42 protein-coding genes and 3 pseudogenes are annotated in these 54,154 nt (G+C 74.7%); 20 read left to right on the forward strand and 25 right to left on the reverse strand.

The window, feature by feature from the left end:
* The first annotated feature begins 449 nt into the window (after positions 1–449).
* Positions 450–1,646: a CaiB/BaiF CoA-transferase family protein gene (locus IF43_RS0125825; RefSeq protein ID WP_030205154.1), complete on the forward strand. Its 1,197-nt coding sequence runs from the start codon at positions 450–452 to the stop codon at positions 1,644–1,646.
* Between the two features lie 41 nt (positions 1,647–1,687).
* Here the strand turns inward: IF43_RS0125825 and IF43_RS0125830 are convergent, their stop codons facing one another.
* Complete coding sequence (locus tag IF43_RS0125830; protein WP_078910451.1) at positions 1,688–1,954, reverse strand: hypothetical protein; 267 nt, start codon at positions 1,952–1,954, stop codon at positions 1,688–1,690.
* A gap of 341 nt (positions 1,955–2,295) precedes the next feature.
* On the opposite strand from IF43_RS0125830, the pseudogene IF43_RS0125835 reads away from it, so the two are divergent.
* Positions 2,296–3,114, forward strand: a pseudogene (locus IF43_RS0125835) (serine/threonine-protein kinase); the annotation flags it as partial.
* 626 nt (positions 3,115–3,740) lie between these two features.
* Here IF43_RS0125835 and IF43_RS0125840 read toward each other — a convergent pair.
* Positions 3,741–4,550, reverse strand: coding sequence for an SGNH/GDSL hydrolase family protein (locus IF43_RS0125840; protein ID WP_030205165.1), 810 nt, complete (start codon positions 4,548–4,550; stop codon positions 3,741–3,743).
* Between the two features lie 197 nt (positions 4,551–4,747).
* Here IF43_RS0125840 and IF43_RS0125845 point away from each other — a divergent pair, with 197 nt between their 5' ends.
* Positions 4,748–5,851: a DUF5925 domain-containing protein gene (locus IF43_RS0125845; RefSeq protein WP_037890065.1), complete on the forward strand. Its 1,104-nt coding sequence runs from the start codon at positions 4,748–4,750 to the stop codon at positions 5,849–5,851.
* Positions 5,852–6,009: 158 nt separating this feature from the next.
* On the opposite strand, the gene IF43_RS0125850 is transcribed toward IF43_RS0125845, so the two are convergent.
* Positions 6,010–6,387: a GntR family transcriptional regulator gene (locus IF43_RS0125850; RefSeq protein WP_030205171.1), complete on the reverse strand. Its 378-nt coding sequence runs from the start codon at positions 6,385–6,387 to the stop codon at positions 6,010–6,012.
* 187 nt (positions 6,388–6,574) lie between these two features.
* On the opposite strand from IF43_RS0125850, the gene IF43_RS0125855 reads away from it, so the two are divergent.
* A complete protein-coding gene (locus tag IF43_RS0125855) occupies positions 6,575–7,522 on the forward strand; it encodes a GNAT family N-acetyltransferase (RefSeq protein WP_030205173.1) in 948 nt (315 codons plus the stop codon).
* Complete coding sequence (locus IF43_RS0125860) at positions 7,519–7,992, forward strand: DUF402 domain-containing protein (RefSeq protein WP_030205176.1); 474 nt, start codon at positions 7,519–7,521, stop codon at positions 7,990–7,992. The genes IF43_RS0125855 and IF43_RS0125860 overlap by 4 nt, the downstream gene beginning before the upstream one ends.
* A gap of 43 nt (positions 7,993–8,035) precedes the next feature.
* On the opposite strand, the gene IF43_RS0125865 is transcribed toward IF43_RS0125860, so the two are convergent.
* Positions 8,036–8,482: a GNAT family N-acetyltransferase gene (locus tag IF43_RS0125865; RefSeq protein WP_030205179.1), complete on the reverse strand. Its 447-nt coding sequence runs from the start codon at positions 8,480–8,482 to the stop codon at positions 8,036–8,038.
* 304 nt (positions 8,483–8,786) lie between these two features.
* On the opposite strand from IF43_RS0125865, the gene IF43_RS0125870 reads away from it, so the two are divergent.
* A complete protein-coding gene (locus IF43_RS0125870) occupies positions 8,787–9,878 on the forward strand; it encodes a lytic polysaccharide monooxygenase (protein WP_030205184.1) in 1,092 nt (363 codons plus the stop codon).
* A gap of 22 nt (positions 9,879–9,900) precedes the next feature.
* Here IF43_RS0125870 and IF43_RS0125875 read toward each other — a convergent pair whose 3' ends face one another.
* Positions 9,901–10,764 (reverse strand): triacylglycerol lipase, encoded by an 864-nt coding sequence (locus IF43_RS0125875; protein ID WP_030205187.1) that lies wholly within the window; start codon positions 10,762–10,764, stop codon positions 9,901–9,903.
* A 201-nt stretch (positions 10,765–10,965) separates the two neighbouring features.
* Between IF43_RS0125875 and IF43_RS41800 the strand changes: the two are divergent.
* A pseudogene (locus IF43_RS41800) lies at positions 10,966–11,064 on the forward strand (DUF664 domain-containing protein); the annotation flags it as partial.
* 19 nt (positions 11,065–11,083) lie between these two features.
* Here IF43_RS41800 and IF43_RS0125885 read toward each other — a convergent pair.
* On the reverse strand, positions 11,084–12,088 hold the full coding sequence (locus tag IF43_RS0125885; RefSeq protein ID WP_158939493.1) for a hypothetical protein: 1,005 nt from the start codon (positions 12,086–12,088) through the stop codon (positions 11,084–11,086).
* Between the two features lie 404 nt (positions 12,089–12,492).
* Positions 12,493–16,218: a DNA polymerase III subunit alpha gene (locus tag IF43_RS0125890; RefSeq protein WP_030205191.1), complete on the reverse strand. Its 3,726-nt coding sequence runs from the start codon at positions 16,216–16,218 to the stop codon at positions 12,493–12,495.
* A gap of 263 nt (positions 16,219–16,481) precedes the next feature.
* Between IF43_RS0125890 and IF43_RS0125895 the strand changes: the two genes are divergently transcribed.
* A complete protein-coding gene (locus tag IF43_RS0125895; protein ID WP_051796143.1) occupies positions 16,482–17,588 on the forward strand; it encodes a hypothetical protein in 1,107 nt (368 codons plus the stop codon).
* 231 nt (positions 17,589–17,819) lie between these two features.
* Positions 17,820–18,704, forward strand: coding sequence for an alpha/beta fold hydrolase (locus IF43_RS0125900; RefSeq protein ID WP_030205195.1), 885 nt, complete (start codon positions 17,820–17,822; stop codon positions 18,702–18,704).
* A 119-nt stretch (positions 18,705–18,823) separates the two neighbouring features.
* Here the strand turns inward: IF43_RS0125900 and fxsT are convergent, their stop codons facing one another.
* The 5 genes from fxsT to fxsA form a co-directional block, all read right to left on the reverse strand.
* Positions 18,824–22,867, reverse strand: a complete 4,044-nt coding sequence (gene fxsT, locus IF43_RS0125905) for an FxSxx-COOH system tetratricopeptide repeat protein (protein ID WP_030205197.1) — start codon at positions 22,865–22,867, stop codon at positions 18,824–18,826.
* Positions 22,851–24,245 (reverse strand): TIR-like protein FxsC, encoded by a 1,395-nt coding sequence (locus IF43_RS0125910; RefSeq protein WP_234332540.1) that lies wholly within the window; start codon positions 24,243–24,245, stop codon positions 22,851–22,853. Before IF43_RS0125910 ends, fxsT begins: the two co-directional genes overlap by 17 nt.
* A 64-nt stretch (positions 24,246–24,309) precedes the next feature.
* Complete coding sequence (locus tag IF43_RS0125915) at positions 24,310–25,080, reverse strand: AAC(3) family N-acetyltransferase (RefSeq protein WP_030205207.1); 771 nt, start codon at positions 25,078–25,080, stop codon at positions 24,310–24,312.
* Positions 25,077–27,392 (reverse strand): radical SAM/SPASM protein FxsB, inactivated metallohydrolase extension form, encoded by a 2,316-nt coding sequence (fxsB, locus tag IF43_RS0125920; protein WP_030205210.1) that lies wholly within the window; start codon positions 27,390–27,392, stop codon positions 25,077–25,079. Before fxsB ends, IF43_RS0125915 begins: the two co-directional genes overlap by 4 nt.
* Positions 27,393–27,422: 30 nt before the next feature.
* Positions 27,423–27,584, reverse strand: coding sequence for an FxSxx-COOH cyclophane-containing RiPP peptide (fxsA, locus tag IF43_RS38760; RefSeq protein WP_063753396.1), 162 nt, complete (start codon positions 27,582–27,584; stop codon positions 27,423–27,425).
* Between the two features lie 164 nt (positions 27,585–27,748).
* On the opposite strand from fxsA, the gene IF43_RS0125930 reads away from it, so the two are divergent.
* Complete coding sequence (locus IF43_RS0125930) at positions 27,749–28,672, forward strand: DUF4231 domain-containing protein (RefSeq protein WP_030205212.1); 924 nt, start codon at positions 27,749–27,751, stop codon at positions 28,670–28,672.
* 20 nt (positions 28,673–28,692) lie between these two features.
* On the opposite strand, the gene IF43_RS0125935 is transcribed toward IF43_RS0125930, so the two are convergent.
* From IF43_RS0125935 to IF43_RS0125950, 3 genes are all read right to left on the reverse strand, one after another.
* Positions 28,693–29,172 (reverse strand): hypothetical protein, encoded by a 480-nt coding sequence (locus tag IF43_RS0125935; RefSeq protein WP_030205214.1) that lies wholly within the window; start codon positions 29,170–29,172, stop codon positions 28,693–28,695.
* A gap of 114 nt (positions 29,173–29,286) precedes the next feature.
* Positions 29,287–30,177 carry a S1 family peptidase gene (locus IF43_RS0125940; RefSeq protein ID WP_030205217.1) on the reverse strand — a complete coding sequence of 297 codons (891 nt, stop codon included), beginning with the start codon at positions 30,175–30,177 and terminating at the stop codon, positions 29,287–29,289.
* 647 nt (positions 30,178–30,824) lie between these two features.
* Positions 30,825–32,096: a DUF5685 family protein gene (locus IF43_RS0125950; protein WP_199922786.1), complete on the reverse strand. Its 1,272-nt coding sequence runs from the start codon at positions 32,094–32,096 to the stop codon at positions 30,825–30,827.
* A 280-nt stretch (positions 32,097–32,376) separates the two neighbouring features.
* Between IF43_RS0125950 and IF43_RS0125955 the strand changes: the two genes are divergently transcribed.
* Positions 32,377–32,811: a cell division protein SepF gene (locus tag IF43_RS0125955; protein ID WP_030205226.1), complete on the forward strand. Its 435-nt coding sequence runs from the start codon at positions 32,377–32,379 to the stop codon at positions 32,809–32,811.
* 45 nt (positions 32,812–32,856) lie between these two features.
* Here the strand turns inward: IF43_RS0125955 and IF43_RS0125960 are convergent, their stop codons facing one another.
* On the reverse strand, positions 32,857–34,038 hold the full coding sequence (locus tag IF43_RS0125960) for an acyl-CoA dehydrogenase family protein (protein WP_078910456.1): 1,182 nt from the start codon (positions 34,036–34,038) through the stop codon (positions 32,857–32,859).
* A gap of 67 nt (positions 34,039–34,105) precedes the next feature.
* Positions 34,106–35,890, reverse strand: a complete 1,785-nt coding sequence (locus IF43_RS0125965) for an MFS transporter (protein WP_030205233.1) — start codon at positions 35,888–35,890, stop codon at positions 34,106–34,108.
* A gap of 268 nt (positions 35,891–36,158) precedes the next feature.
* Between IF43_RS0125965 and IF43_RS0125970 the strand changes: the two genes are divergently transcribed.
* Both IF43_RS0125970 and IF43_RS0125975 read left to right on the forward strand, forming a co-directional pair.
* Entirely contained in the window at positions 36,159–37,313 is a 1,155-nt protein-coding gene (locus IF43_RS0125970) for a hypothetical protein (protein WP_234332541.1), read from the forward strand.
* A gap of 527 nt (positions 37,314–37,840) precedes the next feature.
* The gene (locus IF43_RS0125975) at positions 37,841–38,983 is read left to right on the forward strand and encodes a phosphatase PAP2 family protein (protein WP_051796146.1); all 1,143 of its coding nucleotides are present in this window, start codon (positions 37,841–37,843) and stop codon (positions 38,981–38,983) included.
* A 392-nt stretch (positions 38,984–39,375) separates the two neighbouring features.
* Here IF43_RS0125975 and IF43_RS43575 read toward each other — a convergent pair.
* From IF43_RS43575 to IF43_RS0125990, 3 genes and pseudogenes are all read right to left on the reverse strand, one after another.
* Positions 39,376–40,329, reverse strand: a pseudogene (locus IF43_RS43575) (helix-turn-helix transcriptional regulator); the annotation flags it as partial.
* A 21-nt stretch (positions 40,330–40,350) separates the two neighbouring features.
* On the reverse strand, positions 40,351–41,610 hold the full coding sequence (locus IF43_RS0125985; RefSeq protein WP_030205244.1) for an ABC transporter substrate-binding protein: 1,260 nt from the start codon (positions 41,608–41,610) through the stop codon (positions 40,351–40,353).
* Between the two features lie 94 nt (positions 41,611–41,704).
* The gene (locus IF43_RS0125990; RefSeq protein WP_234332543.1) at positions 41,705–42,214 is read right to left on the reverse strand and encodes a hypothetical protein; all 510 of its coding nucleotides are present in this window, start codon (positions 42,212–42,214) and stop codon (positions 41,705–41,707) included.
* A 136-nt stretch (positions 42,215–42,350) separates the two neighbouring features.
* Between IF43_RS0125990 and IF43_RS0125995 the strand changes: the two genes are divergently transcribed.
* From IF43_RS0125995 to IF43_RS0126005, 3 genes are read left to right on the forward strand one after another with little or no spacing between them, the layout of a single operon-like run.
* On the forward strand, positions 42,351–42,791 hold the full coding sequence (locus tag IF43_RS0125995) for a hypothetical protein (RefSeq protein WP_030205250.1): 441 nt from the start codon (positions 42,351–42,353) through the stop codon (positions 42,789–42,791).
* Positions 42,792–42,801: 10 nt separating this feature from the next.
* Positions 42,802–45,414, forward strand: a complete 2,613-nt coding sequence (locus IF43_RS0126000; protein ID WP_037890070.1) for an ATP-binding cassette domain-containing protein — start codon at positions 42,802–42,804, stop codon at positions 45,412–45,414.
* Positions 45,404–46,096, forward strand: a complete 693-nt coding sequence (locus tag IF43_RS0126005; protein ID WP_030205255.1) for an ATP-binding cassette domain-containing protein — start codon at positions 45,404–45,406, stop codon at positions 46,094–46,096. The genes IF43_RS0126000 and IF43_RS0126005 overlap by 11 nt, the downstream gene beginning before the upstream one ends.
* On the opposite strand, the gene IF43_RS0126010 is transcribed toward IF43_RS0126005, so the two are convergent.
* The gene (locus IF43_RS0126010) at positions 46,056–46,778 is read right to left on the reverse strand and encodes a transglycosylase family protein (RefSeq protein ID WP_063753397.1); all 723 of its coding nucleotides are present in this window, start codon (positions 46,776–46,778) and stop codon (positions 46,056–46,058) included. The two genes, IF43_RS0126005 and IF43_RS0126010, sit on opposite strands and share 41 nt — an antisense overlap.
* Before the next feature lie 298 nt (positions 46,779–47,076).
* On the opposite strand from IF43_RS0126010, the gene IF43_RS0126015 reads away from it, so the two are divergent.
* Entirely contained in the window at positions 47,077–47,871 is a 795-nt protein-coding gene (locus tag IF43_RS0126015) for a hypothetical protein (protein WP_030205260.1), read from the forward strand.
* A gap of 223 nt (positions 47,872–48,094) precedes the next feature.
* Entirely contained in the window at positions 48,095–48,550 is a 456-nt protein-coding gene (locus tag IF43_RS0126020) for a hypothetical protein (protein ID WP_030205262.1), read from the forward strand.
* 7 nt (positions 48,551–48,557) lie between these two features.
* On the opposite strand, the gene der is transcribed toward IF43_RS0126020, so the two are convergent.
* The 4 genes from der to IF43_RS0126040 all read right to left on the reverse strand — a co-directional run bounded on the left by der (position 48,558) and on the right by IF43_RS0126040 (position 52,737).
* On the reverse strand, positions 48,558–50,009 hold the full coding sequence (gene der, locus IF43_RS0126025) for a ribosome biogenesis GTPase Der (protein ID WP_030205264.1): 1,452 nt from the start codon (positions 50,007–50,009) through the stop codon (positions 48,558–48,560).
* A 66-nt stretch (positions 50,010–50,075) separates the two neighbouring features.
* Positions 50,076–50,717 carry a 1-acyl-sn-glycerol-3-phosphate acyltransferase gene (locus tag IF43_RS0126030; RefSeq protein WP_234332544.1) on the reverse strand — a complete coding sequence of 214 codons (642 nt, stop codon included), beginning with the start codon at positions 50,715–50,717 and terminating at the stop codon, positions 50,076–50,078.
* 65 nt (positions 50,718–50,782) lie between these two features.
* Positions 50,783–51,475, reverse strand: coding sequence for a (d)CMP kinase (cmk, locus tag IF43_RS0126035; RefSeq protein WP_030205268.1), 693 nt, complete (start codon positions 51,473–51,475; stop codon positions 50,783–50,785).
* Positions 51,476–51,648: 173 nt separating this feature from the next.
* The gene (locus tag IF43_RS0126040) at positions 51,649–52,737 is read right to left on the reverse strand and encodes a prephenate dehydrogenase (protein ID WP_030205270.1); all 1,089 of its coding nucleotides are present in this window, start codon (positions 52,735–52,737) and stop codon (positions 51,649–51,651) included.
* 248 nt (positions 52,738–52,985) lie between these two features.
* Between IF43_RS0126040 and IF43_RS0126045 the strand changes: the two genes are divergently transcribed.
* Together IF43_RS0126045 and IF43_RS0126050 are read left to right on the forward strand one after the other, a co-directional pair.
* Positions 52,986–53,330: a DUF952 domain-containing protein gene (locus IF43_RS0126045; protein WP_030205274.1), complete on the forward strand. Its 345-nt coding sequence runs from the start codon at positions 52,986–52,988 to the stop codon at positions 53,328–53,330.
* Between the two features lie 100 nt (positions 53,331–53,430).
* Positions 53,431–53,898 carry a Rieske (2Fe-2S) protein gene (locus tag IF43_RS0126050; protein WP_030205275.1) on the forward strand — a complete coding sequence of 156 codons (468 nt, stop codon included), beginning with the start codon at positions 53,431–53,433 and terminating at the stop codon, positions 53,896–53,898.
* Positions 53,899–54,154: the final 256 nt, after the last annotated feature.

A 54,154-nucleotide genomic window follows, 5' to 3' on the forward strand; every position in this document is an offset into this window, starting at 1 on the left:
AGGGCTTTGGGGCTTCGCCCTGGCCTTCGGCCACCCTCGGCCCGGGCCTGCCTCCGAGCCAGCCTGCCACCCCTGTCAAGCGCCTCCCCCACACACCACACGGCGGCACTCCCGCGTGATGCCGGGCCGTGGCTACGGGCACCACGGGCACCACCGGCACCACCGGCACTACCGGCACCACGACCACCACGACCACCACAGCCACTACAGCCACCACAGCCACTACAGCCACCACGGCCCCCACGACGACGTAACCAACGCATCCCGACCGGTGTCGAATGGCGCGGCGACCACGCACCAACGCGCCGCGACCGGGCGCCGAGTGACGCGGCCAAGTATCGAGCGAGGCCCGCTCGGTGCTCGACCGGTGATCGACCGGTGCTCGATCGGCGATCGGGGGGTGATCAGGGGGTGACAAGGCGGGGGTGCAGCGGGTAGGTCTGCCGGACATGAGCATCGCACCCCTCCCCCTGGACGGGATCACCGTCGTCTCCGTCGAACAAGCCGTATCGGCCCCGTTCGCCACGCGCCAGCTCGCCGACCTCGGCGCCCGGGTGATCAAGGTCGAGCGGCCCGACGGCGGCGACTTCGCGCGCGGCTACGACACCGCGGCGCACGGACTGGCCTCGCACTTCGTGTGGGCCAACCGCGGCAAGGAGTCGATCGCCCTCGACCTCAAGGACCCGCGGGGCCTCGAGGTGCTGGAGCGGCTCGTCGCGGATGCGGACGTGTTCGTGCAGAACCTGGCCCAGGGGGCGGCGGCCCGGCTCGGCCTCGACGCGGCGGCGCTCTGCGCCCGCCACCCCCGTCTGGTCGCCGTCGACATCTCCGGGTACGGACCCGAGGGACCGTACGCCCACAAGCGGGCCTACGACATGCTGGTGCAGTGCGAGGCGGGGCTGGTGTCGGTGACCGGCACCCCGGAGCAGCCGGTCAAGGCCGGCGTCCCGGCGGCCGACATCGCGGCGGCGATGTACGCGTTCTCGGGCGTGCTCGCGGCCCTGCTGCGGCGCGCCACCACCGGGCTCGGCGGCCCCGTGGAGGTCTCGATGCTGGACGCGCTCGCCGAGTGGATGGGGCACCCGCTACACCACACCATGCACGGCGGACGGGAGCCGGAGCGGACGGGCCTGGCGCACGCGGTGATCGCCCCGTACGACGCCTACGCCACGGCCGACGGCGGCCGGGTCCTGCTGTCCGTGCAGAACGACCGGGAGTGGCGGCGGCTGGCCGAACACGTTCTGGAGCGGCCGGAGTTGGCCGAGGATGCGGCGTACGCGACCAATGCCGCGCGGACCGCGCACCGGGAACGGACGGACGCGGCGGTCGCGAAGGCCCTGGGCGCGCTCGACGCCGACGAGGCCGTACGGCGGCTGGAGGCGGCCGGGATCGCCTGCGCGCGCCTGAACACGGTCACCGAGCTGGCGGCGCATCCCCAGCTCGCAGCCCGGGACCGCTGGCGTGAGGTGGGGTCACCGGTGGGGCCGCTGCGGGCCCTGCTGCCGCCGATCGGACTGCCGGGCGGGGCGGAACCGCGCATGGGCGCGGTCCCCGCGCTCGGCGAGCACACCGACGCCCTGCTGCGCGCCCTGGGGATGACGGACGCGCAGATCACGGCACTGCGTGGGGACGGTGTGGTCGCCTGAGGATCGATGCCGGGGGACGGGTGCGGGACGGGACTGCTGCGTCAGTGGCGGCTGCCGAAGAGCGAGCGGCGGAGTCGGCGCAGCGGCGCGAAGAGCGAGACCCGCGCGCTCCGGCTCCGGTGGCCGTGCTTGACGTCGCGCGCCGTCAGCTCGCGCATCAGCAGGGTCGCCTCGGCGGCCTCGCGCTGCGGGATGGCGGGGCCACCCAGCACGGCGAGGTGGCGGTCGAGGCGCGTACTCGTCGCCTTGCTACCGCAGGTGATGGCAGGCACGCGGGGCGGCCTGCTGCGCATTGCTATCTGTTCCATGTCTCTCCCCACCCGTACGAGGGCACCCGGCCCGGGCAGGTTAACCCTATCGCCCCCGTATGGCAGTGCGGTATCCCGGGAGGGGTGATTGACCACGCACTAGACGGGATTGACGGTCACTCACCGAATTCGACCGTTACGCTCCGAACACGCTCGGCCGCGAAAGTGAATTCCGGGGCCCGTGGGGCGAGTTGCTCGGGGGCGGCGCCCGGAGTTGGCTCACGACGGGCTGGCAAATCGTCCGGACTGGGCTAACTTGGAGTGATCGCCCGGTTGCGGTCGAAGGGACCTCCGGGGGCGGCTCACCGGGTGCGGAACCCGGCTGCGGATGGGGGGCTCGCGTGGGCGGAGTTCCGAGCGGTGGGCCCGAGCGCCTGCTCGCCGGCCGGTACCGGCTGACCGGTCCGCTGGGGCAGGGTGCGCTGGGCCTGGTGTGGCGGGCCCGGGACGAGGTGCTGGGCCGCGACGTGGCCGTCAAGGAGGTGCGCGCGCCCGAGGGCGTGGACCCGGCCGAGGCGCGGCGGATGTACGTACGGCTGGAGCGCGAGGCGCGGGCCGCGGGCCGGATCACGCACCGCGGGGTCGTGCGGGTGTACGACGTGGCGCTCGAGGGCGGCCGCCCGTGGATCGTGATGGAGCTCGTCAAGGGGCTCTCGCTGGCGGAGGTCCTGGAGGCGGAGGGTCCGCTGCCGGCGCACCGGGCGGCGCACATCGGGGAGCAGGTGCTGGCGGCGCTGCGCTCGGCGCACGAGGCCGGGGTGCTGCACCGGGACGTCAAGCCGGGCAACGTGCTCATCGCCAACGACGGCCGGGTCCTGTTGAGCGACTTCGGGCTGTCGATGGCGGCGGGGGCGGCCGGCGCGCAGCCGGAGTTCCTCGCGCCGGAACGGGTGCTGGGCCGGGCCCCCGGGCCGGAGTCGGACCTCTGGTCGCTGGGCACGATGCTGCACGCGGCCGTGTCGGGGGCGTCGCCGTTCGCGCGGAGCACCCCGGACGCCACCCTGCGGGCCGTTCTGGACGAGGAGCCGCCCGTCGCACGCGGGGCCGGGGAGCTGGCCCCGGTGATCGCGGGACTGCTGCACAAGGACCCGGCGGCCCGCCTGTCGGCCCCGGAGGCGGCCCGGATGCTGCGGATCGTGGGCGCGGGCGGTTCGGTACGCGCCACCGGCGGACCGGCCTCGGACCCGGACCGGCCCCGCGGTGGGCCGGGCGGATCGGGCGGGTCGGGCGGGTCGGGCGGGGCAGGCTCTTCCGGCGCCTCGGGCGCCTCAGGCGGGTCCGGGACGGTGGGCGGGCGGGGCGGACCCGTGGGCGGTCCCGTGCGGGCACCCGGCCCGGGCGCCCCCGCCCCGGCGGGCCCGGCGGCCGCGGCGGACGACGGTCCCGCGGCCGGGACGTCCGGCGTCGGCGCGGGCCTGGTGCTGGCGGTCGGCGTGCTCGCCCTGCTGGCCGCGTTCACGACGCTGATCTGGGCGCTGCTCCGCTGACGCTCCGACACGACGCGGCCGGTGTCGGACGCGCGGCCGCCGACCGGCGCGGCTCGGCGTCGAGGAGGGGCAGGCCGGGCACGCAGGGCCGGGGGAAGGAAGGCCGGAGAGGGAAAGCCCGGGCCAGGGAAGGCCGGGCAGAGGAAGCCTGGGCCAGGGAAGGCCGGGCCAGGGAAGGCTGGGGAGAGGAAGGCCGGGGAGGCCCCGTCGGACGGGGCCTCCCCCACGGCTCACCGGATCTGGCGGTCCCGGTCGCCGCGTGCCGCACGGTTCGGCAGGAGCTCGACGGCGGACGGCCGTCAGGCCGCGGAGTTGAACGGCGGCAGGTAGCCGCCCGACTGCCCGGCGGCCGTCGGGTGGTACGACTCGCCGATGTTGAGCCAGTTGACGCTGTGCAGCCACGCGCTGCTGGAGCAGATCTCGTGGCCGGTGAAGGACCCGACGACCGAGGCGAAGGTGAAGCCGTGGTCGGCGGCGCGCTTGGCGGTCGCGGTGTTCAGGTAGTCGGCCGCGCCGTTGATGGCGCCGCGCTCGGTCTCGGACAGCCCGGTCGTGCAGGTCCCGGCGAGCTTGTAGAAGCGCGGGTACCCGAGCACCACCACGTGCGCGGCGGGCGCCTTGGCGCGGATCGCCGAGTACACCTGGTCGAGCTTGCCGGGCAGGGTGGAGTCGACGTACGCCTTCGCCTGGTTGATCCGGCTCAGGCAGGAGGACTCGGACTGCAGCACACAGGTCGTCATGACGTCGGAGAAGCCGGCGTCGTTGCCGCCGATCGTGATGCTGACGAGGTCGGTGTCCGCGTTCAGCGGACCCATCTGGCCGGAGAGGACGTCACCCGTACGAGCGCCCGAGCACGCGGTGAAACTGAAGCTGCCGGGTGAATGGGCGGCGGCCCAGAGGACCGGATAGGCCTTCGTGCTGCGTTTGCAGTTGCCGCTCGCACTGTCGTAGCTGCCGGCGCCGACGCCGGACGAGTACGAGTCGCCGAGCGCCACGTAGCCGAAGGAAGCGGCCTGTTGGGCCGCGGATGCCGGTGCGGCACCGAGGAGCGCGGCGGCCGCGGCGAGCGCGAACGACGACGCGAGCGCCGCGAGTCGGGACAGTTTCATGGACCCTCCCTTAGCAGGACTTCTGCGTCTTCCGTCGTAGCGCCGGACGCGGCCCTCTGGAAGTGTCCATGCCAAGAATGTTGCAGGAAGGATTGGCGGGAAACCTTCACCTGCCCGTGGTTTGCGTACGGAAGTACGGTGGACGAACCGGCGAAACCCGGGTGCGCGGGAGCAGTTGGTGCCGGATCATGACAGCCATGTCACAGACCTCGGGCGACCCGCGGCAGGCACTGCCGATCCGGCTCCACGTGGACGACAGCGACTCGCCGTCCGACGTGGTCGACGCGCTGTTCCTGGGCCGGTTCGCCAACGGCGAGCAGCCCTACTCCCACAGCACGACCATCGAACGGGTCAAGAAGGGCGCCACGCTCCTGCCGGCGACCGCCACCGTGCTCCGCGCGGCCCGCGACAGCGACCGCAGCGCCACCCTCGCCGAGGGCGAGGGCTGGACCCTGCTCGTCTCGCGCTGGAACCGCGGCGCCGACGTCACCGTCACCGCGGTCACCGAGGAGCTGGCGACCCGCGTGCTGGGCGAGGCCACCGAGGGCGCCCAGGACGAGCCCGAGCCGCAGCCCGAGAACGTCACGATGGGCTTCTGGTACGTCTCGCCGCGCCGCGGCCCGTACCGCACGACCCGTCAGATCGAGGCCGGCACCTGGGCCGAGGTCCGCCCGAACTACACCGGGCCGGTGGCCGGGGCCATGGACCGGCTCATGAAGGTCACCCCCGACGACATCTCGGGCCGGCTGCTCCTGCTGCACGGCCCGCCCGGCACCGGCAAGACCTCGGCGCTGCGCACCCTGGCCCGCTCGTGGCGCGACTGGTGCCAGGTGGACTGCGTGCTGGACCCGGAGCGGCTGTTCAACGACGTCGGCTACCTCATGGACATCGCCATCGGTGAGGACGAGGGCAACGCGAAGGGCCGCTGGCGGCTGCTGCTCCTGGAGGACTGCGACGAGCTGATCCGCGGCGAGGCCCGGCACACCGCCGGGCAGGCGCTGTCGCGGCTGCTGAACCTCACCGACGGGCTGCTGGGACAGGGCCGCAACGTCCTCGTCGGGGTCACCACCAACGAGGACCTGGAGCGGCTGCACCCCGCCGTGGTGCGGCCCGGACGCTGCCTGGCGCGCATCGAGGTGGGCAAGCTGACCCACCGTGAGGCGGTGGAGTGGCTGGGCACCGAGGAGGGCGTCCCGCGCGAGGGCGCCACGATCGCGGAGCTCTATGCACTGCGGCGGGGCACGGGCCCGGCCTCGGTGCCGTCCCAGCACGAGGGCGCGGACGCGGGGCTGTACCTCTAGGCACGGGCCTCAGTGGTGCCGTCCCGTGGGGGGTGGGGCGCCGAGGGGACCCGCGGGCCGGCACCGCTGGCCGCCGCCACGGGCCGCCGCCGCGGGCCGGCACCGCGGGCCGCCGCCACGGGGCCGCCGCCACGGGCCGGCACCGCCCGCGCCGTCGCTCAGTACCGCGCCCGCAGGGCCTCCCGTACGAGCTCCAGCGCGGCCTCCCGGTCGAGGCCGAGGCGCTGCGCCCGCTCGGCGTACGCCTGGGCCGCCACGGCGCCCTCGCGCTGCGCCGCGTCCCCGGCCGCGGCGACGAAGGTGCCGGCCCGGCCCCGGGTCTCGATCACCCCGTCCGCCTCCAGCGCGCGGTAGGCCTTGGCGACCGTGTTGGGGGCCAGGCCGAGGTCCTCCGCGAGGCCGCGTACGGTCGGCAGCTTGAAGCCCGCGGGCAGCCTGCCGCTGCGGGCCTGGCCGGCGATCTGGGCGCGCAGCTGCTCGTACGGCGCGGTCGCGGCGCCCGGGTCGACGGCGATCTTCAAGATCTTCGAGGTCACGGGCCCGATTCTCCCCCACCCTCCGGCCGGCCGGGCGCCCGCGCCGGAAACCGGCCGGGTGGTCGCACCGGACGACGGCGGCGGTCACGCCGGATGGCGGCCCGGCGGTCGCGCCGGATGGCGGCCCGGCGGTCGCGCCGGAAAATGGGAGGCGCCGGGCCCGGAGGCGGACGTAACGTCGCCGGACGTGAGCATCCTCATCCGCGATCTGCGCCCCGGCGACGACACCGACCTGACGGCCGCCTCCCGGGTACGGCACGCAGCGCTGCCCTACATGGTGAGCACCCCGGCCCGGCTGGCCTTCGAGCTGGCGGGCGCCAACCCCGCCGCCCGGCAGCGGATCCTGGTCGCCGAGGAGGCCGGTCGGGTCGTCGGCATCGCCGAGGCGGGTCTGGCCTACGACAGCCCCGAGCCCGGCCAGGCCTCGCTGAACACCTTCGTGGACCCCGCCCACCGGGGCCGGGGCGCCGGCGCTGCGCTGACCCGGGCCGGGGAGGAGCACCTGGCCGGCGCCGGCGCCGGCCACGTGTACACGTGGGTGCTCGACGAGCCTGCGTACACCGGGTTCGCGGCCCGTCGCGGCTACGCGCCGCGCCGCCGGGCGCACTTCCTGCGGCTGGACCTGGCCGCGGGCCCGCTGCCGGAGCGGGCGCCGCTGCCGCCGGGCGTCGAGCTGGTGTCGGCGGCGGCGTTCGCCGACGACCCGCGGCCGCTGTACGAGGCCGACGCGGACGCCACCGCCGACGAGCCGGGGGACGTGCCCGTGGAGCTGTCCGACTACGAGGACTGGTTGCGCACCGTGTGGCACGACCCCACCCTCGACCGCGAGCTGACGGTGGTCGCGCTCGTGGACGGCGCGGTGGCGGCTTTCAGCGCCGCCCGCACCGACGGCGCGGACCGCTACGGCTCGGCCATGACGGGCACCCGGCGCGCGTACCGCGGCCGCGGGCTCGCCAAGCTCGTGAAGAACGCCTCGCTGCACCGGGCCCGCGCGGCCGGCTACCGGGAGGCGTTCACGGGCAACGACGCGCAGAACGGCCCGATGCTGGCGGTCAACAAGTGGTTCGGGTACGAGATCTGCGCCACCGAGGTGCGGTACGTGAAGACGCTGACGACTCCGGAGGTCCCCCGATGAACATGGCCGTGGCACTGGTGAAGGCCGGCCGGGTCAAGGTCCGCTACCCCGCCGAACTGCTCGCCGACGACGGGCAGCGGGTGACGGTCCGCGCCCCGTGGGCGCTCGACACGGTGCGGGACTTCGGCTTCGTGCGGTTCGAGCCCGGGGACGTGTTCACCGAGCACTTCTGGCGGGACCGCTGGTACGCGGTGAAGGAGGTGCGCACCGGCGGGGGCGTCCTCAAGGGCTGGTACTGCGACGTGACCCGGCCCGCGGTGGTCGGGGACGGGGAGATCGTCTCGGAGGACCTCGACCTGGACCTGTGGGTGTCGGCCGACGCCTCGGCCGTACTGCGCCTGGACGAGGACGAGTTCGCCGAGAGCGGGTTGGCGGGCCGCGACCCGGAGGCGGCCCGGGCCGCCGAGGCGGCCCTCGACGAGCTCGAACTCCTCGCGAGACTGGGGAGGTTCGGGGAGATCCTGGCCTGACCGCACGGTCGTTTCCTGGCAACCCTCCGGATCTGATCCGAAGTCATAGTGCGTGCGGGGCGAGTCGCTTGCGGTAATGGAAGCGGTCGTAGACCCCGTCGACCCGGCGCTCGGTGAACTCGTAGCCGTAGCGCGGGTAGAGCTCCTGGTTCTCCCACATCAGCGCGTTGGTGTAGAGGCGGATCTCGGGCAGGCCGAGCCGGCGCGCGTGCGCGTCGGCGAAGCCCAGCAGCAGCCGCCCCAGGCCCGTTCCGCGGGCCCGGGGATGGACGGCGATGCTGTCGAGGAAGAGGTGGTCGCCGCCGGGCACGAGGACGACGACGCCGGACACGGGGGTGCCGGCGACGTACACGTGCCCGGCGGCGATGCCCGCCGCGTGGTCGGCGTCCATGGGTGCCGGCCGGATCCCGATGCGCGCGATGTAGTGGTGGTACGCGGCATCGGTGACCTCCCGCACGGCGTCCACGTCCGTACCCGTAGCCGCCCGCACCCCCGCCCAGGCCGGGTCTCCGGCCGGGCCGCTCCCCGCGCCCCGCGACGCGGTCCCGTCCTGCTGCGGCTGATCGCTCGTCAAGGGTCCCTCCGGGGCATCCGTACGCGGTCCTTAGTACCGGCTTAAGTCCATCCTAAAGATCTCTCTCCGGGTCCTTAACCAGGCGGTTCGTGGGATTTTCCGGGCTAGTTTCGAAGGGCGACGGGACGTGTCGCGGCGCCGTCGGGGGGCGGCGCCGTACGACGCGGTTTCCCCTTCCGGGCCCGTCGACGACCCGCGCCGCACCAAGGAGACCAGCCTCGTGACCGTTCGCCGCAGCACGGCCATCGTCACCGCCGCCCTCGCCTGCGCAGCACCGCTCGCGGTGGCCGCGCCCGCCGCCGCCCACGGGTCGATGACCGACCCCGTCAGCCGCGTCGCGGCCTGCTACGCGGAGGGTCCGGAGGCCCCGAAGTCGGCCGCCTGCAAGGCGGCCGTGAAGGCGAGCGGCACTCAGGCGTTCTACGACTGGAACGAGGTCAACATCGCCAACGCGGCCGGCCACCACAAGGCCCTCATACCGGACGGGAAGCTCTGCTCGGCCGGCAGGCCCAAGTACCGGGGCCTGGACCTGGCCCGCGCCGACTGGCCGGCCAGCCGGATGGCGGCGGGCAAGCACACCTTCCGCTACAGGGCGACCGCCCCGCACCGCGGCTCCTTCGCGCTCTACATCACCAAGGCCGGGTACGACCCGCGCAAGCCGCTGAAGTGGTCGGACCTGGAGTCGAAGCCGTTCGCGAAGGTCACCGACCCGGCGCTGTCCGGCGGCTCCTACGTGTTCACCGGCAAGGTCCCCCAGCGCTCCGGACGGCACCTGATCTACAGCATCTGGCAGCGCTCGGACAGCCCGGAGGCCTTCTACACCTGCTCGGACGTGGTCTTCAGGAGGACGACGCAGGGTGGCGGCAGCGGGACGGGCGGTACGGGCAGCACGTCCGGCGGTACGGGCAGCACGTCCGGCGGTACGGCCAGCACCAGCGGCGGTACCGGCGGCACCGCCCCCGGGCCGGTGGCCAGCGCCCCGTCCGACCGGCAGATCCGCGACGGCGCGGCCAGGTCGACGGTCAACCACAGCGGCCACGCGGGCCACGCCGGCCACGGCACGGCGGGGACCGCCGGCACGGGCACCGGCACCGGCGCCGGCTCCGAGACGGAGGCCAAGGCCGAGACCGGGACCCTGGCCGGCGGCCTGCGCCCGGCCGGTTCCGCCACCGACCTGGCCGAGACCGGCGCGAGCTCCCGCACCCCGCTCCTGGCGGTCGGCGGGGCCGGGGCGCTGGCCGTGGGCGCGGCCCTGCTGTTCGCGACGGTCCGCCGCCGGAGCGTCTCCGGCGGCGGCCGCCACGCGGGCTAGGTCGGCCCGGGCCCGGGTTCCGTCACTCGAAGACCGAGGCGCACGTGGTGCGTTCCGCGTGCGCCGGGTCGAGTGCGTTCAGGGCCTCGTGCCAGGCGATCCGGTCGGTCAGACCGATCGCGACGTGCTCGGAGAGGTCCAGCGGGCACAGGTCCTGGAGCAGGACGTTGCGCACGTCCGGCCCGTTCAGGAACTGGCTCTGGTACGGGGTGACCACCTCGTCGTAGCGGGTGGCGATGACCGTGTACTTCACGCCCGGGACGGTGTCGCCGCCCTCGTTGAGCTTCTTCTCGAACGCGGATCCGGCGATCTGGTCGGCCAGGCCCGGCGTCGCGGCGCTGATGAGGTCCTCGGCGCCGGGGAAGTACGGCAGGAGCTTGGTGAGCCCCAGCAGGGTCGTCCCGTGGTTGTCGGGGGCGAGCCCGACGAGGGCGTTGACCTTGCCGGCCCCGCCCAGGTACTTGAGGTACCAGCGCGGCATCATGCCGCCCTGGGAGTGGCCGACGAGGTCGGCCTCGGGGGCGCCGGTCGAGGCGAGCACCCGGTCGACGAACGCGGCGAGCTGGCCGGCGGACCGGTCGATGGGGCCGAGGCCGTTGAAGAACGGCACGCCGGGCAGCTGGCCGTAGTCGAGCGAGTAGACGCAGTAGCCGCGGTGCACGAGGTACGGCGCGAAGCCGAGCCAGTTGTCGACCGAGTTGCCGAAGGTCCCGTGGACGAGCACGACGGGGCGGGGGTGGGCGGCGGAGGGCTTGCAGTCCCAGTTGTTCCAGCCGCTGCTGGGGGCGGTGGCGGCCTGGGCGGGGACGGCGGTGAGGGCCGCGCCGGCGAGCATCAGGGCGGCGAGGGATCCGAGCAGTCTTTTCCAGCTTTTCCAGGGCAGCATCGAGTGCTCTCCTTGCGGTCAAGGGGGAATGCGATGTGGGGATTCGCCCGTGATCCGGATCACAAGGGTGAGCTGCTTCCCGCCAAATTACGGGCGAGTAGCAAAACTGGGAAGTTACGCGTCGGTAAAAACCTGGCGGCTCGTCAAGAGGCAACGATAAAGGCCGGGTTACGTCACGGTTTGGGCCACCTCGGGCGGGTCCTGGCCGAGCTGCCGGCGCACCGGGTCGACGCGTGCGCCCGGCACTGCGGGCACGCCGACCTGCTGCGCGAGTGCATCGACGGACGGGTGGGGCAGTGACGCGCGGCGGTCCCGTCCGCTAGGCGGCCGTACGCCCGGCCGGCCCCGGGCTCCGTGCCAGGGAGCCGGGAAGGACGGCCGTGGGCCCGAACTTCGCCCGTACCCGGTCGGCGACCGCCTCGATGCGCCGGGTCTTCTCGTCGTCGGGGTCGAAACTCAGCTGGCGGGCCGCCCGTTCGGCGGGCAGCAGCCCCTCCGCGCGCAGCGCGACCGCGCGCACCCGGGCCCGCTGGAGGCCCAGCCCCTCGTATACGGCGTACGCGGTCCGGGTGAGCGCGGCGGAGTGGGCCGTGGGCTCGGCCAGGACGCGGGTCCGGGTGAGGGTGGTGCGGTCGGCGCAGCGCACGGTGAGCGCCAGGGAACGGCAGGCCAGACCCTGGGCGCGCAGCCGGGCGCCCAGCTCCTCGGTGAGGGAGAGCAGGGCGCGGCGGTGCCGGTCCGGGTCGATCTCGTCGCGGCCGAAGGGGCGTTCGGCGGCCAGCGAGCGGGCGGCGGCACCCGGGACGACCGGGGTGCGGTCGATCCCGTGGGCCCGCTCGTACAGCTCGCGGCCGGCCCGGACGCCGACGATGCGCTGGAGGGCGGCGGGCGGGACGGCGGCGATCCGGCCGACCGTGCCGAGTCCGTACGCGCCCAGGGTCCGGGCCGTGGCGGTGCCGACGCCGTCGAGGGCGCCGGCCGGCTTGGCCGCGAGGAACGCCCGTACGGCGGCGGGGTCGTCCGGGACCACCAGGGTCCGGCCCGGCCGGGCCTCGCGGGCGGCCATGCGGGCCAGCATGGGGTTGGGGGCCGCACCGATGGCGCAGTCCACGCCGTACAGGGCGAGGGCGCGCACCCGTACGACGGCCGCCAGCTGGACGGCGTCGCGGGTGAAGTAGCGCAGTGCGCCGCGCACGTCGGCGAGCGCGGTCTCGGGGGGCAGCGCCTGCACCGTCGGGGTGAGGTCGCCGAGCAGCGTGAGCAGGCCGGTGTACGTCCCTGCGTCGAGCGGGGCTCCGTCCGGGCGCCGGAAGGCGAAGCACAGCACGGTGGGGGTGGTGCGGAGGGTGGTGCTGGGGGTGCCCCTTCCCCACCCCGCCCTTCCCCCGTTCCCCGGGGCTCCGCCCCGGCCCCCTCCCAGGGGCTCCGCCCCCGGACCCCCGCGCCTCAAACGCCGGCGGGGCTGGATGGTCCCCCCGCCCGGGTGCACTTCCGGCCCGCGCTCGTGCGGTTCCGGGACGTCCGGGCACGCTTGCAGACCGGCGGCGGGCGCGTTCAGCCCGTCCGGCGTTTGAGGACCGGGGTCCGGGGCGGAGCCCCGGGAGGGGGCGGGCGCGGAGCGCCCCGCACCGGCGGCGGCCGGGGTCGCCACCCCCGGTTTCGGGAAGGGGCAGGGTGGGGAACCGGCTCCGCGCAGCGGCACCCCGGCCGCGGCCCGCACCTGGTACGTCATCGTCCCGCGCTCCCCGGACTGGAGTGCCACAGCTTGCGCCCGGTGGCCGGACCGGAGCCGGGCGGCTGCAGGTCCGCCCACGGGTTCAGCTCGTACCCGGTGGGCAGGTGGATCCGCCGCCCGCCGGCACCCGAGCCACCGGGAGCACCGTCCCCGCGGGACCCGTCGCCGGCACCGTCCGCCCCGGCCCCGCCACCGGCCCCGCCGGAGCCACCGTCCGCCCCGTCGCCGCGCCCGTCGCCGCGCCCGTCGCCGCGCCCGTCGGAGGCATCGCCGGAGTCCCCGGCGGCGCCCGCACCGGAGGGACCGGAAGAGGAACCGGCACCGGAGGCGGCCCCCGAGCCCGCGGGGTCGGAGGACCCCGAGCCGGTGGCGGTGGCGCTCGCCGCGCCCTCGGCCAACCGCACGGCCACCGCGTCCAGCCCACCCGCACTCCGCAGCTCCGCCAGCTCCGCGAGGTTCCACGCGGCCGAGCCGACCACGCTCAGGCTCTGCGGCCCCCGCCGCTGCACCACACCGCGCACCAGCAGCAGCCAGGAGTGGAAGACGGTGTGCGCGCACCGCTCGTGGCTGTCGTCGAAGAAGGCCAGGTCGACCAGGCCGGTCCCGTCGTCGAGGGTGGTGAAGATGACCCGCCGCCCGGACCGGATCGGCGGGGTCTGGGTGGCCGCCTTGGCACCCGCGACCAGCACGGTCTGCCCGTGTTCGGCCTCCCGCAGCCGGCGGGCCGGCACGGCGCCCAGCTCGGCGAGGAAGGCGTGGTGGTCGGTCATCAGGTGCCGGGTGGCGTCCATGCCCAGGACGCCGAGCTCGGCGCTGAGCCGCTCGGCCTCGTTGAGGTCGGGCAGTCCGACCGGCGCGGTCTCCCGCCCACCCCCGAGCGGCAGTTGGCCGCCGCGCACACCGACCGCCCGCTGCGAGCGGTGGAGTTCGGACAGGTGCAGCAACAGGTCCCTCCGGTTGGCCCCGAAGGAGTCCAACGCGCCGACCTGCGCGAGCCGTTCGGCCACCGGGCGACCCGGGTGGGCGCGGTCCCAGAAGTCGAGCAGGGAGGCGTACGGCTGCCCGGCCTCGATGCGCTCGGCCTCCGCCCCGCTGATGCCGTGGACGTCGGAGAGCGCGAGCCGCAGGCCCCACCGCTCCGGCTCGTCGGACACCAGTTCGATGCGGTGGGCGACCGCGGAGCGGTTCACGTCCAGCGGCAGTACGGGCACCCCGCGCCGCCGGGCGTCCGCGAGCAGCAGCCGCTTGGGGTACATGCCCGGGTCGTGGGTGAGCAGCCCGGCGTAGAAGGCGGCCGGGTGGTGGGCCTTGAGCCAGGCGGACTGGTACGTCGGAACCGCGAACGCCACCGCGTGCGCCTTGCAGAAGCCGTACGAGCCGAAGGCCTCGACGATCTCCCAGGTCCGCGCGACCACCTCGGGCGGATACCCCCGCTCCCCGGCGTGCTGCGCGAACCAGGCCTTGATGCGGCCCTGGGACTCGGGGTCGGACAGGCCCCGGCGGACCCGGTCGGCCTCGTCGCGGCCGCAGCCGGTCATGATGTCCACGATCTCGATGATCTGCTCGTGGAAGACCACGACCCCGCACGTCTCCTTCAGCGGCCCCTCCAGGTCCGGGTGCGGGTAGCGGACGGGGGCGCGCCCGTGCCGGGCCTCGATGAAGGGCCGGACCATGTCGGCGGCGACCGGGCCCGGCCGGAACAGCGAGATGTCGACGACCAGGTCGTGGAAGGTGGCGGGCTGGAGCCGGCCGACCAGGTCACGCTGGCCCGGCGACTCGATCTGGAAGCAGCCGAGGGTCTCGGCGGAGCGGATCAGCCGGTAGGTGGCCTCGTCGCCGGGCGGCACCTGGGCGGGGTCGTCGAGGTCGAGGTCCCGGCCCGTGGCGCGCCGGACCTCGGCGACGGCGTGCGCCATCGCGGACTGCATCCGCACGCCCAGCACGTCGAGTTTGAGCAGGCCGAGGTCCTCGACGTCGTCCTTGTCGAACTGGGACATCGGGAAGCCCTCGCCGCTGGTCGGCACCACGGGGGTGCGCGCCAGCAGGGTGGCGTCGGAGAGCAGCACCCCGCACGGGTGCATGGCGACGCCGCGCGGCAGCGCGTCGAGGGCCTCGACCAGTTCCCACAGCCGTCCGTGCGGCTCGCCCTTGACGTCGCGCAGTTCGGGGAGTTCCTGCAGGGCCGCGCGGGCGTCGCGGGCGCGGATGTGCGGGAAGGCCTTGGCCAGCCGGTCGGTCTCGGCGGGGTCCATGGACAGGGCTGCGCCCACGTCGCGGATGGCGTGCCGGACCCGGTAGGTCTCGGGCATGGCGACGGTGGCGACCCGCTCGGCACCGAACCGGTCGATGATCGCCCGGTAGACCTCCAGGCGGCGGGCGGACTCCACGTCGATGTCGATGTCGGGCAGCACCGGGCGGCGCTTGGACAGGAAGCGTTCCATCAGCAGGTGCTGCTCGACCGGGTCGGCGTGCGCGATGCCGAGGAGGTGGTTGACGAGGGAGCCGGCGCCGGAGCCGCGGGCGGCCACCCGGATGCCCATGTCCCGTACGTCCGTCACGACTTGAGCGACCGTCAGGAAATAGGAGGCGTAGCCGTGGTGGGCGATGATGTCGAGCTCGTGGTGCATCCGGTCCCAGTACGCGCGCCGGTCGGCGTAGCCGCGCAGCACCATGCCGGCGGCGCACCGGGAGGCCAGGACGCGCTGGGCGGTACGGCGGTCGGCGCCGACCAGGTGGGGTTCGGGGAAGTGGACGGAGCCGATGCCGAGGTCGTCCTCGGGGTCGACGGCGCAGGCCTCGGCGGTCCGCCGGGTCTCGGCGAGCAGCCGGCGGGCGTCGGCGCCGCGCAGGCCGGCGGCCTCGGCGACCCGGTCGGCGAGGACGGCCATGTCCGCGGGGCCCTTGAGCCAGCGTTCGCCGCCGTCGAGGCCGCGGTGGGGGTCGATGGGGACGAGCCGGCGGGCCGCGTCCAGGACGTCGGCGACCGGGCCCTGGCCGGGGTCGGCGTACCGGACGGCGTTGGTCAGGACGGCCCGCACCCCTTGTTCCGCGGCGAAGCCGACGGTACGGGCGGCCAGCCGCAGCGAGCCGGGGCCGGTGCCGGGGCGGCCGTGGTGGACGGCCTCCAGGCGCAGGGCGTCGCCGTACGCCTCACGCCAGGGGGCGAGCAGCCGGGCGGCCCGGTCGGGGCGCCCGGCGGCCAGGGCCCGGCCGACCTCGGAGCCGGGGCCGAGCAGGACGAGGAGGCCGTCGCCGTGGTTCGCGGACCAGGGCAGCCGGGGCGGTTCGGCGCCGCCCGCGCGGCCCGCGGCGGCGGGGCCGGCCGCGGCGTGGGCGGCGGTGACCAGCCGGCACAGGTCGGCCCAGCCGGCGGCGCCGTCGCGGGCGAGGAAGACGGCGCGGGGGGCGGACTCGTCGATGAAGGCGCCGCCTTTGACGGGCGTGCGGCGGCGCTGGCTGGCACGGGCCGGCCCGCCCTCGGCGGGCGCGGCGGCGGCCGGCAGCGGGTCCACCGCCAGTTCGGTCCCGAACAGCGGCCGGATCCCGGCCCCGGCGCAGGCCTTGGCGAACCGGACCGCGCCCGCGAGGGTGTCGCGATCGGTGAGGGCCAGGGCGTCCATGCCCCGTTCGGCGGCACGCTCCGCCAGCCGCTCCGGGTGCGAGGCTCCGTAGCGTGCGGAGAACCCGGAAACGGTGTGCAGATGCGTAAAACCGGGCACCCGCGCCTCCTGCTTCCCTCTGATGACCCTGTTGGCCTGGTGGCCTGGTGGCCGCCTGGCGACCCGGCGACCTGGTGGCCTGTGTGGACCTGATGGCCGGATGTGCCTGATGGCCCGATGACCGCCTCCCCCCTTCTTCCACCATAGACCAGTTTCGAACATGAGTACGACACACATGTTCGAGCATCGTCGTCCGGGCGGTCCGTCATCCGTTCGGCCCTCCCCTGCTGTCCTTCCTCCCCTGCCCCACCGAGCGTGGGGGCATGACTCAGCGCACCGCCGAACCGCCGCCGGAAGCCGCTCCCCCGGGTCCCCAGGGGTTCCTCGCCGAGGTCAAGGACGCCGTCAGCGTCCGGGCCGCGCTGCTGGTCATCGGGGTACTGGCGCTCCAGCTCGCCTTCATCGCCTCGTACATCGGCGCCTTCCACCAGCCCGCGCCGCACGAGATCAGACTCGCCGTGGTCACCCCGGCCCCGCCGATCACCGACCAGGCGGTCGAGCAGCTGTCCGCCCTGCCCGGCGACCCGCTCGCGCCCCGCGCGGTCGAGGACGAGGCCGCGGCCCTGGAGCAGATCGGGAACCGGGACGTCGACGGCGCCCTGCTCATCGACCCGCGCGGCACCCGGGACCGCCTGCTCGTGGCCGGCGGCAACGGCTCCTCGCTCTCCCAGGCCCTGACCGAGGTGGTCCTGCGGGCCGAGGCCGCCCGGCAGCGCACGGTCGTGGTCGCCGACGTGGTCCCCGTCGACGAGGGCGACGCGCGCGGGCTGTCCGCGTTCTACCTGGTGATCGGCTGGTGCGTGGGCGGCTACCTGTGCGCGGCGATCCTGGCCATCAGCGCCGGGGCCCGCCCCGCGAACGGGGCCCGCGCCGTGATCCGGCTCGGTGCGCTGCTGCTGTACTCGATCGTCGCCGGCCTGCTCGGCGCGGTGATCGCCGGCCCGGTCCTGGACGCCCTGCCCGGCAGCGTCCCGGCACTGTGGGGGCTGGGCACGCTGCTGGTGTTCGCGGTCGGCGCCATCACCCTGGCCTTCCAGGGGGTGGCCGGCGTCATCGGCATCGGCCTGGCGATCCTGGTGGTGGTCGTGCTGGGCAACCCGAGCGCCGGCGGTGCCTACCCGTGGCCGCTGCTGCCGCCGTTCTGGCGGGCGATCGGCCCGTACTTCCCACCCGGCGCGGGCACGTACGCGGCCCGCTCGATCGCGTACTTCAAGGGCAACGACATGGCGATGTCCATGTGGGTGCTGGCCGGCTGGGCCGTGCTGGGCTCGGCGGTCACCGTGGCCGCGGCCGTCGTGCGCCGCGGCCGGGGCGGCCCGGCCGTGGGCACCACCCCCGACCCTGCGGCCCCGGCCGGGGCGGGTGCGTGAGGTCGGCGGGGCGGGTGTGTGGCGGACGAACCCCCTGTGGCACTGGCCCGAGCGCTGAAGGGGGCGCGCGGCCGGCTTCCGCGACGGCGGGCCTTCACCGGCTGCGGGCTCCCCCGGCAGCAGGGCGAGTGCGCCCTGTTGTGCGCCCTCTTCGGCCGGGACAATGTCCGTGGCACGCACAGACAACGGGCCGGCACGGACAGGGCACGTCGACCACGAGGGAGGCGGGGCGTGCGCAATCGGGTGCGCGCAGCGGACGGGCGGCAGCTGTTGGTCGAGCGGCTGGGGGACCCCCGCGGCAGGCCGGTGTTCCTGCTCCACGGCATGCCCGGCAGCCGGCTGGGCCCGGCCCCCCGGGGCATGGTCCTCTACCAGCGCCGGACGCAGCTCATCGCGTACGACCGCCCCGGCTACGGCGGCTCCGACCGCCACCCGGGCCGCACGGTCGCCGACGTCGCCCAGGACGTGGTCGCGATCGCCGACGCCCTCGGGATCGAGAAGTTCGCCGTCGCGGGCCGCTCGGGCGGCTCCCCGCACGCGCTGGCCTGCGCAGCGCTGCTGCCCGAGCGGGTCACCCGGACCGCGGCCCTGGTCGGGCTCGCGCCCTGGGACGCCGACGGGCTGGACTGGTTCGACGGCATGACCGCGCACAACGTGCGCGAGTACTCCACCGCGGCCGTCGACCCCGAGGAGCTGGCCGCCCGGCTCATCCCCCGCGCCGACGGCATCCGCAAGGACCCCAAGCGGCTGCTCGACGAACTGCGCCCCGAACTCACCGACCACGACCGGATGATCGTCTCCGATGCCGGACTGCGCCGAATGCTGGAGGCCAACTACCGGGAAGGGCTGCGGACTTCCGCGTACGGCTGGATCGACGACGTCATCGCGCTGTGCAGCCCCTGGGGCTTCGACCCGGCCGACATCCGCTGCCCGGTGCTGCTCTGGCACGGCGAGCAGGACGTGTTCTCCCCCGTCGGCCACTCGCGCTGGCTGGCCCGCCGGATCCCGGGCGCCACGGCCACCATCGAGCCGGCCGCGGCCCACTTCGCCGCCTTCCGCGCGCTGCCGCAGATCCTGACCTGGCTGCTGCGGGACCTTCCGGGGGCGGAGGGCTGATCCGGGGGCTCAGCCTCGGGTGGTGAGGTGGGGGCTGCGGCCCCACCCGAGGCGGGCGGGCAGCCCAGGCCGGCCGGCGCGCCGTTCGGCTGACGGCGCGCCGTGCCGGGCGGCAGCGCTCACACCGCCAGCGGCTCCAGGTCCCGGTGCACCCGGCGGGCCTCCCGGGCGTACCGGGTCAGCGCGTGGTCGTCGCCCAGCTGCCGGGTCAGTTCCGCCACCGCCTCGGCCCGCAACCGGGCGGCCTCCTCCTTGCGGCCCAGCGCGTCGAAGGTGACCGACAGGTTGCAGGCCGCGCTCAGGGTGTCCGGGTGGTCGGCCCCGAGCGCCGCGCGCAGCCGCGCCAGCGCCGCCGTCTCCCACGCCAGCGCCCCTTCCGGATCGCCGAGGTCCGCCTGGGCGTTGGCCAGGTTGAGCGTGGCGCACACGGTGTGCGGATGGTCGTCGCCCAGGACGTCCCGCATGAGCGCGATCGCGTCCCTGAGCTTCTTCTCCGCCACCTCCGGAGCGCCCGTGCCCCAGTGGAAGACCGCGAGGTTGTTGATGGCGGCCAGGGTGTACGGGTGCCGGGCGCCCGGCACCTGCACGTACTCGTCCACCACCTCCTGGGCGGTGTCGCGGGCCAGCTCCGCCTCCCCCGCGGCGAAGAGGTCGGCCGCGTAGTTCAGGTCGCAGGCCAGCAGGTCGGGGTTGACCGAGGTGTACTTCGCCTTGTAGCGGGCCCGGGTGGCCTTGGTGAGCCGCAGCGCGTCCTCCAGCAGTCCGGCCCGGCGCAGCGACACCGCCAGGCTCTTGCCGGCCGCGAGCGTGCCGGGGAAGGCGCGGCCGAGTCCGTCCTTGTAGGTCTGGTACGTCCGGCTGAGCAGTTGCGCCGACTCCTCGTAGCGGCCGATCTCGCGCAGGTCGCGGGCGAGGTTCTGGGCGGAGGAGAGGGTGTACGGGTGCTCCGGGCCGAGCACCTCCTGGCGCAGCCGGTAGACCTCCTCGTCGATGTTGTACGCGTCCTTGTAGCGGCCGACCATCCGCAGGTTCAGGGCGCGGTTGTTGGCGGCCGCCAGGGTGCGCGGGTGCGCCTCGTGGAAGATCTGGCTGAAGCCGTTGTGCGCGGCGGTGGCCAGTTCCATGGCCTTGCCGTACTGGCCGAGCGCGCCGAGGTCCATGGCCAGGCCGCTGGTGGTCATGTAGGTGTGCGGGTGGGACGGGCCGAGGGCGGTCACCTGGCGTTCCAGCGTGACCTCGTCGAGCTCCTTGGCCTCCACGAACCGCCCTTGCGAGCGGAGGATGTTGGAGAGGTGGAAGCGCAGGTACAGGTACTGCAGGTCGCTGTCGCCGAGGGTCTCCTTCCACACCTCCCGCAGTTCGCTGGCCAGTTGGAAGGCGGCCTTGAAGTCGCCGCGCTTCCACAGGTAGCGGACCCGGTCGATGAGCAGCCGCCGGGTCTCCGGCTCGGAGCACAACCGGGCCTCGGAGGTGCCCAGATGGGGCCAGATGGTGGCGAACCGCGGCCAGGTGTCGGGGTTGTCTATCGGCTCGTCGTCGTCGGGCCGGGCACCGGCCAGGATGCGGTGGACGGCGTGCCGGGCCTCGCGCTGCTCCTCCTCGCTCAGCTGGGCCCGGATGACGGCCTGCACCAGGCGGTGGACCTGGATGCTGTTGCTGACCTGGTCGACCTTGGCCAGCGCGAAGCGGCCGATCTCGCGGATGACGCGGCCGAGGACCAGTTTCTCCTGGAGGGAGGCGTCGTACGGCTTGAGCGCGTCGATCATCTCCTTGCTGTAGAGGAGGTTCGCGCTGATCGGCTCGGGCGCGAAGAAGGCGCACAGCTGGAGCAGCCGGACCGCGGCGGGCGAGCGGCTCTGCAGGCGCTCTATCGACACGTTCCACGTCGCGGCCACCGGCTCGGGGTAGCCGGCCGGCTGGTTGAGGCCGAGGACGCGGGCGGCCTGCTGGGCGAGCTGTTCGAGGTACGCGGAGACGGGCGTGGCGGTCTCGGCGATCCAGGCGCCGGCCTGCTCGACGGCCAGCGGCAGGTCGCCGACGGCGGTGGCCACCTGGTCGGCGTCCTCCGCCGTCAGGCCGGGGGCGCGCCGCTGGAGGTGCTCGACGGACTCCTCGCGCAGGAACACGTCGACCGGGAGCGCGTCCCCGTACTGCGACCAGCTCTGGTTGCGGGAGGTGACGAGGATGTGGCCGGGTCCGCCGGGCGGGAAGAAGCGCTTGAGGGTCTCGGGGTCGTCGGCGTTGTCGAAGACCAGCAGCCAGCGGGAGGTGGGGCGGCCGAGCCGGAGCAGGTCGATGGCCTCCTGGGAGGCGGCGGCCATGTCCTCGCCGGTCTGGGCGCCGAGCCGGACGGCGAGTTCGGCCAGGCCGGCCACCACGTCGTCGGTCTGCTCGGAGGAGATCCACCACACCAGGTCGTAGTCGGCCATGAAGCGGTGCACGTATTCGAGCGCCACCTGGGTCTTGCCCACGCCGCCGAGCCCGTACAGGGTCTGCGGCTGCGGCAGGACGACGGAGATCCCGCCGCCGAGCTGGTCGCGCATCCGCTCCAGGACGATGCTGCGGCCGGTGAATCCGGGGTTGCGGGGCGGCGCGTTCCAGATCTTGGGTACGGTGCCGGGGAACCGGGGTCCGGGGACCGCTCCGTCGGCGGGCTGGGCGGGCCGCTCCAGGGTGCGCAGCAGCGCCGTGGTGGCGTGCGCCTCGTCGAGCCGGAACAGGTCGACCGGGCTGCGGTCCAGGTACGGGGCGCTCAGCCGGACGTCGCCGACGCGCAGCGGTACGAGGCTGCGGCGGCTGGAGGTGAGGTCCTCGCCGGCGATCCGCTCCAGCGCCTCCATGGCGCGGGCGGACTTGGTGAAGGCGGCGGAGAGCAGGACCACGGTGCGGGACGGGCTCTCGCCGGGGGAGAAGCCGCCGCCGAGGGTGTCCCCGGAGCCGGCGGCCGCACCGGACGGCGCCCCGGCGGCCGGGCCGGATCCGAGGCCGGCACCGACGCCGAGGCCCGCGCCGGGACCGCCACCGGGACCGCCGCCGGGCCGCTCGGCCGAGACGTCCCGCGGCACGACGCGGAAGCCGGCCCGGGTCAGGACGGACTCGACCCAGTCGGCCCACATCCGGTTCTCGGCGACGTAGTGGAGCGCCAGGTCGGCGGGCAGGGCGGGGCGCCGCCGGGTGAAGGCGTCGCGGATCCGCAGCCGGACGTCCTCGGCGATCGCGGGCATGGCGGTGATCCGGCCCTCGCTGACCACGGAGGTCAGGCGTTCGAAGGCGGACAGGAGGGAGTTGGTCAGGCCCGCCTCGTCGCCGAAGGTGGCGAGGGTCTCCTCGTACGCGTAGTAGGGGCGGTACGGGATCTCCACCGCGCCCCAGTAGGCGGTGGCCTCGTCCCCGGCCAGCCCGCTGGGGAAGCGGTCGAACTTGACCCGGGCGAGGGCGCGCCCGGCGTCGGCCTTCTCCTTCTCGCCCTCGTCGATGCGCATGGGCACCGGGAAGATCCGGATCCCGCGGTCGGCGTACCGCTCGTCGATCTGCCGGGCGACGGCGGCCGCGCCGTCGATGGACTGGTCGGAGAGGGTGAAGCAGTCGACCAGGACGTCGGGTAGGTGCACGGTGCAGATGTCGGCGATGTCGCTCAGGCCGGTGCGGCTGTCGATCAGGACGTAGTCGTAGTGCTTCTTCATGTCCGCGCGCAGGGCGTCGAAGAACAGTCCGCCGCCGAGCCGGTCGTAGAAGTTGTCCCAGTCGAAGGTGGAGACGGTGGCCGAGTACTCGCGGTTCTGCCGGCCGGCGGAGACGAAGTCGAGGGTGCCGCCGTCGGGGAACTCCCAGCCGAGCGCCTCGGGGGTGAGCGAGACGGCGTGCTGCTGGATGCGGGCGTAGTCGTGGTGCCAGTTCTCGGAGCGCTGCACGGGGCTGGTGGCGGCCCAGGCGTACTCGGTGATCAGGTCGATGACGCCGGTGGTGGCGCCGAGGGTGGAGGGGTCGAGGAAGGGGTGGAAGAAGCGGTGCAGGCCGGGGGCTTCGAGGTCCCAGTCGACGGCCAGCACCCGCTTGCCGTTGGCCGCGAGGATCCAGGCGGTGTTGGCCAGGGCCATGGTGCGGCCGGTGCCGCCCTTGTACGAGTAGAAGGTGACGATGCGTCCGTCACGACTGGCCGTCATCCGTGTCCTCCGCATCGGTGTCGAGGTCTTCGTACGAGGGCGAGGGCGGGGCCGGGGGCGTGGGCCCGGTGGTGCGGGGTGCCGGGGCCGCCGGGAAGGGCGGCGGGGGCGGTGGGGGCGGACCGGCCATGCCCATCGGCCCCAGCAGGCGCGGCCGTTCGGTGTGGCCGCCCGCCGGGGGGTAGACCTGGGCGTGTCTGAGGAACTGCTGCGCGGCGGCCTCGACCACCTGCGGCAGGATCTGCCCGAGGGCCTCCATGCTGGTCACACCGTTGGCCGCGGCCCGGCAGGCGGCCCGCCCCTGACTCATCTTGACCGGCATGGTGTCCTCCAGCCGATGGACCAACTCGCTCTCCTTCGCGCGGCTCTGGTGGTCGAACCGGTTCCACGGCACGACCACGCTGACCCAGGGCCGGTGCTCCTGGTCGAAGGCGGCCAGGCGCTGCCGGCGCTGCTCGTCGGCCACCGCCCAGCGGTCCACGATCAGGATCTCCGGGCGGCTGGGGGGCTGTTTGCTGTCGAAGTGCCCGGCCTCGTCGTCGAAGGAGGCCGTGGTGGTCTGGTAGTTGAGCGAGCGCACCAGGTCCTCGGCGACGTAGGCGACCGGGCGGCGGGCGTCGGGGTGGTACGGGTTCCAGTCCAGGGCGCTCTCGCCGTAGTACTCGGCGCTGCGGCCCTCGGGCAGGTCGTGCCGGGTGGCGGCGGCGACCGTGACCTGCATGGTGCGGGCGGTGCCGGCGGGGCCGGCGGGCGCCGCCCGGCGGGGGCCGAAGGCGCTGGGGACCATGCGGTAGTCGACGGGGCGGCTGGTGCGCAGCCGGACCGACTCGGCCACGCGGACGATGCGCTTGGCGAGCTCGTAGACGGCCCGCTCGTACTGCTCGGCGTAGCTGCGGAGCTTGATCAGCCCGTACAGCCCGTCGGTGACGTAGCGGTCGCCGAAGGTGTTGTGGTTGAACTGCAACCGCTCGGCGGGACCGGGGAGTTGGTCGGGGGGTACCGGGACCCACAGGGCGGGCACGATGGCCTCGGCGGGCTCGTTGCTGAGTGCGCTGTGCCGGATGGCCCGCTCGGCGAAGGCGTACCACTCCTTGCCGCACATCTCGCTGGCGAAGTAGCGGGGCGAGAACAGCGGTACGAAGACCAGGCAGGAGGCGAGGGCGGCGCCCAGCCGCTCGGACCAGCCCTCGCCGGAGCGTATCTCCCGGTCCATGAAGCCCGCGGCCGAGCCGGCGGGCAGGTCCGTCAGGGCCATCACGTGGCCGCACAGGTCGCGGAAGAGCCGCTCGACCCACATGTCGGGGTCGGGCCCGCCCGCCGCGTACCTCGGGGTATGCGCATAGCTGAGAAAGAAGTACGGCTGCGCTGCTGAAGGCACACGACCCCCGTCCCGTGATGACCACTCACACCGAAAGGAACGATCCCCTTGGGCGTTCAGTCAATCAACGCCTATTTTCGGTCATCCAGGCAAGGGCGTGGTCCACCGCATCGGTGATCTCGAACGTCATCGCGGCCGCCCCTCCCAGTCGCCCCCGGCGCAGTGCGGATTCCGGGAACGCGGAGCCGATCTCCGCGAAATCACCGTCGTCGAGCGCGACATCCTCGTACCCGATCCACCGCGCCTTACCCCGAAGGTTCACCACGCACCGGTACTCGCGCACCGGGGGTTTGGGAATGCGGTACTCCGCAAGATGGAAGGCGGTGCACACCGAGAATCCCACATTGATCAGGAGAATCTTCGCCCCCGCCCAGAACAGCGTTCCCAGCGGTGACTCCTCCCCCAGGTGGCATTCCGTCCGGTGCCCCGCGCACAGCCAGCGCGCGTCCCGTCCCAGCGCCGCGAACGACGTCTGCGGATGGGCGCTGCGGCGGGCCCCGGGGCTGGTCCGCACGCATTCCGCGAGCCGGCCCATGCCGTGGCTGGGGGTGCGCCACGGGTCGAAGGCCGGCATGGCCGCCCGGAACGCCGCCGCCTCGGCCCCGGTCATCCCCGCGGTCAGCGCCAGGTGCGCGTCGGAGGTACGGGAGTTCTGCGCCGTGAAGGCCGGCACGACCAGGGTGCCGGCCGGACCGAGGACGTCGACCAGGGCGTCGCGCACCGCCTCCGCCGCCAGGCCCGTCCCGCGCAGTCCGGCGTGCACGAGCACCCGGTCGCCGGGGCCCAGTCCCAGCTCGCGCACCTGCGCGTGCAGGCCCGCGGCGCCCCCGCTCACGCCCCCACCCCCTTCAGCTCCGCGCGCAGCTCCGTGACGAGGGCCCGGCCCGTCGTGGTGAGTTCGGCCGCGTCCGCCAGCCGGTCCAGCGCCCGCTCGATCCGGTCCGCCGGGCCCCCGTACGGTGGCGGCACCGCTCCCGTCGCCCGCCGGAAGCCCTCCACCGCCACCCGCTCGTGCACGTCGGCCAGCAGGCGGGACACCGGCACCGGCCGGTCGCGCCAGGGCGAGGGGTGCAGCCACTCCCCGTCCAGCGCGTACAGGTCGGCCACCTCCGCCAGCGCCCGCAGCCGGGCCCGCCGCCGCCCGGTCAGCAGGGCCAGTGCGGTCTCGCGCACCCCGCCGGCGTACGGCACTCCCAGCGCGCCGGGGCCGTGCCGCCCGGCCTCGCCGCGCCCCGTCCGCGGGCCGCCGGCCAGCGGGGTCAGGGTGGTCAGGCCGGCGGCCGCCTGCCGGGCCAGGGCGGGCACGGCGGTGTGCAGCAGCCGCCAGGCGTCCGACAGCCGCCGGCCCCACTCGGCGGCCTCGCCGGCGCCGAGCCGCAGCCGCGGCGGGCGGGTGAAGCAGTGCCGGTACGGATCGAGGTCGTCGAGGGCGGTCTCCGGCGGGCCGGCGCCGTCGTGCCCGGCCTCGCGCCAGCGGCGCACGGGCTGCCAGCGGGAGTCCGACCCGTCGGCCCCGAAGCGGTGCTCGCGGCGTCCGTCGCGCACGACGAACCCGCGGTCGGCGGCCCGCAGCGCGGCCCGGCCCGCCGTACCGGGGGCGCCGATCCGCAGCAGTCCGAGCGTGGGCAGGTAGACCTCGCCGTCCCGGTACGGGACGGGCGCCGGCAGGTCGAGGCCGGCGCGCAGCACCGCCGCGGCGGCGAGGGCGGCCAGCCGTCGGGCGGCACCGGGCCCCGCGGGCCGGCCCGCACGCAGTTCCTCCAGCGTCTCCAGCAGCCAGGTGCGGGTGTACGGGTGGTCCAGCACGGGGTCGAGCGCGTCCCCGGACTCCTCGACGGCGCCGATCAGCTCCCAGGAACGGGCCCAGTCCTCTTCCCAGGAGCGGGCCCGGCCGGTGCCGCCCGTGCCGTACGCGCCGGCGGGGGCGGGCGCGTCGGCGAGGTCGTGGTGGAGGCGGGCGAGCAGGACGCGGGTGAGCTCGTGCTGGGCGGCGGCCAGCTCGACGGGGTCGGCCAGGGCGGGGGCGGTGCCGGAGCGGGCGGTGCGGCCGGCCACGCCCTCGACGAGCTCCTTGAGGTCGGCGCAGTACACGGAGGGGTTCTGGAAGCCGGTGGCGGCCCGGTAGCGGTGGGTGTAGAGCCCGCCGCCGCACGAGCGTACGACGGGGCAGGCGCGGCATGCGGCGCTGACGCCCGCGAGGCCGAGTTGGCGGGCGCGCACCCCCGGGTGGGCGGCGACCTCGTCCAGGGAGTGGGTGAAGACGTCGAAGCCGGTGGCGGCGGCCCCCTCGTAGGCGCTCTTGAGGGAGTCGACCTGCTCCAGGGAGCCGTCGGTCTCGACGACGACGAGGTCGGTGGGGGCCAGCCCGAGGGACTCGGTGAGGCTGGGGCCGCCGGCCAGGGTGCTGAGCAGGGAGGAGAAGAGCCGGACGGGCACCGGCCGGCCGCCGTCCTCCCAGCGGTCGAAGGCGCGCAGCAGCCAGCGGGCGTAGGCGTCGGGGGCGCCGTCGGGGCGGGCGGGGGGCGTCTCCCACGTGGCGTGCGGCAGCAGGAAGTCGATGCGGGGCGGCTCGAGGGCGACGAGAGCGTCGAGGACGGCGACGGGGTCGTTCTCGACGTCGACGGTGCACAGCAGGCCCTGGTACAGGTGGCGGTAGGGGGCCGAGCGCAGGAGGTCGAGGGCCTTGAGGACCAGCGGGTGGCTGGTGCGGCCGTCGGCGAAGCGGCGGTGCCGGTCGTTGGCGGTGCGGTCCCCGTCGAGGGAGACGCCGACCTTCACGTCGTACTCGGCGAAGAGGTCGAGGTAACGGGGGCTCAGCTGGAGGCCGTTGGTGTGGATGCGGAGGTCGAGCTCCGCGGTGCCGGCGAGGGCGCGGGTGAACTCCTCGCACACCAGGCGCAGTCGGGCGGGGCCGGCCAAGAGCGGCTCCCCCCCGTGAAGGATCACGGTGACGGAGGGGAGCGCATGGTCCCGGGCGTGTTCGGCGAGCCGTGCCGCGGTCCGTGCGACGACCTCTTCCGAGATCGTTTTCGGCCGGGCGCGCCAGCTCTGGTCCGCGTGTTCGTAGACGTAGCAGTGATCACATGCGAGATCGCATCTGCTGTGTACCTTGAGGACGATCTCGCGAAATGCGATCAGGCCGGTCATTCCACAGAGGATAGAGCCGGGAAGTCGGTGTTAGAGCGCCGAGTTGAAGATCGGGCTCTGGACCGGACGGCCGGATTCGGACGGCAGCACCCGACCCAGTACGGCCTCCGCAGACACGCTGCGTACGTCGATGTCGGCGAGGGAGACGCGACGGGCCTTGTCCGCATCGGCGCGGGTTGCGGTGGTGTTCACGGCAGTCCTTAGAGAATCGGCATGGAAATGACAACTGCGACGCGCTAGTGTCGGTGGGGACTTTACTCTTCTGCACCCCATAGGCAACCGCAAGACATGAGGCGCGGTCAGGCGTTCTATCGAAAGAGTGAGCACCGGAACGGCGAACTGGGGGGTGAGCTGTGATGGAAAATCGCGGATCTCCGAACGGCACGACTTTCAGGAACGGGGACCTCCCGGCGCTTTTCCACCACGCGGACCGGGCCGCGGTCGCGCGCCAGCGGGAGTCCGTCCGGGCCGTGCGCGCCCAGCTCGTGCTGCTCCTGGCGGCGGCGGCCGCCTCGGCCCTGCCGTCCGGCGTGGCCCTGGGCGCGGTACGGCCGTTCGGGCTGCTGAGCCTGCTGGCGTACGGGGGCGTGCTGGCGATCGGGGTGCACAGCACCCGGCGCCGGGCGCGCCCGCAGTGGCAGCTCAACCGGTCCGCGGCGGAGTTCATCAAGTCGCTTGCCTGGCGGTACGCCGTTCACGGTGCGCCTTTCGGGGCGGCTGGAGCCGACGACGAAGAGCTGTACCGTACCCGGCTGGAGTCGGGGTTGGGCGAGCTCAGGAAGATGGGCTGGGCGGACCCGCGGCAGACCGGCGAGGTCCCGCAGGGCGCCGAGATAACGGTCCCCATGGAGCAGTTGCGGGGCCGGGTCTACGCGGTACGGCGCGATACGTACGTCCGCGACCGGCTGATCGAGCAGCGCAACTGGTACCGCCGCAGGACCGAGGCGTCCCGGCGGGCGACGGCGCTGTGGTCGTGGACGATCGTGCTGCTGACGGTGCTCGGTCTGCTGTCCGCCCTGTTCAGGACCTTCGGCCCGGGCCCGGCGGGAACGCTCCCGGCACTGCTGAGCGCGGCCGCGGCGGCCGCGATCGCCTGGCACGAGATGCGGCGGCACCATCCGCTGATCGAGGCGCACACGCTCATCGAGCAGGACCTGGCGGCGATGATGGTCGTCATGCAGACCACCATCACGGAGGACCAGTGGCCGTCGGCCGTCTACGAGACCGAGCGCTACGTCTCCCCCCAGCACACCGACTGGCTGGCGCGGCACAGCAGTTGACGTAGCGTCGGATACGGCGATCAGTCCCTGCGGACCCCTTCCCGCCAGATGACCGTGACCGGCTTCCCGAGGGACCGCGCGTACGCGACGACGTCGCCGGTGCCGCCCCGGCCGCGGGCGGGCCGGCCGTCCCAGACCGCGACCAGCCGGTCGCAGGCGTCGGCGATGAAGGCGCCGGCCGCGTAGTACGCCTCGTCCGTCGAGTGGGCGTGGTCCATCCGGACCTCCTGCGCGGCCCGGGCCCTCAGCCGCCGGTAGCCGTCCAGGGCGCCGGGGTCGGTGAAGGTCTGCTCGTAGTCACCGCTCGGGATGACGACGGTCAGGTCGGCCCCGCAGTCGAGCGCGACCTCGGCGAAGATCTGGTCGGCGCCCTCGGCGAGGCAGGACAGGGCCTCCAGGGGGCCCTCGTGGGCGCCCAGCAGGGCACGGAGCCCCTCGCGGACGAAGGCGGTCAGCTCAGCCGGTATCGCCCGGTGGCCGGTCACTCCGATCCGCTTCATGTCCGCCCCCGTCGCCTCGGCCCGACCGTGCCGGACGCACCCGCGCGCCCCCGGACATCCTCCCAGAAAGGGAGGGTTCGTCCAGGGGCGCGGAGGGACGCCGGGGGCGGTCGCTCAGTAGACGCTCACCCCGTACGCGGCCAGTGCCTCGGTGACGGGCTGGAAGAACGTGGTGCCGCCCGAGGTGCAGTTGCCGCTGCCGCCGGAGGTCAGGCCGACGGCGCGGGTGCCGGAGTAGAGCGGGCCGCCGCTGTCGCCGGGTTCGGCGCAGACGTTGGTGCGGATCATGCCGTAGACGACGTCCCCGCCACCGTAGTTGACGGTGGCGTTGAGGCCGGTTACCGAACCGCTGTGGATGCCGGTCGTGGAGCCGCGGCGGGTGACGGACATGCCCACCGTGGCGTTCGTGGCGCTGGTGATGTCCTGGCTGCCCACCGCTCCGGGGTGGCTGAGCGAGGTGTTGTCGTAGCGGACCAGGCCGTAGTCGTCGACCGGGAAGCTGGAGCCCACCGTGGCGCCGATGGTGGTGGTGTGGGAGGAGTTGGTCCACCAGGTGCCGGCGCCGTCGGTGCAGTGCCCGGCGGTCAGGACGTAGTAGGTGGTGCCGCTGCGGACGTTGAAGCCGAGCGAGCAGCGCCAGCTGCTGGCGTAGATGGCGTCGCCGCCGGAGATCAGCTTGGTGAACCGACCGGGTGTGCGTTCGATCCTGAGCGCTCCGGCGTTCGCGCCGGCCGCGGCCCTGATCCTGGCGATGTCGGCCGGGGAGACGCGCGAGTCGGCGACCACGACGAGGGTGCCGGTCGCGGGGTCGGTGTGCCAGGCGGTGCCCGCGACGTCGGCGCGCAGGACCGACGCGTCGGCGGCCGCGAGCCGGGCGGGGCTGTAACCGCCGCCCCCGTCCGTGCCGCCCGAGGCGCCGGCGGCGGGGGCGGCGAGGGCGACGCAGGCGGCGAGTCCGGCGGCGAGGGCGGTCAGCCGGGTGGGGGTGATGCGCTTCTTCCTCACTTCTCGTTCCTCCCAGGGGGGATCGGGGGCCCGCTAGTGGGGGTCACGGGGGCCCGGTGAGGCGCAGTCGGGGGCGTTGCGGGCGGACCGGAGGCGTCCGGAACGTATGTCCGTCGTGTCCCTGACAAGCGCTGCTCGGGAGTGTCGTGGTGTCAGGTAACGGTCGCAAGGGCTTCTTTCGGCCGCCGTCCGCCCGCCTCGACGCCGAACGGCCCCGTGCGGCCGTTCGGCGGGAAGGGGCGGCGTACGCCCCTGTGCGCGAAGGCCGGTACCGGTCCCTCCCCCGCCGCGGCAGCCGGCACCACCGGGTCCGCCGCCGCGCGCCCGGCCCCCGGAACGGCCGGAATTCGACCTTCCGGGTGGTCGGGGAACCAGCGGGTTCCGGTCAGCGCGAGCGGCCCGGGGGGTCCGGACACGGTGTCGGTCCGGCGGGCGCGCCGGTGCTGCCGGTGCTGCCGGTGCTGCCGGTCGGCGGCGTGCGCCGCGGTGCCATCCGTCATGCCGTCAGATTTCCACACGGGCGCCCTCGGGCATCCCCGGCTACGCCGTACGGACCTGCCCGGACCGGGGCGCTCCTGACGCCCCGGAGGCACATCGGCGCACGGCGGGCCGACGGGCATACGGGCGCCGGCCGACCGGCGGTCACATCAGCTGCAGCCGCAGTCGCACCCGTCGCAGCAGCAGTCACAGTCGCAGTCGCAGCAGCCGTCGCAGCCGCTGCAGTCCGGGCAGCAGTTCCCGCAGTCGCAGGCCTCGCACCACGCGTCCCGCTTCTTGCGGGACCACGGACCCTCGTGCTCCGTGCAGCACATCTGGCAGGTGCAGAACAGCCCCAGGAACGCCGCGCACCCCGCGAGCAGCCCGCGCGGCGGCTTGTGCGGGCGGTGCGGACCGCCCGGGCCGCCGGGCGGCGCCATCACGGGACTGCCCGGCCCGTACGGGTTGCCGTAGGGGTTGTTCCCGTACGGTCCGCTGCCCTCGGGCGCGAGCAGCCCGGCCGCCGGCGACCCGTCCGCGAGCAGCAGCCCGGACCCCTGGCCGCCGCCCTGCGCGTGCCCGCACGAGCTCGTCCCGAAGGCGCGGTCCACGGAGGTGCGCAGTTCGTGCACGAGCAGCAGGTGGGCCAGGCCCCGGTTGGCGAACTCGACCTCCTTGAGCGCGAGCCGGATCCCGCGCAGCGCGTCCTCGCACAGGCGCCGCGCCTCCTCTCGGGAGGTCCCGGTCGCGGTGAGCGGGTTCCAGGCTCCGCAGGCCGCGTCGGCCTCCTGGTCCTCGACCGCGTCCAGGAGGTGCGCGAGGCGCCCGAAGAGGGCGCCGGCCTCGGCGAGCGGAACCGCGTTGCCGGGCCGGCCGGCGAGCACCGCGGTATGCGCGAAGGCGGCCGCGGTCGCGGTCTCGGTCGGCTCGGTCACGGTGAGGATCGGCGTGCCGGGGCCGGCCAGTGCCTCGATGCCGCCCTGCCGGTCCACCGCGTCGACCAGCACGGCCGTGTCGAAGCCCACCGCCGCGCCGGTCCGGGCGCCCGCCCGGTCCCAGCTACGGGCCACGGTGCGGGCGGCGGCCGCCAGCGGCGCCCGGGCCAACACCCCGTCCCGGTCGGCCACGTGGTCGCGCAGCTTCGCCGAGGCGAGCACCAGCGACACCGCGGCGGCGAGCCGCGCGCCCTCGCCCTGGGCTATGGAGGCGCTGCGCATCCCGCGCAGCGGGCAGGGACCGGCGGTGCGGCGGTCCGCGGGGGCCGTGCCTGCCTGAGCCTCCGTCAGGACGGAGGCGAGCAGGCCGTCGTAGTTCGTGACCACCCGGGCGAGCTGCCCGTGGTCGCCGCGAAGTGCCAGGCAGAGCCCGCAGAGATGGGCCATCCACTCTGTCTTGAATCGTTCGCCCAGCCGGTGCGTGCATGGCCTGACAATTCCGAACACTTCGGTCCCCCCGTGCATCAAATCGCGTGTGCCGGGGCATCGTACCGACCGGATTTGCTTCACCCGTACGCCGTCCGTCTCACCCGTACGGAGCGATGCGTCGTATTTTCACTCTGTCAGCAGCCGGAGCCGTGAAGATCCTTGCCACGCCAGCGGATGTTCTGCACCAGAACCGTCACGAAACACATGCGCGGCGGCTATCCACTTGGCGCGCTGTCAGCATCATGGACGACCATAGGGGAGCGGAACCAAGAACTGACCGCGGTGAAAGGAGGCGTCCATGGGTTCGGTGCGCAAGGCGAGTGCCTGGCTGGGACTCGTCGAGGACAGTGACGACGAGCGTTACTACGACGACGAGTACGCCCAGGACTCGGGAGCCGGAGACCAGTGGGTCACCGACCCGCGCGTGCGGGTGGCTTCCGACTCGGCCGTCGAGCAGGGCCGCCGCATCGCCACGGTCACCCCGGACGGCTTCCGGGACGCCCGCGGCATCGGCGAGCTGTTCCGGGCCGGCGTCCCGGTCATCGTGAACCTCTCCTCCATGGACCCCTCCGACGCGAAGCGCGTGGTGGACTTCGCCGCCGGCCTGACCTTCGGTCTGCGCGGATCCATCGAGCGGGTCGCGACCCGGGTCTTCCTGCTGACCCCGGCGGACACCCAGGTGGTCAACGGCGAGGGCGGTCGCTCCCAGGACGGTTTCTTCAACCAGAGCTGACACCGGGCCGGGCGCCCACGGGCAGGCGCCCGCCCGGCGGAGCGCCTACCGGAAGGCGTCCAGTCCGGTGAGCGCCTTGCCCAGCACGAGCTGGTGCATCTCGACGGTGCCCTCGTAGGTGAGCACCGACTCCAGGTTCGTGGCGTGCCGCATGACGGGGTACTCCAGGGAGATCCCGTTCGCGCCCAGGATGGTCCGGGAGGTGCGGCAGATCTCGATCGCCTCGCGCACGTTGTTGAGCTTGCCGAAGCTGACCTGCTCCGGGCGGAGCTTCCCGGCGTCCATGCGGGTGCCCAGGTGGTGGGCGAGCAGGACGCCCTTGTGCAGTTCGAGCGCCATGTCGGCGAGCTTGGCCTGGGTGAGCTGGAAGCCGCCGATGGGCCTGCCGAACTGCTCGCGGGTCCGCGCGTAGTCGAGGGCCGACTCGAAGCTGGCGCGGGCCGCACCCATCGCCCCCCAGACGATCCCGTACCGCGCGTGGCTGAGGCAGCCGAGCGGCCCCTTCAGCCCGGTGACGCCCGGCAGCACCGCGTCGGCGGGCAGCCGTACGTCGTCCATGACCAGCTCGCTGGTGACGGAGGCGCGCAGCGACCACTTGTGCTTGATCTCGGGGGCGCTGAAGCCCGGCGCGTCGGTGGGGACCACGAAGCCGCGGACGCCGTCCTCGGTCTGCGCCCAGACCACGGCCACGGCCGCGACCGAGCCGTTGGTGATCCACATCTTGCGGCCCGTCAGGACCCAGTCGGCGCCGTCCTTCTTCGCGTACGTGCGCATCGCGGCGGGGTCGGAGCCCACGTCGGGCTCGGTCAGGCCGAAGCAGCCGATGAGCTCGCCGGCGGCCATGCCGGGCAGCCAGCGCTGCTTCTGCTCCTCGGAGCCGTACTTCCAGATCGCGTACATGGCGAGCGAGCCCTGCACCGAGACCAGGGAGCGGATGCCGGAGTCGGCGGCCTCCAGCTCCAGGCAGGCCAGTCCGTACTGGACGGCGCTGGCGCCGGCGCAGCCGTAGCCGTCGAGGGACATACCGAGGGCGCCGATGGAGCCCAGCTCGCGGGCCAGCTCGCGGATCACGGGCAGCTCGCCGCTCTCGTACCACTCGGCGACGTACGGCAGGACGCGGTCGGCGGCCCAGCTGCGGACCGTGTCGCGGACCGCCAGGTCCTCGGGGCTGAGCAGGTCGTCGATGCCGATCGGGTCGGCGGGGTCGAACGGCGGCAGTGCGGACACGGTGGGGCCTCCGGCGGCGCAGTAAAACTAGCGATGGAAGTTTTAAGCCTCGCGCCGACGGTACGGGTCAGGGTGCCGTGCGTCCAGACCCGGCCGCCTCGGCCGCTGCCCGGCACGCGGGGCCGGGCACCCTGGCCCGGCGGGCGGGCTCGCCGGTCGGCTGCGCGGGCAGCGCCACCGTACCGGTCGCCGGCCGCGGCACGCCGACCTCGCGGCGGGCCCCGGCCGGTTCCGCGTACACCGACCCGGCCGCTGCGGCCTCGGCGGTGCCGGTGCCGGTGCCGGTGCCGGTGGCCGAGCAGTCCATGACCCGGGGCAGCCGCAGTGCGGCGAGCGCGCCGAGCACCAGCAGTCCGGCGCTGACCAGCAGCGTGACGTGCAGCCCGTGGACGAAGGAGGAGCGGGCGGCGGTGTGCAGGGCCCGCCCGGCGTTCCCGCCGAGGGCGGCGGCGATCTGGTAGGCCTCGCCGAGGGAGTGCGCGGCGCCCGCCCTGTCGGCGGCGGGCACGCCCGGCACGTGCGCGAGGCCGGGGGCGTAGGCGGCGTTCATGACGCTGCCGAGCAGCGCGATGCCCATGCCGGCGCCCAGCTGGTACGAGGTCTCCCCTATGGCCGCCGCCCCGCCCGCCTGCTCGGCCGGAGCCTCGCTGAGCATCGACTCGTACGCGCCGAAGAGCGTGGTCTGCAGTCCGAAACCGAGGAGGACGAAGCCGACGGTCAGCAGCCACGGCCGGTCGTGCTGCCCCATCAGGGTCAGGCACAGCACGGCGGCGGCGGTCAGCAGGAAGCCGAGGGAGACCATCGTGCGGGGGCCGGCGCGGTGCAGGGTGTGGGAGCCGGTGGCCCCGGCGGCCATCGCGGCGAAGGTCAGCGGCAGCAGCCGCAGGCCGGTCTCCAGGGGGCTCAGGCCCAGCACCAGCTGGAGGTACTGGACGGCGATCAGCTCCAGGCCGACCAGGGCCAGCATGGCGAGCACGATGCAGCCGACGGAGGTGGCGAAGGCCGGCCGGGCGAACATCCGCATGTCGATGAGCGGGTGCGCGCGGCGCTTCTGGCGGCGCACGAAGAGGGCCAGCAGCAGGGCGCCGAGCAGCAGCGGCCCGAGGGTCCGCACGCCGAGGACGTCGTGTCCGGCGCCGGCCCGCTTGACGCCGAGCACCACGCCGAGGATGCCGGCGGCGGCCATCAGGGCGCCGAGCACGTCCCAGGGTCCGTTGCCCTCGCCCCGGGACTCGGGCAGCAGCCAGCGGGCGGCCGGCAGCAGGAGCGCCATGAGCGGGATGTTGATCAGGAAGACCGAGCCCCACCAGAAGTTCTCGACCAGGAAGCCGCCGAGCACCGGTCCGGTGGCGGCGCCGACCGCGCCGACGACGGTCCAGACGCCGATGGCGAGGGCGCGCTCGCGCCGGTCGGGAAAGACCTGGCGGATGATCGACAGGGTGGCCGGCATGATCATCGCGCCGCCGGTGCCCAGCAGCACGCGGGCGGCGATGAGCACCTGGGCGGTGTCCGCCAGCGCCGCGACCGCCGAGGCCACTCCGAAGAGCGCGTACCCGAGGAGCAGGATCCGGCGGCGCCCCGCCCGGTCGCCGAGCGTGCCGAAGAGGATCAGCAGCGAGGCGCACACCAGCGGGTAGGCGTCGACGATCCACAGCAGCTCGATGGAACCGGGTCGCAGGTCCTCGGTGACCGAGGGGACGGCCACGTGCAGGATCGTGGCGTCGAGGGCGACGAGGAGGAGGCTGACGCAGAGCACGAACAGGACGACCCAGCGGTTCGCACCGCCGTCGGCCGGGACGAGCCGCTGCCAGGGGGAAGGAGACCGGTCCCGGACCGTGTTCGTCCCCTGCATGCACGTACCTCCCAGTGATCCCTCGCACTCGGCGGACCGGCGGTGAGCTCTGGTGCCGCGCGTTGCCCGCGGCGTTTCCACGGCATCCTTCGAGGTCCGGCGTCGACTGGCGAGTGAACCGACAGCGTACGCGAGTTCGGCTGTGGATCACGTGGTCAAGCTCTCACCCCGCCGACCGCCGAGGTGTGGCGTACGCCACTCGCATCCCCCCGCGTAGAGGCTCGGTGACGGTCCGTGGCCACGACCGGCCGCCACCGATAATCATGCTGTGACCGTTCTCGTTCCGCCCGTTTCGCCGCACCCCCGCCCGACCGCGCTCGCCGCCGCCCTGCGCCGCGCCGCGCCCGCCCTCCTGGGGTACGCCGCGGTCCGGGCGCTCGGTCTGGCGGTGCTCGCCGCGTGGTGCGCGGCCGCCGGCAGCAGCCCGCACAAGCTGCTCTCGGCGCGCTGGGACTCGCTCTGGTACACCCGCGTCGCCGAGCTGGGCTACGGGTACGAGGTGGTGCTGCCGAACGGGGCGGTGCACTCGAACCTCGCCTTCTTCCCGCTCCTGCCGTGGCTGGAGCAGGGCCTGCACGCCGTGACGCCCCTGTCGTACGCGGACGCCGGGCTCGCGGTCGCCTGGACCTCCTCCCTGTTCGCCGCGTGGGGGATCTTCGCGGTGGCGGACCACCTGTACGGGCGGCGGGTCGGAGTGCTGGCCGCGGTGTGCTGGGGTGCGCTGCCGGTGGGGATCGTGCAGTCGATGGCGTACAGCGAGGCCCTCTTCACCGCGCTGGCCGCCTGGTCGCTGTACGCGGTGCTCACCCGGCGGTGGATGGCGGCGGGGCTGGCGGCCGCGCTCGCGGGGCTGACCCGGCCGGTCGGCGCGGCGGTCGTGGCGGCGGTGTGGGTGGGGGCCGTGCTGCGCTGGCGGGCCGGGGAGCGGTCGTGGCGGATGGCGGCCGGGGCGGCGCTGGCCCCGCTGGGCGCGGCGGCGTACGTGCTGTGGGTCGGGGCACGCACCGGCGACGGGGTGCTGGGCTACCTGCGGGTGCAGGGCGGCTGGGGCAACGGCTTCGACGGCGGCTGGGCCTTCGCCCGGTTCATCGGCGGGCGGCTGACCTCGGGGGCGTGGCCCGCGGGGGTGGGGCTGATCGTCGGCGTGGCTCTGGTGCTGTGGCTCTACCTGCTCGGCGTACGGGCCCGGCAGCCGGCGCCGCTGCTCGTCTACACCGGGATCGTGGTGGCCCTGGCGCTGTGCGCGTCGGGGTACTTCGGATCGAAGCCGCGGCTGCTGCTGCCGGCCTTCCCGCTGCTGCTGCCGGTGGCGGTGGCGCTGGGCCGGTGGCGGCCCCGACGGGCGGGGCTGGTACTGGCCGCGGTGGCGGCGGGGTCGGCGGCGTACGGGGCGTTCTGGCTGAACGGGTCGGGGCCGCCGTGAGGGGGGATGGACGCCTGCTTCGGCGAGTGGGGGGGCTTCGGTGGGCTCGCTTCGGGGTGGGTCCCGTGGTGCGTGGGTCCCCTCGGCGCTTGACTGGGGAGGCCTGCAGGCCTCCCCAGTCAAGCGCCTCCCCCACACACCACGCGCCCCACCGGCAATGCCAAGGGTCCGGCGACCCGCGTATGCGGCGGCTCGAGATCAGGTGCCCCGCGTCGGGCGCGACGGGTGGGGCCCTACAGGAGGGGCGCGCCGCGTGGGGACCGCGGGGCTGTCGTGACCGGAGCGTGATCCCCGGCGGGCGCGGCGGAGGCGGGAATTCCGCACCTTCTCAGGTAATGGGATTTCCTGCGGCAATAAAGTCGGAGTAAGGGACTGCGCGCATTCCGGGAAACGGCATCCGGACGGACCCTCGGAATCTCGGATTGTCGGGAATAAGACCCGCATGAGACCCAGCCCACATCACATGGTCATCACAAAGCCCGCGATTCGGCCGGTCGGCGCACTCACGCGCTGTAACGTCCATTGACGTGCGTACCGACCGAATCTTCACCCGGCTGGAACGGGTCTTCGCCCGGCTGGACCGTGAACACGAACGACCGGCTCATCTGCAGGTTCCGCAGATGAGCCGTCACCGCATGGTGCTGTTCGGAGCGACCCTCGCGTTCTACCTGGCGATCGTGGTGGGCGTACTGACCACCTCGTGGCTGGTGCGGCTCGACTGGCAGGTGATGTTCTTCCGCCCCTACGAGCAGTGGCCGCAGCTGCACGCCTTCCTCGACTACTACGTGGTCCTGGGCCAGCGCGGACCCACCGCGGTCATGGTCGCCGCATGGCTCGGCTGGCGCTCCTGGCGACAGCACACCCTGCGTCCGCTGATCACGCTCGGTGTCGCACTGCTCCTGCTGAACATCACCGTCGGCGCCGTCAAGCTGGGCCTGGGCCGACTCGGCCCGCACTACGCCACCACGATCGGTTCGGCCGAGCTCTTCGCCGGCGGCGATATATTCCCTTCCGGCCACACCGCGAACGCCGTCGTGACCTGGGGCATCCTGGCGTACCTGGCCTCCACCGTCCGCACCCGCCGGAACCTGTCGGTGCTGTCGGCCGTCGTCGCCCTGGGCGTCGGCGCCACCACCGTCTACCTCGGTACGCACTGGGTCAGCGACGTCCTGCTGGGCTGGGCCGCGGGGCTGCTCATCCTCCTGGCGCTGCCGTGGTTCGAGCCGCTGATCGCCCGGACCGAGGCCTACGTGTTCGCCGTCCGCACCCGGCTGCGGTCCCGCCGCGGCGTACTCGCCCCGGTGCCCGTCACCCCGGTGCCCGCCCGGGTCCTCGTCGTACCGCGCACGGTCGGTGCCGCGGAGCCGGCCCTGCCCGAGGCCGCCCTGGCCGGGGCCGCCCCCGTCACGTCCGGGGCCCCTGTCACGTCCGGGGCCCCCGTCACGTCCGCGGCCCCCGTCGCGGACGCCGTCCGGCCCGGGCCGGTGCTCCAGGGCGCCGGCGCCGCGCCGGCCGCGGCAGCGCACGGCCCGCGGTCCGGCCACCCGGTGCCCCGGGCCCACCTGATCCGCTCCGAGCGGTCGCCCGGCGCGCCGGCCGGCAGCCGCCGACCGGTGCACGCCGAGCGGGTCGCACGCGGCCCCGCGCCGCGGCCGGTCGCCGGGAGCTGACCCGACACCTCCTGCGGGGGCGCGGTACGCACACACCCCTCCCCCCGCACCGCCGCCGCGGACCGGAGCATCCGGTCCGCGGCGGTGCCGTGTCAGCGACCCGCCCTGACGTTCGTCCGTTGCGGGTCACGCTTGTGTCACAGAACGTCGACAGGACTGTGGCCCGAAGGCATCACCCGAACCACGAGTTCCGGTTGTCCGGACCGGCCGGCGCATTCTGCTTTCCCGTCCGCACGGGCGCGGGGCGGCAGGTCCGCCGAATTCCGGTGGGCCAACCGGTAATTCCGTCGGAACAATTCCCCCGCCCGGCCCGCACCGCCGAACTGACGCTCCATATAACGTGCACGATTCCTCCACAGCCGAGCGCCGTTCCACCTCCGCCGTTACGGCGCCACCGCCCGGCCCAGCAGGTCCCGTGCGGCCCTGATCCGCTCGGTCAGCTCCGGCGGCTCCACCACCTCGAAGTCGAAGCCCAGCAGCAGCACGTGGATCACCAGCACGTCCAGGCTCACCGCCCCCGTGCGCAGCAGGCAGGTCCCGTCGTCCAGAGGTTCCAGCACCCCGTCGGCCGGTCCCACCCTCCGGGCCGCCTCCTCGGCCGTGGCGTGCAGGCGCAGTACGGCCCGGGCGGCGTACGCACGCTGCGACACGCCCTCGGAGACGTAGGCCGCCAGGTCCTCGGCGGGCGGGGTGCGCGGGGCGAACCGCGGCCCGTGCGGGGGCCGGGGTTCGATCCGGTCGGCGCGGAAGGTCCGCCAGTCGCCGCGGTCCACGTCCCACGCCACCAGGTACCAGCGCCGCTCGCTGCACACCAACCGGTGCGGCTCGACCGTGCGCCGGCTGCCGGTGCCCCCGTGGTCCCGGTACTCGAAGCGCAGCCGCTCGCCGTCGCGGCACACCGTGGCCAGCTCCGTCAGCACGGCCGGGTCGACGGCGGCGCCCGCGCGGACGCGCAGCATCGGCACGGTGAACTCGTTGAGGGCCGACACCCGGCGCCGCAGCCGGCCCGGCAGCACCTGCTCCAGCTTGGCCAGCGCCCGTACGGAGGCCTCGCCGATGCCCTCGACCCCGTTGCCGGCGGCGGTGCGCAGACCCACGGCGACGGCCACCGCCTCGTCGTCGTCGAGCAGCAGCGGCGGCAGTTCGGCGCCCGCGCCCAGCTGGTACCCGCCGCCGGTCCCCGGGCTGGCGTTGACCGGGTAGCCCAGTTCGCGGAGCCGGTCCACGTCCCGGCGGACCGTGCGCGGGGTGACGCCCAGCCGGTCGGCGAGCTCGGGGCCGGTCCACTCACGGTGGGCCTGGAGCAGGGACAGCAGGCGCAGCAGGCGCGCGGAGGTGTCGAGCATGCGCCCGAGTCTGCCAGCGCGTCAGGGACGGTACGGCAGTTGAGGGACGGTGAAGCAGTTCTCGGTCATGTCCGGGCCCTGGTCCAGCCAGCCGCGGCCGTCCTGCCACCGGGCCACGGACAGGCAGGTCCGGCGCTCTTCGGGCGGCGTGGGCGAGGGCGTGAAGGAGACCGGCAGCAGCAGTCCGCGCGCGGTGTACGGCTCGGCGCGGTTCAGGAAGCCCTCCACACACGCCCGGGTGACGTCCGGCAGGCAGGAGCGGGCCGCGTCGGTGAACCACATCGCCGCCGCCCAGCCCTCGAGCTGCCACTGGGTGAGGGTGCGCCCCCGGAGGGCCGCGCGGAACTCCCGTACGGCCGGGTGCGCGGCGTCTGCGTGGTTGCGGCTGGAACCGGTCACCCACAGGGCGTTGCGGCAGTGCGGGGCCCGGGCGTAGGCGGTGGCCACGTCGTCGTTCCAGTTCTGCACGTTGGTGACCTTCGCGGTCACCCGCACCCCGGCCCCGTCCATCGCCTCGCACAGCCGGGCGTTGCCGTGCGCGTCGAGGGCGTCGAAGACCAGGTCCGTGCCGCGCGCCTTCAGGTCGGCGGCCACCGCGCGGAAGTTGGGCAGGGCGAAGTCCACCTGCTCCTGCGTCACCGCGTACCCCTCGGCCTTCAGCCCCTGCGTGACCAACCGGGCGTAGGCGGCGGAGGCGGACTGGTTGTACGCGACCACGGCGGCGCTGCGCGCACCCCGGGCGGTCTTGAAGTACCGGTAGACCTCGGTGCCGCCGTACAGGGTGCCGCCCCAACCGGGCGCGCCGCCGGTGCGGGGGGCCTGGCTGCCGTAGATCCCGTAGAGGTGCGGGTAGGTGTCGTAGGCCGCCCCGATCGGCTGCCCGCCGATGTCGGGGACGCCCGCCCGGCTGACGAGCGGCGCGCCCGCGTAGTCGAGGGCGGTGGTGGCGACGAGGGCGAAGACCCGGCGCCGGTCGACGAGGCGGTGCACGCACCCGGTGTTGCCGATGCCGCTGCCGCCGTCGTCGCAGGTCTCCACCTCGACGCGGCGGCCGCCGATGCCACCCTGCGCGTTGACCCGGTCGAAGTACGCGCGGGCGCCCTCGCCGGGGCCGGAGAACGCGTCGCCGCCCACGGGGCTGGTGGTGCTGGCGATGATGCCGACGCGCAGCGGCCCGGCGGCGGCCGGACCGGTGGGGGTGCGCGCGGCCGGCTCGAAGGCGCTCTCGGGGAGCCGGCTGCCGCAGGCCGGGGCCACCAGGAGGCAGAGGAGCACGAACACGGCGCGGCGGACGCGGCCCGGTACGGGACCGCCCCTCCTCACCCTCCCCCGCCGGAGGGCGCCCGGACGCCGGGGCCCGTCCGGATACGGTCCGTCAGCAGCCCGGCGCGGCCGCATCGCTCATCTCGACGAGGGCGCAGAGGGACGAGGCCGAGAGCTTCCATACGTCGTCCTGCAGGACCGCCGTGCCCTTGAGGGCGGACAGCACCGGGGTGCCGCTCTCCAGCAGGTCCCAGGTGACCGTGGCCCCGGTCGGGGAGGTGAAGGTGACGGCGGTGACCTTCGCGGCGGTCTGCCGGGCCAGCGGGTTCGACTTCATCCCGTCCAGCAGGGCCCGGAACTGCTCCCCGTTCTCCAGGAGCTTCACGCGGTCGTCGGTGGAGGTTCCCGGCTCGAAGAACCGTACCCAGTTCTGCTCGATCTCCGCCTGCGCCGCGGCGCGGTCCGCCGGGGCCGTCGCCGGTGCGGAGGCGGCCGGACTGGAGGTCTTGCCCGTCCGTCCGCCGGAGTCGTCGGAGCAGCCCGCGACGGCGGGGCCGAGCACGAGGACCGCGGCGGCGCCCCAGACCGCGATCCGGGAGCGTCCACTCAGGACCAGGCCCATCTGGCTCACCACCGGTGTCCGAGCGAGCCGTTCGGCTCGATGCTTCCAGGGTCTGCCGCTTCGGGGCATAGTGCAAGGAATCGGTCACCGCGGGCGCCCGCCCCTGCCGGCGGCCGGCCACGTCAGGGGAGTGCCGATGCAGACCAGTTCGCGGACGACGCTGTGGGCCGCCGCCGGGGCGCTGGCGGCCGGCGCGCTGCTGTGCGTCCTGGGCTGGTACGGGGTCTCCGGCGAGCGGTTCGCGGCCCGCCAGCTGCCGTACCTGGCCTCGTGCACGGTGCCGGGTGCGGCACTGCTGGTGGCGGGTGCCGTGCTGCTGGCCGCGGCGTGGCGGCCGTCCGGGACGGGCCCGGAGACCGGCACGTACGCCCGAACGGGTGAGGCCGGGGCCTTCGACGAGAACCTCCCCGACGCGGTCGGGCCCGCCTCCGACGGACCGCCGCTGCGGGTGCCCGGCGGCAGCCTGGCCCACCGGCCCGACTGCCCGCTGGTGGACGGGCGGGCGGACGCGGTCGCGGCGGCGCCGGGGGCCGGCCTCTCCCCCTGCCCCGTGTGCGAACCCCGCTGGCCGCGCTGAGGCGGCAGCCATGGCCTCCCTGACCTACGAGCTCACGCTGGCCGGACTCGCGGTCGGCAGCGCCGCCGCGCTCTCGGGCATCGGGCTGATCGTCACGTACCGGGCCACGGGCGTGCTCAACCTGGCGCACGGGGCGGTCGCGATGGTCTGCGCGTACGTCCTGCGGCACCTGGTGGTCGGATGGCACTGGCCGGTGGCGGCCGCCGGAGCCGTCACGCTGCTCCTGGTGGCACCGGGCATCGGACTCGTGCTGGACCGCCTGGTGTTCCGGCCGCTGGCGGTGCGCGGCGGCGACACGGCGGCCGCGCTCGTGGCCTCCATCGGCGTGTTCGTCCTGCTGGTGGGGCTGGCCGACGTGGTGTGGGGGGCCGGGGCCCGGACGGACGCTCCCGTGCTGGTCGCAGGCGAGCCGTGGCCGCAGCTCGCGGCGGCGGTGCTGGGCGCCCTCGCGGTGGCGGTGGTGACCCGTCGCACCGGTTTCGGACGGGCGCTGCGGGCGGTGGTGGACGACCGGGTGCTGGCCTCGCTCGGGGGCGTGGACGCCGACCGCGTCGCGGCCGCCGGCTGGGCCTTCGGCACCTTCACGGCGGGGCTCACGGGCGTGCTGCTGGCCCCGTACGTGCGACTGGACCCGTACGGTCTGCCGCTGCTCGTGCTCGAAGTGGTCGCCGTCGTGGTGCTGGCCCGGCTGAAGAGCCTGCCGGTGGCGATCGGCGCCGCCCTCGCGATCGGGGTGGCCCAGTCCCAACTGACCCGGTTCCACCCCACGGGCCGGGCCGCGCCGCTGCTCGGCGCGGTCTCGGCGAACCTCTTCGCGGTGGCCCTGCTGGCCGCCACGCTCCTGGTGCCCCTGCTCCCGGCCGTGGGAAGGCCGCCGCAGCCCCACCCAGGGCTCGAGCCCTCGGGGTGGGCCTGCCGCAGGGCCGGCCCTCCGCCACGGAGCACCCCTCGAGTCGCGGCGTGGGGCGCCCCCCGAGTCGCGGCGTGGTCGCTGGCCGGTGTGCTGCTGCTGTTGCCGCTCGGTTTCGGCGACGCGGACCTGGCGGGTGCGGTGCGGGTGCCGGCGTTCGCGGTGGTGCTGCTGTCCCTGGTGGTCGTGACCGGGCGGGGCGGGCAGATCTCGCTCGGCCAGGCGGCGTACGCAGGTCTGGGCGCCCTGTTCACCGCCCTGCTGGCGGCCGGGCGGTTCCCCGGACTGCCCCCCGTCACGGGTCTGGGGGCGCTGGCGGTGGCAGTGGTGCTGGTGGCCCCGCTGGGACTGCTGACCGGGTGGCCGGCGATCCGCCGCCGGGGGCTGGCCCTGGCGCTGGCGACACTGGCGTTCGGCGTGGCGGTCAGCCGGTTCGTGTTCGCGCAGCCGTACGCCACCGCCGGGCTCGACCTCGACCGGCCACCCGGGTTCGCGGACGACCGCGCGTACTACGCCCTGGAACTCGGCCTGCTGGCCGCGTCCCTGGTGGCGGTCGCCGTCCTGCGGCGCGGGCGGCCGGGGCGGGCGCTGGCCGCGCTGCGCGACGACGAGGCGGGAGCCGCCGCCGCCGGGGTGGCGGTACCGCGGCTGAAGCTGCTGGCCTTCGTGGCCGGCGCGGCGCTGGCGGCGTTGGGCGGAGGGATGCTGGGGTTGGCGGTACGGGCCTTCGACCCGGAGGCGTTCGACCCGGTGCGCGGACTGCTGTGGTTCGCGGCGGTGGTGGTGCTCGGCGCGGACAGCGCGGCCGGGGCGCTGATCGGGGCGGCGCTGCTGGTGGGCCTCGACGCGGGCACGCGGGGCGGGGTCCCGGCCGCGCTGATCGGCGTACTGGCCGTACTCGTGGGCCGCTTCCCGGCAGGACTCGCAGGCCTGTTCCGCACGTCCGCCGCACCCCCGCCGCACCCCGCACCGCCACCGACCCCACGTCAACCGCGCCTCACCCCGGCACCCACCCCGCCCCAGACACCCCCCGCCCCGAGACAACCCAGCCGCGCCCCCACCCCCACCCCCCTCCTCAGCGCCCGCGGCCTGCACGCCCACCACGGCCCGTACCACGCCCTGCGCGGGGTCGCGCTCGACGTGCCCGCCGGGCGGATCACGGGGGTGGTCGGGGCCAACGGCGCCGGGAAGAGCACCCTCTTCGACTGCCTCGGCGGGGCCCTGCGCCCCACCGCGGGCCGGGTGCTGCTCGACGGCCGCGACATCACGCACCTGCCCGCGTACGACCGCGCCCGCCTGGGCCTGGCCCGGTCCTTCCAGCAGCTCGCCGTCTTCGACGGCCTCACGGTGGAGGACAACGTCCGGCTGGGCGCCGAGCAGGGCCATCGGCACGATCCCGGCCAGCTCGAGCGCAGCCTGCGGCTGCTCCGCCTCGACGGCCCGCTCCGGTACGCCCCGGCCGCCGGCCTGTCCACCGCCACCCTGCGCCGCGTCGAGCTCGCCCGCGCCCTCGCCGGCAGCCCCCGGGTGCTGCTGCTCGACGAGCCCGCCGCCGGACTCGACGCCGCCGAGGTGCGGGAACTGACGCGGGTACTGCGGGCGCTGGCCGGAGACGGGTTGGCGGTGCTGGTCGTCGAGCACGACCCCGACGTGGTCGGCGCGCTCGCCGACACCGTGCACACCATGGCCGCGGGGGTGTTCCTTGACCGTTGAGATGGCGCTCCGCGGCGCACGGGTGCGGTACGGACCCCTCGAAGCCCTCCACGGCCTCGACCTGCCCGTCCCCGCCGCCACCGTGACCCTGCTCCTCGGCCGCAACGGCTCCGGCCGCACCACCGCCCTGCGCGCGCTGGCCGGCACCGTGCCGCTGGCGGCCGGCCGGGTCCGCTGGCGCGGGGCGGACGTCACGGGGTGGCGGGCCCACGAACGGGCCCGGCGCGGCCTGTGCTTCGTACCCGACCGGCAGGCCGTGCACGGCGGGCTGACCGTCGCCGAGAACCTCGCGCTCGCCGCCCGCGGCGCCGCTCCCGATCCCGCGCTGGACGCCTACCCGGCGCTCGCCGCGCTGCTGCCCCGCACCGCGGGCACCCTGTCGGGCGGCGAGCAGCGCATGCTCGCCGTGTGCCGTGCCCTGCTGGCCCCCCGCACCGACCCGGCCACCGGCCGCCCCGCCGTGCTGCTGCTCGACGAGCCGGCCCAGGGCATGGCGCCCGCGACCGCGGACCGTACGTACGCCCTCCTCGCCGCCCTGGCCCGGGACGGTGCGGCGGTGGTGCTGGCCGAGCAGGGAGTGCCGGCGGCCCTCGCCCTGCCCGGCGTCCTCGTCCACGAACTGCGCCGGGGCGGACTGGCCTTCAGCGGAGAGGCGGTGGAGCCGCGGGCGGCCGGGGAGTAGCCACGGCCTCCACCGGCACCACCGCCTGCGGCGTCACCAGGTCCTTCGGGACCGCCGCGTCCTTCGGCAGGGCCAGCATCCACCCGATCTCCAGCCGACCCGGGTTCGGTCCGACCAGTTTCGCGTTCAGCCGGTACAGCGCCTGCCAGCCGCCGGCGATCCGGTACCGGCGGGCGATCCCGTACAGGGTGTCCCCGGCCCGCACGACGTGCGCGCGCCCGGCCAGCCCGTACCGCTTGGCGCACGTCGGCCAGGCCTCCCAGCCCTGCACCGCCAGCAGGTCCTCGGCGACCCTGATCTGCTGCTCCCGCGTGGCCAGGTCGGCGCGCGGTGCGAACCGCAGCCCGCCGTGCCCGGCCCACGTCGGCTGACCGAACTGCAGGCCGCCGTAGAAGCCGTTCCCGGTGTCGGCGTGCCAGCGGCCGCTGCTCTCGCAGTCGGCCACGCAGTCCCAGGGCCACTGACCGCCCGGGCCGCAGTCGCCCGGGCCGGAGCCGATGGTCCCCTTCGAGCCGACCAGGCCGACCCCCGCCGGGCCGGGGGCCGGGGGCGGTGGCGCGGCAGCCGCGTCGGCCGCCCGGGCCGCGGTCGGCAGCAGCGCGAGCACGGCGGCGCACAGCAGGGCCGCGGCCGGGCCGCGGGCCCCGGGTCGGGCGTACGGCCGCTTCCGGAGGTGAGCCATCGGGCCACGCTACGCAGGCCGGTACGCCCCGCCGGGCCCGCCGCGCGGACCGCCACCCGGCCCCACCCGGTCGGCCGAGGCGCCCCCTACCGGAACCGCGCAGCTCCGGCCATCAACTGCCCGTCATCGGACAGGAATTGCCATGAAGAGATCAGATCGCACGACCGGTTCACCCTCCTGGACGTGCGGTTCGATTCCGTTCCCCTGGACGGCGTGACCCCGGCCACCGCTCCCCCGTTGAGCCCCGGAGAGCCGGGATCCGCCCGGCCCACGCACGTCTAGCCCGAGGAGTCACCCCGTGCCGCGCATGCTCGACGTCAGCGATGACGTACGCGCCGAGATCGGCGACGAAGAAGCCGACCTGCTGCTCCGCGGCGAGTCCGCGCCCGGCAGTTACGACTGCACCTCCTGCCGGACCCCGGGGGACTCCGAGCGGGAGCGCACCAGCACCGTGCTGTTCGTCGGCGACGAGACCGCCGTCCTGGCCTTCGCCCACGCCACCTGCATCCCGTCCCAGGTCGTCACCGTCTCGGAGGAGCAGCTCCAGGGCGCCGTCCGCAGCATCACCGGCGACAGCCCCGCCGGCGAGGCGGTCGCGGTCCCCGAGAACGTGCCCGGTGGCCAGGCCGTCCTGGGCATCACCAGCGGCCTCGTCCTGATCAACGGCGAGCTGCACCCGGCGCTGGTCGTCGAGCCCACCGCCCCGATCGCGCGCCCCGGCACCACCGGCCCCGGCGACGACTTCCTGCCGCTGCTCATCGAGCAGGGCTTCGTCCCTGTCACCGACATGGGCTCGGTGCCCTCGCAGCTGGCCGGCTGGTCCGTGCTCCTGGCGGCGGGCAAGCTGCACGCGGTGCTCCAGCCCGGTGCAGGGGGCGGCGGCCAGGTCGCGTGGTGGCAGGCGCACCAGGCGCTGCCGGTCACCGAGGGCTGGCGCAACGAGGCCAACCGGCACCAGAAGGTGCTCGTCTACGCGGCGCCCGTGGGCTCCATCGGCCAGCAGCCGCGCGAGGACCTGCTGCGCGACGCGCTCGACAAGGCGGCGGCCTCCGGCCTGCTGGTGGCCGCGATGCTGCCGCTCGCCGGCACCTGACCCGCCCGGCCGGCGGCCACCCCGCCCGCCGGCATCCGACCGGTGCCGGCACCCGCCGGCGCGTCCGCCGCTCGCGGGCGGGGAACGAGGGCCCCGACCGCGGGTCCGGCACGTGCCGGAAGCAGCGCCGGGGGTACGCGGAGACCGTCCGCGTACCCCCGGCGCCCTGCGTTTCCCCCGACCGCGCCCGCATCCGTCGGGGCTCCGGGGTCGTTGGCACGACGTGCACTCATACGACGCTTCGCGCCCGCAGAGCTACCAGAGCCACATCCCCTCGATGCGCCCCCCGCGCGAGCGGGACTTCCCCGGCGGCTCGCACACCCCGATCTACGACGCCCTGTGCTCGGAGTACCAGCGGGCCTTCCGGGCCCTGCCGGGCGACCGCACGGGCGAGGAGGACCTCGGTTTCGCCGGCTTCGGCGCGCTCACCAGCAGCGGCCTGGCCGGTTCCGCGTGGGACCCGTGGCAGTCCTGGAACGCCTGGGGCACGGACCGCTCCGGCGCCGACGCCCGGGGCTCCGACAGCTGGCAGCAGGTCCCCTCGTACGCGGGCCAGGGCGGCGGCCCCTACCCGGCGGGCTCCGCCGGGTACGGCGCCGCCCGCCCGCACCAGGCCGCGACGCACGTCCCGGCCGCCCTGCCCGCGGCGCTGCCGCCGGCCCCGCGCCGCGGGGCCTGACCGGCTCCTACTTCTTCTTCTGGCGCTTCTCGCGGACCCGGACCGAGATGTGGATCGGGGTGCCGTCGAAGCCGAACTCCTCGCGCAGCCGGCGCTCGATGAACCGGCGGTAGCCCGCCTCCAGGAAGCCGGAGGCGAACAGCACGAACCGCGGCGGCTTGGTGCCCGCCTGGGTGCCGAACAGGATGCGCGGCTGCTTGCCGCCGCGGACCGGGTGCGGGTGGGAGGCCACGATCTCGCCGAGGAAGGCGTTCAGCCGACCCGTCGGGACCCGGGTCTCCCAGCCCGCGAGGGCGGTCTCGATCGCCGGGACCAGCTTCTCCATGTGGCGGCCGGTCTTCGCGGAGACGTTCACCCGCGGCGCCCACGCGACCTGCTGCATCTCGGTCTCGATCTCGCGCTCGAGGTAGTAGCGGCGCTCCTCGTCGAGCCCGTCCCACTTGTTGTAGGCGATGACGATGGCGCGGCCGGCCTCGACGGCCATGGTGATGATGCGCTGGTCCTGGACGCTGATCTTCTCGGTCGTGTCGATCAGGATGACCGCGACCTCCGCCTTCTCCACGGCGGCGGCCGTGCGCAGCGAGGCGTAGTAGTCCGAGCCCGTCTGGAGGTGGACCTTCTTGCGGATACCGGCGGTGTCCACGAACTTCCAGGTGACTCCGCCGAGCTCGATCAGCTCGTCGACCGGGTCGCGGGTGGTGCCGGCCAGCTCGTTGACGACGACCCGCTCCTCCCGCGCGACCTTGTTGAGGAGCGAGGACTTGCCGACGTTCGGGCGGCCGATGAGCGCGATGCGGCGGGGGCCGCCGATCGCGTTGCCGCCGAAGGTCTGCGCGGGCGCCTCGGGCAGGACCTCGAGGACGGCGTCCAGCATGTCGCCGGTGCCGCGGCCGTGCAGCGAGGAGACCGGGTACGGCATGCCCAGGCCGAGGGACCACAGGGCGGCCGCGTCGGCCTCGCCGCTCTGGCCGTCGACCTTGTTGGCGCACAGCACGACGGGCTTGCCGGCCCGGCGCAGCAGCCTGACGACGGCCTCGTCGGTGTCGGTGGCGCCGACCTTGGCGTCGACGACGAAGACGCACGCGTCCGCGGCCTCGATGGCGTACTCGGCCTGGGCGGCGACGGAGGCGTCGAGGCCCAGGACGTCCTGCTCCCAGCCGCCGGTGTCGACGACCTTGAAGCGGCGGCCGGCCCACTCGGCCTCGTAGGTCACGCGGTCGCGGGTGACGCCGGGCTTGTCCTCGACGACCGCCTCGCGGCGGCCGATGATGCGGTTCACCAGGGTCGACTTGCCGACGTTCGGGCGGCCGACGACGGCGAGGACGGGGAGCGGGCCGTGGCCGGCCTCCTCGATGGCGTCCTCGACGTCCTCGATGTCGAAGCCCTCTTCCGCGGCGAGCTCCATGAACTCCGCGTACTCGGCGTCGCCGAGCGCTCCGTGGTCGTGCTGGTCGTTCATGAAGTCCGTTCCTCGTCGTTCGTGGTGGTCGGTGGCACCCGCGCGGGGCGCGGGCCCACTACTGGTTCAGTCTCGCTGGTCCGGGCCCGCCCCGCGCCCGGTTCCGACCGCGGCGTCCGCCGTGCGCCCGGTCAGGCGCCTGGCGTCGTCCAGATGGGCGGTCAGGTGTTCCTGGATGCGTACGGTCGCCTCGTCGAGGGCCGTACGGGTGCGCCGCCCGCTGCCGTCGCCGGCCTGGAAGGCGTCGCCGAAGACAATGTCGACCCGGCCCTTGAGCGGCGGCAACCCCTTTACGAGGCGGCCCCGCCGGTCGGTGCTGCCGAGCACGGCGACGGGCACGATGGGCGCGCCCGAGCGGACGGCGAAGTAGGCGAGGCCGGCCCGCAGGGAGGCGAAGTCGCCCTCTCCCCGGGTGCCCTCGGGGAAGATCCCGAGCACGCCGCCGGACTCCAGCACGCCGAGCGCGTCGGAGATGGCGGCGCGGTCGGGTCCGGTGCGGTCGACCTTGACCTGGCCGATGCGGTCGAGGAAGGCGCCCAGCGGGCCGACGAACGCTTCCTTCTTGATGAGGAAGTGCACGGGCCGGGGCGCCGTCCCCATGAGCATGGGGCCGTCGATGTTGTGCGTGTGGTTGACGGCCAGGATCACCGGCCCGGTCGCCGGCACCCGCCAGGCGCCGAGGACGCGGGGCGCCCACAGGCCGTACATGAGCCCGATCCCGATGCGCCGACCGACGGCCGCACCCCGGGGGGTGGGGCCGGTGGTGCCTACGGTCACGTGCCGGCCCGCTTCTCCTCAACGAGGGTGACGACGCACTCGATGACCTGCTCCAGAGTGAGGTCGGTGGTGTCCACCTCGACGGCGTCGTCGGCCTTCGCCAGCGGCGAGGTCTTGCGTCCCAAGTCGGCGGCGTCGCGCTTGATCAGCGCTTCCTTGGTGGCGGCGAGGTCGGCCGCCTCCTTGCCCTTGAGCTCGCCGGAGCGGCGGGCGGCGCGGGCCTCGGCCGAGGCCGTGAGGAAGATCTTCAGGTCGGCGTCCGGGAGCACGGTGGTGCCGATGTCGCGGCCCTCGACGACGATGCCGCCCTCCGCCTGCGCGGCGATGGACCGCTGCAGCTCGGTGATCCGGGTCCGGACCTCCGGAACCGCGCTCACGGCGCTGACCTTGGAGGTGACATCCTTGGTGCGGATCGGGCCGGCCACGTCGGTGCCGTCCACCGTGATGGTGGGGGCGAGCGGGTCGGTGCCCGAGACGATCGTGGGCTTGTCGGCGGCGGTCGCGATGGCCTCGGGGTCGTCGATGTCGACGCCGTGGGCGACCATCCACCAGGTGATCGCGCGGTACTGCGCGCCGGTGTCGAGGTAACGCAGCCCGAGCTTGGCCGCGACGGCCTTGGAGGTGCTGGACTTGCCCGTGCCGGAGGGACCGTCGATGGCGACGATCACGGCGGACGAAGCGGTTTCCACGGTGTCTGGCACCTTCCTGCTTGCGCGAGCGATTCCCGGGCACACCAAAGCGCCCCTCCCCAAGGTTACCGGCCCCTCGCCCCACCCCGCCCCCACCGGTCCGCGGGCCGGCGCCGGAGCGCCCGCCGGCCCCCGCCCGGACCGGGGTGCGGGCGGGGCGAGCGGGCGGTCGGTCACTGCTGGCGGAGGGCCCAGCCGGCCTCGCGGAGCGCGGCCGTGAGCGGCGCCACCGCCCGCGGCTCGACCATGAGCTGCACGTGCCCGGCCTGCTGCCCCGTCGCGTGCTCGATCCGTACGTCCTCGATGTTGACCCCGGCCCGCCCCGCGTCGGCGAAGATCCGCGCCAGCTCCCCCGGCTGGTCGCTGATGAGCACGGCCACGGTCTCGTACGCCGCCGGCGCCTGCCCGTGCTTGCCGGGCACCCGCACCCGGCCGGCGTTGCCGCGCAGCAGCACGTCCTCGATCCCGGCGGCCCCGCCGCGCCGCTTGTCCTCGTCGGCGGACTGCAGGGCGCGCAGCGCCTGCACGGTCTCGTCGAGGTCGGCGGCGATCGCCGAGAGCACGTCGGCGACGGGCCCGGGGTTGGCGGAGAGGATCTCCACCCACATCCGCGGGTCGGAGGCCGCGATCCGGGTGACGTCGCGGATGCCCCCGCCGCACAGCCGCACCGCCGTCTCGTCGGCCGTCTCCAGCCGTGCGGCGACCATGCTCGACACCAGCTGCGGGGTGTGCGAGACGAGGGCCACGGCCCGGTCGTGGGCGTCGGCGTCCATCACCACCGGCACGGCCCGGCACAGCGCGATCAGTTCGAGCGCGAGGTTGAGCACCTCGGTGTCGGTGTCCCGGGTGGGCGTGAGCACCCACGGCCGGCCCTCGAACAGGTCCGCGGTGGCCGCCAGCGGGCCCGAGCGCTCCTTGCCGGCCATCGGGTGCGTGCCGAGGTAGGCCGTCATGTCCAGGCCCAGCGCCTCCAGCTCGCGCCGCGGCCCGCCCTTGACGCTGGCCACGTCCACGTACGCGCGCGCCATCCCGCGCCCCATCGCGTCGGCCAGGGCGGCCGCCGTGTGCGCCGGGGGCACGGCGATGATCGCGAGGTCGACCGGGCCCTCGGGGGCCGCGTCGGTGCCGGCGCCCAGCGAGGCGGCCGTACGGGCCTGCACCGGGTCGTGGTCGGCAAGGTGCACGGCGACCCCGCGGCCGGCGAGGGCGAGCGCCGCGGAGGTGCCGATCAGTCCGGTTCCGATGACGACGGCGGTTCTCACGGGGCGCTCCTTGGTCGGGGACGGCGGGCTGTGGACCTTCAGCGTAATCAGCCGGTGACTGTCGTCGAACCGCCCGCCCACCTGACGAGACGCCGGCCGGACCGCCACCCGCGACGAGCCGCCCGCGGAACCGCACGCCCCGAGGCGCCCACCACGCCCCCCGGCCGCGAACGGCGTGGCCACCGCCCGGGCCGCGCCGTACCGCCCGTACGGCGCAGCCCCCCGCCGGCTGCGGTAGAACGATCCGCATGATCTTCCACGTGGTCACCCTCGCCGACTGGTCCGCCGCCCCGGACCTCCCGTACGCCCCGCCGTCGCTCGACACCCAGGGCTTCACGCACTGTTCGGCGGACCGGCCGACGGTCCTGGAGATCGTGAACCGCCACTTCCGCGACGTTCCCGGCCCCCTCCTGGCCGTGGAGATCGACGAGCGCGGGCTGACGTCGGAGGTCAGCCGCGAGGGCGGCAGCGGCGCCCGCTACCCCCACGTCCACGGCCCCCTCGACCGGGCGGCCGTGCACCGGCTGTGGGAGGTACGCCGCGACGCCGACGGCACCGCGCGGGACCTGGTCCCGTACCCCGCGGACTCCTGAGCGGACGGGTCGGGCCCGGGACTCGTGGGAGACGGTGCTTCTCCTGAGCCCTCCGGCGCGCCAGGATGCTGCCGCTGACCGACGACTCGAGGAGATGGCCATGCTCGACAACACCCCCCGGCGCACCGTACTCGCGGCGGGCGCCGCGGCCGTGGCGACCGGCGCGCTCACCGGCTGCGGGACCGAGGACGGGACGAAGAGCAGGGAGGACGCGGCCGCCGAACCCTCGACCTCGTCGAGCGGACCGAGCGGCGAGGCCGCCCCGAGCCCCGCCGCGAGCGGGGACCCGCTGGTGAAGACCGCCGACGTCCCGGTCGGCGGCGGCACGGTCATCAAGGAGCAGAAGGTCGTCGTGACGCAGCCCAAGAAGGGTGAGTTCAAGGCCTTCAGCGCGGTCTGCACGCACCAGGGATGCCTCGTCAACAAGGTCGCGGACGGCACGATCGACTGCCCGTGCCACGGCAGCAAGTACGCGATCGCCGACGCCAAGGTCGTCGCGGGCCCGGCCCCGAAGCCGCTCCCGGAGAAGAAGATCACCGTCGCCGACGGCGAGATCCGCCTGGCCTGACCCCGCCCACTCCACACCGGCCCGCTCCACACCCCAGCCCCGGCCGCACGCCTCCTTGGCGGTGCCTGGTGGGTCCCGTGGTGTGTGGGGGAGGCGCTTGACAGGGGTGGCAGGCTGGACCGGAGGCAGGCCCGGGCCAGGGGTGGCCGCAGGCCACGGCGAAGCCCCTTGCCCCTGGGGTGGGCCTGCCGCTGGGGGTACCTCCCAGCGGTAGCTGGGGGAGGCCTGCAGGCCGCCCCTGTCAAGCGCCGAGGGG

Source organism: Streptomyces sp. NRRL S-87, from assembly GCF_000719335.1.
GTDB lineage: Bacteria > Actinomycetota > Actinomycetes > Streptomycetales > Streptomycetaceae > Streptomyces.

Excerpts from the sequence above, each read along its gene's own strand:
- IF43_RS0125845 (WP_037890065.1), top strand. The coding sequence starts at position 4,748 with ATGTCACAGACCTCGGGCGACCCGCGGCAGGCACTGCCGATCCGGCTC.
- IF43_RS0125935 (WP_030205214.1), bottom strand. The coding sequence starts at position 29,172 with ATGAAGCGGATCGGAGTGACCGGCCACCGGGCGATACCGGCTGAGCTG.
- IF43_RS0125990 (WP_234332543.1), bottom strand. The coding sequence starts at position 42,214 with ATGGGCCTGGTCCTGAGTGGACGCTCCCGGATCGCGGTCTGGGGCGCC.
- IF43_RS0126030 (WP_234332544.1), bottom strand. The coding sequence starts at position 50,717 with ATGTACGGCCTGTGGGCGCCCCGCGTCCTCGGCGCCTGGCGGGTGCCG.
- IF43_RS0125930 (WP_030205212.1), top strand. The coding sequence starts at position 27,749 with ATGGAAAATCGCGGATCTCCGAACGGCACGACTTTCAGGAACGGGGAC.
- IF43_RS0125860 (WP_030205176.1), top strand. The coding sequence starts at position 7,519 with ATGAACATGGCCGTGGCACTGGTGAAGGCCGGCCGGGTCAAGGTCCGC.
- IF43_RS0125895 (WP_051796143.1), top strand. The coding sequence starts at position 16,482 with ATGACTCAGCGCACCGCCGAACCGCCGCCGGAAGCCGCTCCCCCGGGT.
- IF43_RS0125825 (WP_030205154.1), top strand. The coding sequence starts at position 450 with ATGAGCATCGCACCCCTCCCCCTGGACGGGATCACCGTCGTCTCCGTC.
- IF43_RS0126010 (WP_063753397.1), bottom strand. The coding sequence starts at position 46,778 with ATGGCTCACCTCCGGAAGCGGCCGTACGCCCGACCCGGGGCCCGCGGC.
- IF43_RS0125875 (WP_030205187.1), bottom strand. The coding sequence starts at position 10,764 with ATGCTGCCCTGGAAAAGCTGGAAAAGACTGCTCGGATCCCTCGCCGCC.
- fxsT (WP_030205197.1), bottom strand. The coding sequence starts at position 22,867 with ATGACGGCCAGTCGTGACGGACGCATCGTCACCTTCTACTCGTACAAG.
- IF43_RS0126000 (WP_037890070.1), top strand. The coding sequence starts at position 42,802 with ATGGCCTCCCTGACCTACGAGCTCACGCTGGCCGGACTCGCGGTCGGC.
- IF43_RS0126050 (WP_030205275.1), top strand. The coding sequence starts at position 53,431 with ATGCTCGACAACACCCCCCGGCGCACCGTACTCGCGGCGGGCGCCGCG.
- IF43_RS0125840 (WP_030205165.1), bottom strand. The coding sequence starts at position 4,550 with ATGAAACTGTCCCGACTCGCGGCGCTCGCGTCGTCGTTCGCGCTCGCC.
- IF43_RS0125830 (WP_078910451.1), bottom strand. The coding sequence starts at position 1,954 with ATGGAACAGATAGCAATGCGCAGCAGGCCGCCCCGCGTGCCTGCCATC.
- IF43_RS0125965 (WP_030205233.1), bottom strand. The coding sequence starts at position 35,890 with ATGCAGGGGACGAACACGGTCCGGGACCGGTCTCCTTCCCCCTGGCAG.
- der (WP_030205264.1), bottom strand. The coding sequence starts at position 50,009 with ATGAACGACCAGCACGACCACGGAGCGCTCGGCGACGCCGAGTACGCG.
- IF43_RS0126045 (WP_030205274.1), top strand. The coding sequence starts at position 52,986 with ATGATCTTCCACGTGGTCACCCTCGCCGACTGGTCCGCCGCCCCGGAC.
- IF43_RS0125995 (WP_030205250.1), top strand. The coding sequence starts at position 42,351 with ATGCAGACCAGTTCGCGGACGACGCTGTGGGCCGCCGCCGGGGCGCTG.
- fxsB (WP_030205210.1), bottom strand. The coding sequence starts at position 27,392 with ATGACCGGCCTGATCGCATTTCGCGAGATCGTCCTCAAGGTACACAGC.
- IF43_RS0125955 (WP_030205226.1), top strand. The coding sequence starts at position 32,377 with ATGGGTTCGGTGCGCAAGGCGAGTGCCTGGCTGGGACTCGTCGAGGAC.